This window comes from Streptomyces olivaceoviridis, assembly GCF_014650115.1.
GTDB classification, from domain to species: Bacteria; Actinomycetota; Actinomycetes; order Streptomycetales; family Streptomycetaceae; genus Streptomyces; species Streptomyces olivaceoviridis.
Genome location: NZ_BMUI01000009.1, coordinates 113919 through 169315, shown reverse-complemented (window position 1 = coordinate 169315; position 55397 = coordinate 113919). Strand labels below are relative to the sequence as shown.

At 69.0% G+C, this 55397-nt stretch carries 62 protein-coding genes and 3 tRNA genes (2 of these 65 cut by a window edge); 9 read left to right on the top strand and 56 right to left on the bottom strand.

The genetic code is table 11. From position 1 onward, the window contains the following. The 40 genes from secY to IE273_RS19330 form a co-directional block, all read right to left on the bottom strand. Window positions 1-201, bottom strand: the 5' portion of a protein-coding gene (gene secY / locus IE273_RS19525; RefSeq protein WP_189816459.1) for a preprotein translocase subunit SecY. 1113 nt of this gene lie to the left of the window's left edge; the window shows 201 of its 1314 coding nt (coding positions 1-201); it begins with the start codon at window positions 199-201; the stop codon falls past the left edge of the window. 188 nt (window positions 202-389) lie between these two features. Beyond that, a complete protein-coding gene (rplO, locus tag IE273_RS19520; protein ID WP_014674382.1) occupies window positions 390-845 on the bottom strand; it encodes a 50S ribosomal protein L15 in 456 nt (151 codons plus the stop codon). 2 nt (window positions 846-847) lie between these two features. Then, window positions 848-1030, bottom strand: a complete 183-nt coding sequence (gene rpmD / locus IE273_RS19515; protein WP_003998814.1) for a 50S ribosomal protein L30 — start codon at window positions 1028-1030, stop codon at window positions 848-850. Window positions 1031-1032: 2 nt separating this feature from the next. Then, on the bottom strand, window positions 1033-1638 hold the full coding sequence (gene rpsE / locus IE273_RS19510; protein ID WP_019753099.1) for a 30S ribosomal protein S5: 606 nt from the start codon (window positions 1636-1638) through the stop codon (window positions 1033-1035). 36 nt (window positions 1639-1674) lie between these two features. Beyond that, a complete protein-coding gene (gene rplR, locus IE273_RS19505; RefSeq protein WP_058081557.1) occupies window positions 1675-2058 on the bottom strand; it encodes a 50S ribosomal protein L18 in 384 nt (127 codons plus the stop codon). Window positions 2059-2061: 3 nt separating this feature from the next. Next, window positions 2062-2601 carry a 50S ribosomal protein L6 gene (gene rplF / locus IE273_RS19500; protein WP_014674379.1) on the bottom strand — a complete coding sequence of 180 codons (540 nt, stop codon included), beginning with the start codon at window positions 2599-2601 and terminating at the stop codon, window positions 2062-2064. 24 nt (window positions 2602-2625) lie between these two features. After that, on the bottom strand, window positions 2626-3024 hold the full coding sequence (gene rpsH, locus IE273_RS19495) for a 30S ribosomal protein S8 (RefSeq protein WP_014674378.1): 399 nt from the start codon (window positions 3022-3024) through the stop codon (window positions 2626-2628). Between the two features lie 211 nt (window positions 3025-3235). Next, window positions 3236-3421: a type Z 30S ribosomal protein S14 gene (locus tag IE273_RS19490; protein ID WP_003948630.1), complete on the bottom strand. Its 186-nt coding sequence runs from the start codon at window positions 3419-3421 to the stop codon at window positions 3236-3238. Between the two features lie 5 nt (window positions 3422-3426). Further along, window positions 3427-3984, bottom strand: a complete 558-nt coding sequence (gene rplE / locus IE273_RS19485; protein WP_014674377.1) for a 50S ribosomal protein L5 — start codon at window positions 3982-3984, stop codon at window positions 3427-3429. Further along, window positions 3984-4307, bottom strand: a complete 324-nt coding sequence (rplX, locus tag IE273_RS19480; protein ID WP_014674376.1) for a 50S ribosomal protein L24 — start codon at window positions 4305-4307, stop codon at window positions 3984-3986. Before rplX ends, rplE begins: the two co-directional genes overlap by 1 nt. A 2-nt stretch (window positions 4308-4309) precedes the next feature. After that, entirely contained in the window at window positions 4310-4678 is a 369-nt protein-coding gene (rplN, locus tag IE273_RS19475) for a 50S ribosomal protein L14 (protein WP_003998823.1), read from the bottom strand. A gap of 104 nt (window positions 4679-4782) precedes the next feature. Continuing rightward, window positions 4783-5067 carry a 30S ribosomal protein S17 gene (gene rpsQ / locus IE273_RS19470; RefSeq protein ID WP_014674375.1) on the bottom strand — a complete coding sequence of 95 codons (285 nt, stop codon included), beginning with the start codon at window positions 5065-5067 and terminating at the stop codon, window positions 4783-4785. Further along, window positions 5067-5291 (bottom strand): 50S ribosomal protein L29, encoded by a 225-nt coding sequence (gene rpmC, locus IE273_RS19465; RefSeq protein WP_003974259.1) that lies wholly within the window; start codon window positions 5289-5291, stop codon window positions 5067-5069. The genes rpsQ and rpmC overlap by 1 nt, the downstream gene beginning before the upstream one ends. Further along, window positions 5291-5710, bottom strand: a complete 420-nt coding sequence (rplP, locus tag IE273_RS19460) for a 50S ribosomal protein L16 (RefSeq protein ID WP_189190333.1) — start codon at window positions 5708-5710, stop codon at window positions 5291-5293. The genes rpmC and rplP overlap by 1 nt, the downstream gene beginning before the upstream one ends. Window positions 5711-5715: 5 nt before the next feature. Further along, complete coding sequence (gene rpsC / locus IE273_RS19455) at window positions 5716-6537, bottom strand: 30S ribosomal protein S3 (RefSeq protein ID WP_003998826.1); 822 nt, start codon at window positions 6535-6537, stop codon at window positions 5716-5718. Next, a complete protein-coding gene (rplV, locus tag IE273_RS19450) occupies window positions 6537-6884 on the bottom strand; it encodes a 50S ribosomal protein L22 (RefSeq protein WP_006130776.1) in 348 nt (115 codons plus the stop codon). The genes rpsC and rplV overlap by 1 nt, the downstream gene beginning before the upstream one ends. A 43-nt stretch (window positions 6885-6927) precedes the next feature. Beyond that, entirely contained in the window at window positions 6928-7209 is a 282-nt protein-coding gene (rpsS, locus tag IE273_RS19445; protein ID WP_041665437.1) for a 30S ribosomal protein S19, read from the bottom strand. Window positions 7210-7221: 12 nt separating this feature from the next. Then, on the bottom strand, window positions 7222-8058 hold the full coding sequence (rplB, locus tag IE273_RS19440) for a 50S ribosomal protein L2 (protein WP_041665436.1): 837 nt from the start codon (window positions 8056-8058) through the stop codon (window positions 7222-7224). A gap of 38 nt (window positions 8059-8096) precedes the next feature. Next, window positions 8097-8516, bottom strand: a complete 420-nt coding sequence (gene rplW, locus IE273_RS19435; protein WP_189298177.1) for a 50S ribosomal protein L23 — start codon at window positions 8514-8516, stop codon at window positions 8097-8099. Continuing rightward, window positions 8516-9169, bottom strand: coding sequence for a 50S ribosomal protein L4 (gene rplD / locus IE273_RS19430; RefSeq protein WP_189816458.1), 654 nt, complete (start codon window positions 9167-9169; stop codon window positions 8516-8518). Before rplD ends, rplW begins: the two co-directional genes overlap by 1 nt. 8 nt (window positions 9170-9177) lie before the next feature. After that, window positions 9178-9822, bottom strand: a complete 645-nt coding sequence (gene rplC / locus IE273_RS19425; RefSeq protein ID WP_014674369.1) for a 50S ribosomal protein L3 — start codon at window positions 9820-9822, stop codon at window positions 9178-9180. A gap of 16 nt (window positions 9823-9838) precedes the next feature. Continuing rightward, window positions 9839-10147: a 30S ribosomal protein S10 gene (gene rpsJ, locus IE273_RS19420; RefSeq protein WP_003948644.1), complete on the bottom strand. Its 309-nt coding sequence runs from the start codon at window positions 10145-10147 to the stop codon at window positions 9839-9841. Window positions 10148-10643: 496 nt separating this feature from the next. Then, on the bottom strand, window positions 10644-13700 hold the full coding sequence (locus IE273_RS19415) for a glycosyl hydrolase 115 family protein (RefSeq protein WP_189816457.1): 3057 nt from the start codon (window positions 13698-13700) through the stop codon (window positions 10644-10646). A gap of 110 nt (window positions 13701-13810) precedes the next feature. Continuing rightward, entirely contained in the window at window positions 13811-14563 is a 753-nt protein-coding gene (locus IE273_RS19410; RefSeq protein ID WP_229887290.1) for a hypothetical protein, read from the bottom strand. A 157-nt stretch (window positions 14564-14720) separates the two neighbouring features. Further along, window positions 14721-15914, bottom strand: coding sequence for an elongation factor Tu (gene tuf / locus IE273_RS19405; RefSeq protein WP_014674366.1), 1194 nt, complete (start codon window positions 15912-15914; stop codon window positions 14721-14723). Window positions 15915-16070: 156 nt separating this feature from the next. Next, window positions 16071-18197: an elongation factor G gene (gene fusA, locus IE273_RS19400; RefSeq protein ID WP_189816456.1), complete on the bottom strand. Its 2127-nt coding sequence runs from the start codon at window positions 18195-18197 to the stop codon at window positions 16071-16073. Window positions 18198-18236: 39 nt separating this feature from the next. Then, window positions 18237-18707 carry a 30S ribosomal protein S7 gene (rpsG, locus tag IE273_RS19395; RefSeq protein ID WP_014674364.1) on the bottom strand — a complete coding sequence of 157 codons (471 nt, stop codon included), beginning with the start codon at window positions 18705-18707 and terminating at the stop codon, window positions 18237-18239. Between the two features lie 2 nt (window positions 18708-18709). Then, window positions 18710-19081, bottom strand: coding sequence for a 30S ribosomal protein S12 (rpsL, locus tag IE273_RS19390; RefSeq protein WP_003948652.1), 372 nt, complete (start codon window positions 19079-19081; stop codon window positions 18710-18712). 271 nt (window positions 19082-19352) lie between these two features. Beyond that, window positions 19353-19775, bottom strand: coding sequence for a hypothetical protein (locus tag IE273_RS19385; RefSeq protein WP_189816455.1), 423 nt, complete (start codon window positions 19773-19775; stop codon window positions 19353-19355). Between the two features lie 264 nt (window positions 19776-20039). Beyond that, window positions 20040-20300 (bottom strand): hypothetical protein, encoded by a 261-nt coding sequence (locus IE273_RS19380; protein WP_189816454.1) that lies wholly within the window; start codon window positions 20298-20300, stop codon window positions 20040-20042. Window positions 20301-20420: 120 nt separating this feature from the next. Continuing rightward, entirely contained in the window at window positions 20421-24320 is a 3900-nt protein-coding gene (locus tag IE273_RS19375) for a DNA-directed RNA polymerase subunit beta' (RefSeq protein ID WP_189816453.1), read from the bottom strand. 99 nt (window positions 24321-24419) lie between these two features. Further along, complete coding sequence (rpoB, locus tag IE273_RS19370; protein WP_189816452.1) at window positions 24420-27905, bottom strand: DNA-directed RNA polymerase subunit beta; 3486 nt, start codon at window positions 27903-27905, stop codon at window positions 24420-24422. A gap of 550 nt (window positions 27906-28455) precedes the next feature. Beyond that, a complete protein-coding gene (gene rplL / locus IE273_RS19365; protein ID WP_014674355.1) occupies window positions 28456-28845 on the bottom strand; it encodes a 50S ribosomal protein L7/L12 in 390 nt (129 codons plus the stop codon). A 111-nt stretch (window positions 28846-28956) separates the two neighbouring features. Further along, window positions 28957-29487: a 50S ribosomal protein L10 gene (gene rplJ, locus IE273_RS19360; protein WP_014674354.1), complete on the bottom strand. Its 531-nt coding sequence runs from the start codon at window positions 29485-29487 to the stop codon at window positions 28957-28959. Window positions 29488-29893: 406 nt separating this feature from the next. Continuing rightward, window positions 29894-30814, bottom strand: a complete 921-nt coding sequence (locus IE273_RS19355) for an SCO4651 family lipoprotein (RefSeq protein WP_189816451.1) — start codon at window positions 30812-30814, stop codon at window positions 29894-29896. Between the two features lie 165 nt (window positions 30815-30979). Beyond that, window positions 30980-31705: a 50S ribosomal protein L1 gene (gene rplA / locus IE273_RS19350; RefSeq protein ID WP_014674352.1), complete on the bottom strand. Its 726-nt coding sequence runs from the start codon at window positions 31703-31705 to the stop codon at window positions 30980-30982. Window positions 31706-31805: 100 nt separating this feature from the next. Continuing rightward, window positions 31806-32240 carry a 50S ribosomal protein L11 gene (rplK, locus tag IE273_RS19345; protein ID WP_014674351.1) on the bottom strand — a complete coding sequence of 145 codons (435 nt, stop codon included), beginning with the start codon at window positions 32238-32240 and terminating at the stop codon, window positions 31806-31808. Between the two features lie 169 nt (window positions 32241-32409). Beyond that, window positions 32410-33279 (bottom strand): transcription termination/antitermination protein NusG, encoded by an 870-nt coding sequence (gene nusG, locus IE273_RS19340; RefSeq protein ID WP_189816450.1) that lies wholly within the window; start codon window positions 33277-33279, stop codon window positions 32410-32412. 80 nt (window positions 33280-33359) lie between these two features. Next, window positions 33360-33647: a preprotein translocase subunit SecE gene (gene secE / locus IE273_RS19335; RefSeq protein WP_014674349.1), complete on the bottom strand. Its 288-nt coding sequence runs from the start codon at window positions 33645-33647 to the stop codon at window positions 33360-33362. Window positions 33648-33753: 106 nt separating this feature from the next. Then, a tRNA-Trp gene (locus tag IE273_RS19330) sits at window positions 33754-33826 on the bottom strand. 260 nt (window positions 33827-34086) lie between these two features. Between IE273_RS19330 and IE273_RS19325 the strand changes: the two genes are divergently transcribed. Beyond that, complete coding sequence (locus tag IE273_RS19325; RefSeq protein ID WP_014674348.1) at window positions 34087-35313, top strand: pyridoxal phosphate-dependent aminotransferase; 1227 nt, start codon at window positions 34087-34089, stop codon at window positions 35311-35313. A 124-nt stretch (window positions 35314-35437) separates the two neighbouring features. Next, complete coding sequence (locus tag IE273_RS19320) at window positions 35438-36478, top strand: adenosine deaminase (protein WP_189816449.1); 1041 nt, start codon at window positions 35438-35440, stop codon at window positions 36476-36478. On the opposite strand, the gene IE273_RS19315 is transcribed toward IE273_RS19320, so the two are convergent. Both IE273_RS19315 and IE273_RS19310 read right to left on the bottom strand, forming a co-directional pair. Beyond that, a complete protein-coding gene (locus IE273_RS19315) occupies window positions 36423-37130 on the bottom strand; it encodes a hypothetical protein (RefSeq protein ID WP_189816448.1) in 708 nt (235 codons plus the stop codon). The two genes, IE273_RS19320 and IE273_RS19315, sit on opposite strands and share 56 nt — an antisense overlap. Before the next feature lie 10 nt (window positions 37131-37140). Then, window positions 37141-37785 carry a TetR/AcrR family transcriptional regulator gene (locus IE273_RS19310; protein WP_189816447.1) on the bottom strand — a complete coding sequence of 215 codons (645 nt, stop codon included), beginning with the start codon at window positions 37783-37785 and terminating at the stop codon, window positions 37141-37143. Window positions 37786-37898: 113 nt separating this feature from the next. On the opposite strand from IE273_RS19310, the gene IE273_RS19305 reads away from it, so the two are divergent. After that, complete coding sequence (locus IE273_RS19305; protein WP_189816446.1) at window positions 37899-38531, top strand: NAD(P)-dependent oxidoreductase; 633 nt, start codon at window positions 37899-37901, stop codon at window positions 38529-38531. A 71-nt stretch (window positions 38532-38602) separates the two neighbouring features. Here IE273_RS19305 and IE273_RS19300 read toward each other — a convergent pair whose 3' ends face one another. The 9 genes from IE273_RS19300 to IE273_RS19260 all read right to left on the bottom strand — a co-directional run bounded on the left by IE273_RS19300 (window position 38603) and on the right by IE273_RS19260 (window position 44017). Next, complete coding sequence (locus IE273_RS19300; protein WP_189816445.1) at window positions 38603-39658, bottom strand: UDP-N-acetylmuramate dehydrogenase; 1056 nt, start codon at window positions 39656-39658, stop codon at window positions 38603-38605. 198 nt (window positions 39659-39856) lie between these two features. Then, window positions 39857-40237 (bottom strand): DUF3291 domain-containing protein, encoded by a 381-nt coding sequence (locus tag IE273_RS19295; protein WP_189816444.1) that lies wholly within the window; start codon window positions 40235-40237, stop codon window positions 39857-39859. Between the two features lie 28 nt (window positions 40238-40265). Continuing rightward, entirely contained in the window at window positions 40266-41717 is a 1452-nt protein-coding gene (locus IE273_RS19290) for an MFS transporter (protein WP_189816443.1), read from the bottom strand. A gap of 83 nt (window positions 41718-41800) precedes the next feature. Next, complete coding sequence (locus tag IE273_RS19285) at window positions 41801-42370, bottom strand: TetR/AcrR family transcriptional regulator (RefSeq protein ID WP_189816442.1); 570 nt, start codon at window positions 42368-42370, stop codon at window positions 41801-41803. A gap of 140 nt (window positions 42371-42510) precedes the next feature. Continuing rightward, window positions 42511-42939 (bottom strand): MaoC family dehydratase, encoded by a 429-nt coding sequence (locus IE273_RS19280; protein WP_189816441.1) that lies wholly within the window; start codon window positions 42937-42939, stop codon window positions 42511-42513. Window positions 42940-42946: 7 nt separating this feature from the next. Next, on the bottom strand, window positions 42947-43399 hold the full coding sequence (locus IE273_RS19275; RefSeq protein WP_189816440.1) for a MaoC family dehydratase N-terminal domain-containing protein: 453 nt from the start codon (window positions 43397-43399) through the stop codon (window positions 42947-42949). A gap of 171 nt (window positions 43400-43570) precedes the next feature. After that, complete coding sequence (rpmG, locus tag IE273_RS19270) at window positions 43571-43735, bottom strand: 50S ribosomal protein L33 (protein ID WP_003948671.1); 165 nt, start codon at window positions 43733-43735, stop codon at window positions 43571-43573. Between the two features lie 90 nt (window positions 43736-43825). Beyond that, window positions 43826-43898 (bottom strand) — tRNA-Met (locus IE273_RS19265). Window positions 43899-43944: 46 nt separating this feature from the next. Continuing rightward, window positions 43945-44017 (bottom strand) — tRNA-Thr (locus IE273_RS19260). A 445-nt stretch (window positions 44018-44462) separates the two neighbouring features. Between IE273_RS19260 and IE273_RS19255 the strand changes: the two genes are divergently transcribed. Both IE273_RS19255 and IE273_RS19250 read left to right on the top strand, forming a co-directional pair. Next, on the top strand, window positions 44463-45728 hold the full coding sequence (locus IE273_RS19255) for an amidohydrolase family protein (RefSeq protein ID WP_189816439.1): 1266 nt from the start codon (window positions 44463-44465) through the stop codon (window positions 45726-45728). 561 nt (window positions 45729-46289) lie between these two features. Next, window positions 46290-46946 (top strand): NAD(P)H-binding protein, encoded by a 657-nt coding sequence (locus tag IE273_RS19250; protein WP_189816438.1) that lies wholly within the window; start codon window positions 46290-46292, stop codon window positions 46944-46946. A 116-nt stretch (window positions 46947-47062) separates the two neighbouring features. On the opposite strand, the gene IE273_RS19245 is transcribed toward IE273_RS19250, so the two are convergent. The 3 genes from IE273_RS19245 to IE273_RS19235 form a co-directional block, all read right to left on the bottom strand. Further along, on the bottom strand, window positions 47063-47275 hold the full coding sequence (locus IE273_RS19245; RefSeq protein WP_189816437.1) for a hypothetical protein: 213 nt from the start codon (window positions 47273-47275) through the stop codon (window positions 47063-47065). 61 nt (window positions 47276-47336) lie between these two features. Further along, complete coding sequence (locus tag IE273_RS19240) at window positions 47337-47561, bottom strand: hypothetical protein (protein WP_189816436.1); 225 nt, start codon at window positions 47559-47561, stop codon at window positions 47337-47339. Window positions 47562-47605: 44 nt separating this feature from the next. Continuing rightward, a complete protein-coding gene (locus IE273_RS19235; RefSeq protein ID WP_014674333.1) occupies window positions 47606-47962 on the bottom strand; it encodes a DUF6233 domain-containing protein in 357 nt (118 codons plus the stop codon). Between the two features lie 404 nt (window positions 47963-48366). On the opposite strand from IE273_RS19235, the gene IE273_RS19230 reads away from it, so the two are divergent. Next, complete coding sequence (locus IE273_RS19230) at window positions 48367-48855, top strand: YajQ family cyclic di-GMP-binding protein (RefSeq protein ID WP_189816435.1); 489 nt, start codon at window positions 48367-48369, stop codon at window positions 48853-48855. A 142-nt stretch (window positions 48856-48997) separates the two neighbouring features. Here IE273_RS19230 and IE273_RS19225 read toward each other — a convergent pair whose 3' ends face one another. Continuing rightward, complete coding sequence (locus IE273_RS19225) at window positions 48998-49264, bottom strand: GlsB/YeaQ/YmgE family stress response membrane protein (RefSeq protein ID WP_189816434.1); 267 nt, start codon at window positions 49262-49264, stop codon at window positions 48998-49000. A gap of 158 nt (window positions 49265-49422) precedes the next feature. Here IE273_RS19225 and IE273_RS19220 point away from each other — a divergent pair, with 158 nt between their 5' ends. Beyond that, a complete protein-coding gene (locus IE273_RS19220; protein WP_189816433.1) occupies window positions 49423-50676 on the top strand; it encodes an APC family permease in 1254 nt (417 codons plus the stop codon). Between the two features lie 191 nt (window positions 50677-50867). Further along, window positions 50868-51269 carry a YccF domain-containing protein gene (locus IE273_RS19215; protein WP_189816547.1) on the top strand — a complete coding sequence of 134 codons (402 nt, stop codon included), beginning with the start codon at window positions 50868-50870 and terminating at the stop codon, window positions 51267-51269. Between the two features lie 703 nt (window positions 51270-51972). Here IE273_RS19215 and IE273_RS19210 read toward each other — a convergent pair. After that, window positions 51973-52464 (bottom strand): hypothetical protein, encoded by a 492-nt coding sequence (locus IE273_RS19210; protein WP_189816432.1) that lies wholly within the window; start codon window positions 52462-52464, stop codon window positions 51973-51975. Window positions 52465-52871: 407 nt separating this feature from the next. Between IE273_RS19210 and IE273_RS19205 the strand changes: the two genes are divergently transcribed. Then, on the top strand, window positions 52872-55397 hold the 5' portion of the coding sequence (locus IE273_RS19205) for an ATP-binding protein (RefSeq protein WP_189816431.1). 66 nt of this gene lie beyond the right edge of the window; 2526 of the gene's 2592 nt are visible here — the first part of the coding sequence; its start codon is at window positions 52872-52874; its stop codon lies beyond the right edge, outside the window.

The following is a 55397-nucleotide window of genomic DNA, read 5'->3' as shown; positions in this document are numbered from 1 at the left end:
GCCACCACTGAACATGTTCACGAGGCCGAACAGGCCCTGGTTGCCCTGGGCCTCGTTCACACAGGTCTGGACTGCCTTGTAGTTCACGCCGGGGATCGGGATGTGGGTACCGACCCGGTAGACCACGATGATGCCCAGCGTGAAGAGCAGCTTCTTGCGCAGGTCGGGCGTCCTGAACGCCCGGGCGAACGCGGTGAGCACGGTGCCTCCTGCGACCCCCGCGCAACTGCGTCAAGGGTGACGGTCTGAGTTCGACGAATACGAAAAAGAACAGTGCAGGCCACCTTACCGGCGACACTGCCCCCCTAGGAACGACCAACCGGGGATACCTCATTGTGAGGTATCCCCGGTCGGGATCGTTTACGTCATCGAGAAGTCGTCCGAAGGACTCAGACGAGCTCGGTGACCGTGCCGCCGGCGGCGGTGATCTTCTCCTTGGCGGAGCCGGAGACGGCGTCGACCGTCACCTGGAGCGCCACGGAGATCTCGCCCTGGCCGAGGACCTTGACGAGGCTGTTCTTGCGAACGGCACCCTTGGCGACGAGACCCTCGACGGTGACCTCGCCACCCTCCGGGTACAGCGCGGCCAGCTTGTCGAGGTTCACGACCTGGTACTCGGTCTTGAACGGGTTCTTGAAGCCCTTCAGCTTCGGGAGGCGCATGTGCAGCGGCATCTGGCCGCCCTCGAAGCGCTCCGGAACCTGGTAGCGGGCCTTGGTGCCCTTGGTACCACGACCGGCCGTCTTACCCTTCGACGCCTCACCACGACCCACACGGGTCTTGGCGGTCTTGGCGCCCGGGGCGGGACGGAGGTTGTGGATCTTCAGCGGGTTCTGCTCCGCCATGATCAGTCGACCTCCTCGACCGTCACGAGGTGGCGGACGGTGTGCACCATTCCGCGGAACTCGGGGCGGTCCTCCTTGACGACCACGGTGTTGATCCCCTTGAGACCAAGCGACCGCAGGGTGTCACGGTGGTTCTGCTTGCTGCCGATGTAGGACTTGACCTGCGTGATCTTGAGCTGCGCCATGATTACGCACCCGCCCCGGCACGCGCACGCAGCAGGGCCGCGGGGGCGACGTCCTCAAGCGGCAGACCGCGGCGGGCCGCGATCTCCTCGGGACGCTGCAGACCCTTCAGGGCCTCCACGGTCGCGTGCACGATGTTGATGGCGTTGTCGGAGCCGAGCGACTTCGACAGCACGTCGTGGATACCGGCGCACTCCAGCACGGCACGCACCGGACCACCGGCGATAACACCGGTACCCGGGGACGCGGGCTTGAGCAGCACGACGCCGGCAGCCTTCTCACCCTGGATGGGGTGCGGGATGGTGCCCTGGATCCGGGGGACCTTGAAGAAGTGCTTCTTGGCCTCCTCAACGCCCTTGGCGATGGCGGCCGGCACCTCCTTGGCCTTGCCGTATCCGACACCCACGGTGCCGTCACCGTCGCCCACCACGACCAGCGCGGTGAAGCTGAAGCGACGACCACCCTTCACAACCTTGGCGACGCGGTTGATCGCGACGACGCGCTCGACGTACGCGGTCTTCTCGGCGGCAGCAGCGCCGCCGTCACGGCCCTTCCGGTCCCGCCGCTCGCCGCCACCGGCACCGCTTCCGCGGCGCTGGGGTCCAGCCATTGGATTACCTCTCTCTTTCCGCTAGCTACAAGCGGCTCAGAACTTGAGCCCGGCTTCGCGGGCGGCGTCCGCCAGGGCGGCGATGCGCCCGGCGTACTGGTTGCCACCACGGTCGAACACGACAGCCTCGACACCGGCGGCCTTGGCACGCTCGGCGACCAGGGCGCCGACCTGCTTGGCCTGCGCGGACTTGTCGGTCTCGCCGCCACGGATCGACGCGTCCAGGGTGGACGCCGACGCCAGCGTGTGGCCCTTCAGGTCGTCGATCACCTGCGCCACGATGTGGCGGTTGGAGCGGGTCACGACCAGACGGGGACGCTCCGCCGTACCGGAGATCCGCTTGCGGATCCGGATGTGACGGCGCTTGATCGCGGCGCGCTTGTAGGCGTCGCCCTTGAGGATCTTCTGCCCGTATGCCATGGCTTACTTACCCGCCTTTCCGACCTTGCGGCGGATGACTTCGCCCTCGTACTTGACGCCCTTGGCCTTGTACGGGTCGGGCTTGCGCAGCTTGCGGATGTTGGCCGCAACCTCGCCGACCTTCTGCTTGTCGATGCCCTCGACCGAGAAACGGGTCGGGGTCTCCACCTTGAAGGTGATGCCCTCGGGGGCCTCGACCAGGATCGGGTGGCTGTAACCGAGAGCGAACTCCAGGTTCGAACCCTTGGCGGTCACTCGGTAACCGACACCGCTGATTTCGAGCTTCTTCACGTAACCCTGGGTCACGCCGGTGATCATGTTCGCCACCAGCGTGCGGGAGAGGCCGTGCAGGGCCTTGCTCTGACGCTCGTCGTTCGGGCGGGTCACCTGGAGGGTGCCGTCCTCGCCCTTAGCGATGTCGATCGGCGCGGCGACGGTGTGGGTCAGCGAGCCCTTGGGGCCCTTGACCGAGACCGTCCGGCCGTCGATGGTGACGTCCACGCCGGCGGGAACCGCGATGGGGAGCTTGCCGATGCGCGACATAGCTGTTTCCTCCGTTCCCTTCTGCTACCAGACGTAGGCGAGGACTTCCCCACCCACGCCCTTCTTGCCGGCCTGCTTGTCGGTGAGGAGCCCGTGCGACGTGGAGATGATCGCCACGCCGAGGCCGCCGAGCACCTTCGGCAGGTTGGTGGACTTCGCGTACACCCGGAGACCGGGCTTGGAGATCCGCTTGATGCCCGCGATGGAGCGCTCACGGTTGGGGCCGAACTTCAGCTCCAGGACGAGGTTCTTGCCGACCTCGGCGTCCTCGACCTTCCAGCCCGTGATGAAGCCCTCCTGCTGGAGGATCTCCGCGATGTGAGACTTGATCTTGGAGTGCGGCATCGACACCGAGTCGTGGTATGCCGAGTTCGCGTTCCGCAGACGCGTCAACATGTCTGCGATCGGATCAGTCATGGTCATGAATTGGCCTGTGGCCTTTCTCGCCGGGGTTTCCTATATGCGCCATCCCTCTCCCCGTACATGGACGGGACGGGTGCGGCGCGGGGACCTACGGCGTAGTAAGTCGTTCAGGGCGGCAGAGGCCCAACCCTCCTAGCCTAAGCCATGAGGGCAGGCGCCCCTGCCGTCCCGGTTGCTTACCGAGAGGTCCAGGAATCCCTAAAAGTCGGGATTACCAGGAGCTCTTGGTCACGCCCGGCAGCTCGCCACGGTGAGCCATCTCACGAAGGCACACGCGGCACAGGCCGAACTTGCGGTACACGGAGTGGGGGCGACCGCAGCGCTGGCAGCGGGTGTAGCCACGCACACCGAACTTGGGCTTGCGAGCAGCCTTCGCGATGAGAGCCTTCTTCGCCATCTCGCTCACGCCTCCTTGAACGGGAAGCCGAGGTGACGGAGAAGGGCACGGCCCTCTTCGTCGTTGGTCGCCGTGGTCACCACGGTGATGTCCATACCCCGGACACGGTCGATCTTGTCCTGGTCGATCTCGTGGAACATGACCTGCTCCGTGAGACCGAAGGTGTAGTTGCCACGGCCGTCGAACTGCTTGGGGGACAGACCGCGGAAGTCGCGGATGCGCGGCAGCGCGAGCGACAGGGTGCGGTCCAGGAACTCCCACATGCGGTCGCCACGAAGCGTGACGTGGGCACCGATCGGCTGACCCTCACGCAGCTTGAACTGCGCGATGGACTTGCGGGCCTTGGTGACGGCCGGCTTCTGACCGGTGATCGTGGTGAGGTCGCGGATGGCGCCCTCGATCAGCTTGGAGTCGCGGGCGGCGTCGCCCACACCCATGTTGACCACGATCTTGACGAGGCCCGGGACCTGCATGACGTTCTCGTACTTGAACTCGTCACGCAGCTTGCCCGCGATCTCCTCGCGGTACTTCGTCTTCAGACGCGGAGTGGTGGTGGTAGCCATCAGATGTCCTCACCCGTCCGCTTGGCAACGCGGATCTTGTTGCCCTCTTCGTCGAAGCGGTAGCCGACACGCGTGACGACCTTCTGGCCGTCCTTCTCCACGACCAGCTGGACGTTGGACACGTGGATCGGGGCCTCGGTGGTCACGATGCCGCCGGCCTGGGAACCGCTGGCGGTCGGACCGGCCTTGGTGTGCTTCTTGACCCGGTTGACACCCTCGACCAGGACGCGCTCCTCGCGCGGGTAAGCGGCAATGACCTTGCCCTGCTTGCCCTTGTCCTTGCCGGTGATGACCTGGACCAGGTCGCCCTTCTTGATCTTCATGCTTACAGCACCTCCGGAGCCAGCGAGATGATCTTCATGAACTTCTTCTCGCGCAGCTCACGCCCGACCGGGCCGAAGATGCGGGTGCCGCGAGGGTCGCCGTCGTTCTTCAGAATGACAGCGGCGTTCTCGTCGAAGCGGATGTACGAGCCGTCCGGGCGGCGGCGCTCCTTGACGGTGCGAACGATGACCGCCTTGACGACGTCACCCTTCTTCACGTTGCCACCGGGGATCGCGTCCTTGACGGTGGCGACGATGACGTCACCGATGCCCGCGTAGCGGCGACCGGAGCCACCGAGCACACGGATGCAAAGGATCTCCTTCGCACCAGTGTTGTCGGCGACACGCAGTCGCGACTCCTGCTGGATCACGTCTATCTCCTGATCGTCTGCCGGTTCCCGGCAGGGGCTGCCCTCTCAGGGGGAGCCCCTGCCGAGCCTGGCGGAACTGACCTGCGGGGTCTGCCCCGCAGGAATTACTTGGCCTTCTCGAGGATCTCGACGACGCGCCAGCGCTTCGTCGCGGACAGCGGCCGGGTCTCCATGAGGAGGACGCGGTCGCCGACGCCCGCAGCGTTCTGCTCGTCGTGGGCCTTGAGCTTGTTCGTACGGCGGATGACCTTGCCGTACAGCGCGTGCTTCACACGGTCCTCGACGGCGACGACGACGGTCTTGTCCATCTTGTCGCTGACGACCAGACCCTCACGGGTCTTGCGGAAGCCTCGGGCTTCGGTGTTCTCAGTCACGTTGCTCTCGCTCATCAGGCGCTCTCCACCGTCTCGATGCCCAGCTCGCGCTCACGCATCAGGGTGTAGATCCGCGCGATGTCCTTGCGGACGGCCTTCAGCCGACCGTGGTTCTCGAGCTGACCCGTCGCCGCCTGGAAGCGGAGGTTGAACAGCTCTTCCTTGGCCTCGCGGAGCTTCGCCAGAAGCTCCTCGTTGCCCAGCTCGCGCAGCTCGGACGCCTTGGTACCGGCCGACATCACGCTTCACCTGCCTCGCGCTTGACGATCCGGCACTTCATCGGCAGCTTGTGGGCCGCACGCGTCAGCGCCTCACGGGCGATCTTCTCGTTGGGGTACGACAGCTCGAACATCACCCGACCGGGGTGAACGTTCGCGACCCACCACTCCGGCGAACCCTTACCGGAACCCATGCGGGTCTCGGCCGGCTTCTTGGTGAGGGGACGGTCCGGGTAGATGTTGATCCAGACCTTGCCGCCACGCTTGATGTGGCGGGTCATCGCGATACGAGCCGCCTCGATCTGGCGGTTGGTCACGTACGCCGGCGTGAGGGCCTGGATGCCGTACTCGCCGAACGCAACCGTCGTACCGCCCTTGGCCATACCACGGCGCTTCGGGTGGTGCTGCTTGCGGTGCTTGACCCTACGGGGGATCAGCATGACGGTCAGGCCTCCGTTCCGGTGCTCTCAGCCGGAGCGGACGCGGGAGCCTCGGCCTTGGGGGCCTCGGCGCCGGCAGCCTGCTGCGGCTTGCGACCGCGCCGCTCGCCACCACGGCCACCACGGGCCGGGCGGTCTGCACCACCACGGGCCGGGCGGTTACCCGCACGGGCCGCAGCGTTCTCGGCGCGGACCTCGGCGATGTTCTTCACGTCGCCCTTGTAGATCCAGACCTTCACGCCGATGCGGCCGAAGGTCGTCTTGGCCTCGAAGAAGCCGTAGTCCACGTTCGCGCGGAGCGTGTGCAGGGGCACACGGCCCTCGCGGTAGAACTCCGAGCGGGACATCTCGGCGCCGCCGAGGCGGCCACCGCACTGGATCTTGATGCCCTTGGCGCCGGCCTTCATGGCGGACTGCATGCTCTTGCGCATGGCCCGACGGAAGGAGACGCGGGAGGAGAGCTGCTCGGCGACGGCCTGGGCCACGAGCTGAGCGTCCGTCTCGGGGTTCTTGACCTCGAGGATGTTCAGCTGGACCTGCTTGCCCGTGAGCTTCTCGAGGTCACCGCGGATGCGGTCGGCCTCGGCGCCACGGCGGCCGATGACGATGCCCGGACGAGCGGTGTGGATGTCCACACGCACGCGGTCACGGGTGCGCTCGATCTCGACCTTGGAGATGCCGGCGCGCTCCATGCCGGACGTCATCATCCGACGGATGGCGACGTCTTCCTTGACGTAGTCCTTGTACAGCTTGTCGGCGTACCAACGCGACTTGAAGTCGGTCGTGACACCGAGCCGGAACCCGTGCGGGTTTACCTTCTGGCCCATTACCGGGTTCCTTCCTTGCTGCTGACGACCACGGTGATGTGGCTGGTCCGCTTGCGGATCCGGTAGGCACGGCCCTGGGCACGCGGACGGAACCGCTTCAGGGTCGGGCCCTCGTCGACGTAGGCCTCGGAGATGAAGAGGCTGTCGACATCGGTGTGGTCGTAGTTGTGCGCGGCGTTGGCGATGGCGCTGTCGAGCACCTTGCCCACCGGCACCGAGGCGGCCTGCGGAGCGAATCGCAGGACGGCCTGGGCCTCCGTGGCGTCCATGCCACGGATGAGGTCCACCACGCGGCGGGCCTTCATGGGCGTGACGCGGATGTACCGCGCCTGGGCCCTGGCTTCCATGGTTGTCCCTTCAGTTACTTACGTGTCTGAATGCGATCCGCTACTAGCGGCGCTTCGACTTCCGGTCTTCCTTGACGTGGCCCCGGAAGGTGCGGGTCGGCGAGAACTCGCCGAGCTTGTGGCCGACCATCGACTCGGTGACGAACACCGGGATGTGGGTCTTGCCGTTGTGCACCGCGATCGTGTGGCCGAGCATGGCCGGGACGATCATCGAGCGACGGGACCAGGTCTTGATGACGTTCTTGGTGCCGGCTTCGTTCTGCGAGTCCACCTTCTTGATCAGGTGGTCGTCGACGAAGGGCCCCTTCTTCAAGCTACGAGGCATCTCAACCCGTCCTTAGCGCTTCTTGTTCGTCTTGCGGCGGCGGACGATGTACTTGTTCGACGCCTTCTTGGGCGAACGAGTACGGCCTTCCTTCTTGCCCCACGGGGACACAGGGTGGCGACCACCGGAGGTCCGGCCCTCACCACCACCGTGCGGGTGGTCAACCGGGTTCATCACGACACCACGGACGGTCGGGCGAACGCCCAGCCACCGCTTACGGCCGGCCTTGCCCCAGTTGATGTTGCTCTGCTCGGCGTTGCCGACCTCGCCGACGGTGGCGCGGCAGCGCGCGTCCACCATGCGGATCTCACCGGACGGCATACGGAGGGTCGCCATGGCGCCCTCACGGGCGAGCAGCTGCACCGAGGCACCCGCGGAGCGGGCGAACTTGGCGCCACCACCGGGACGGAGCTCGATCGCGTGGATCGTGGTACCGACCGGGATGTTGCGGAGGGCCAGGTTGTTGCCCGGCTTGATGTCGGCCCCGGGACCGTTCTCCACGGTGTCGCCCTGCTGCAGGTTGCGCGGGGCGAGGATGTAGCGCTTCTCGCCGTCGGCGTAGTGCAGCAGCGCGATGCGCGCGGTGCGGTTGGGGTCGTACTCGATGTGCGCGACCTTCGCCGGCACGCCGTCCTTGTCGTGACGACGGAAGTCGATCACACGGTAGGCGCGCTTGTGTCCGCCACCCTGGTGGCGAACGGTCACACGACCGGCGTTGTTACGGCCGCCCTTGCTGTGCAGGGGACGGACCAGCGACTTCTCCGGCGTGGACCGCGTGACCTCGACGAAGTCGGCGACGCTGGCGCCACGACGGCCCGGCGTAGTCGGCTTGTACTTGCGGATTCCCATTTCTCAGTCCTCGTCCGATATCGGACGATCCGACCCGCTTACGCGGTCGGACCGCCGAAGATGTCGATACGGTCGCCCTCGGCGAGGGTCACGATCGCGCGCTTGGTGGCCGCGCGCTGGCCGAAGCCGGTGCGGGTCCGCTTGCGCTTGCCCTGGCGGTTGATCGTGTTGACCCCGGTGACCTTGACGTCGAAGACCGCCTGGACGGCCTGCTTGATCTGGGTCTTGTTGGCGTTCGGGTCGACGATGAACGTGTACTTGTTCTCGTCGAGGAGCGCGTAGCTCTTCTCGGAGACGACCGGCTTCAGCAGGACGTCACGGGGGTCCGTGTACGACTTGCTGAGCGGGGTCTCGACGGTGTTCTTGCCCTCGGCGGCGTGACGACGCGCCTTGGCGACGCGCGCGGCCTTGGCGGCCTTGGCGGCCTTCGAGGCGATAGCGGGGTGACGGATGGCCATCAGACCTCGCTCCCTTCGGTGTCGTTGGCCTTCGGGCCGGCGACGAAGGACTCGAAAGCGGCCTGGGTGAAGACCACGTCGTCCGAGACGAGAACGTCGTACGTGTTCAGCTGGCCCGGCTCCAGGATGTGGACCTGGGGCAGGTTGCGGGCGGACAGCCACGCGGCCTCGTCGGCGCGGTCGACGATCAGGAGCAGGTTCTTGCGCTCCGAGATCTTGCCGAACAGCGACTTGGCGGCCTTGGTGCTGGGGTTCCCGCCCTCGACCACGCCGGAGACGACGTGGATGCGGTTGTGACGCGCCCGGTCGGTGAGGGCACCGCGCAGGGCGGCGGCCTTCATCTTCTTCGGGGTGCGCTGCGAGTAGTCGCGCGGCACGGGACCGTGCACGACGCCACCACCGGCGAACTGCGGCGCGCGGGTCGAACCCTGGCGGGCGCGACCGGTGCCCTTCTGGCGGTACGGCTTCTTGCCGCCACCACGGACTTCACCGCGGGTCTTGGTCTTGTGCGTGCCCTGACGGGCAGCGGCCAGCTGCGCGACGACGACCTGGTGGATCAGCGGAACGCTGACCTTGGCGTCGAAGATCTCCGCGGGGAGCTCGACGGAACCGGCCTTCTCGCCCGCCGGCGAAAGGATGTCAACAGTGCTCATCGGTTACCTCAGGCCCCCTTGGCCGCGGTGCGGACCAGGACGAGGCCGCCGTTCGGACCGGGAACCGCGCCCTTGATGAGCAGCAGACCCTTCTCCGCGTCAACGGCGTGGACGGTCAGGTTCTGGGTGGTGACCCGCTCGTTGCCCATGCGACCCGCCATGCGGAGGCCCTTGAACACACGGCCCGGGGTGGCACAGCCACCGATGGAACCGGGGGAGCGGTGCTTGCGCTGGGTGCCGTGTCCGGCGCCGAGGCCACGGAAGTTGTGGCGCTTCATGACACCGGCGAAGCCCTTGCCCTTGCTCTTGCCGGTGACGTCGACCTTGACGCCGGCCTCGAACACCTCGGCGGTGATCTCCTGGCCGAGGGTGTACTCGCTGGCGTCAGCGGTACGGATCTCGACGAGGTGGCGGCGCGGGGTGACGTCGGCCTTGGCGAAGTGGCCCTTGAGGGGCTTGTTCACCTTGCGCGGGTCGATCTCGCCGAAGGCGATCTGGACCGACTCGTAGCCGTCGACGTCGTTCGTACGGACCTGGGTGACGACGTTGGGGCCGGCCTTGACGACGGTGACCGGAACAACACGGTTGTTCTCGTCCCACACCTGCGTCATGCCGAGCTTCTCGCCCAGGATGCCCTTGATCTGCTTAGCCATTCTCAGCCCACCAGCCTCAGAGCTTGATCTCGATGTCGACACCGGCCGGGAGGTCGAGTCGCATCAGAGAGTCAACGGTCTTGGGGGTCGGGTCGAGGATGTCGATCAGGCGCTTGTGCGTGCGCATCTCGAAGTGCTCGCGCGAGTCCTTGTACTTGTGCGGCGACTTGATGACGCAGTACACGTTCTTCTCAGTGGGCAGCGGCACCGGGCCCGCGACCGACGCACCGGTACGGGTCACCGTCTCGACGATCTTCTTCGCCGAGGAGTCGATGACCTCGTGGTCGTAGGCCTTGAGCCGGATGCGGATCTTCTGTCCCGCCATGGCTACTCAGTAGTCCTGTCTCTTCTCACGCTCTGGAACCCGGTGGTTCCTGCTTCCTCGTTCTCCGACCCACGCGGTCGGGCGTGTCGCGTTCCCGCTGACACAGATGTCCCTTGTTCGAACATCCCTGCGGGATTGACACGGCCCTTCCGGAACCGCGGACCGGGGACCTCGGGCCCACCGGGCGCCTGGCCGGTGCCGCGCCCACGCTTCCCGGAAGATTCCCGTACGTCCGTCCCAGTGCTGCCCGAGGGCAGTTAGGACGACGAGTACTGTGGGACTCGCTTCCGGTCCTCCCGGCGGGAGGCGCGCAGCATCAACACTCGACCGAGCAACTCGGACAGTCTGCCATATGGGGCAGCGCCTCCGCCAATCGAGCCGAAGAGATTACCCCGAAGGTGACGTAGGTCAAACCGGGGTCGCGGGCACGGCCGGTCCAGCCGGTCTGCGCGGCGCGGGCTGTCCCCGCACCGCGCCCGAAAGGCCGCCCGGCGCTCTACGCGTGCTCGTGCCCCGCCCGCAGGCTCTCCAGCGGCCCCAGGTACAGCTCCGGCAGCCCGCCCGTGTCGATCAGCAGGCGCTGCACCACCACCGTCGGGTCCACCATCCAGACCTTCAGCCGGTGGACGCCCGGCTCCGTCACGGTGTGCCCGGTCGCCGTCGCGTTGACGTTGTCCGAGGTGTGCCGGGCCCAGACCGTGTTCAGCGCGCCGTCGTCCGCGCCCGCCGTGATGTCCACGGTCCGGATCGGGCCGTCGTCCAGCGAGACGCCGTAGCGCAGGCCGGAGATGCCGGGGACGGCCGGGTTCCGGGGGGACAGATGGGCCCAGACCGTCACCTCACCGGGGGCGGACAGCAGCGTCACCTCGTACTCCAGGCGCGGTGAGTCGTCGCCGGGGGTGCGGCTCGGGGACGTCACCGGCCACGGGGTCATGCCCGCGCCGGTCCGTCCGATGCCGTCGATACGGCGCCACGGCCCGACCGCCCGGTCGTAGTGCCCGGCGTCGATCGCCACGTAGCCGCCGGCCTCCACGAAGCCCCGCGGCTCCACACCCGACGGGCGCTCCGCCACACACCGCACCGGCACCGCCGTCCCCGCACCGCGCACCGTCAGGGTCGCCTCCGCGCGGTCGGCGGGCAGACGTGACCAGTCCACCCGTACCTCCAGGCGGACCTGCTGGTCCACCCGGCCGCGCGGGCGGTCCACCCGCAGCCAGGGCGCCGAGACCGAGACCTCGTACGGGAAGGGCGTACGGCCCCGGTTGAAGATCTCCACGTACTGCTGGGGGCGGGTCTGGTACAGGCTGAACGGCGGCAGGGTCGCGACCGAGGAAGAACCCCCCGGCCACCACTCCCCCGCGTCCTGCGCGCCGTCCACCGACACGCCCAGCTCCGCCGCCCCGGGCACGTCGATGCGCCGTACCGCCGGGAAGAGGACGTCGGGCAGGGCGACGTTGTCCTTCTCCGGCTGCTGCCAGCCCGCGTTGGGGCCGTAGCGGTCGACGTCCCCGTAGTCGATGTGGGGCTGGGTCTGGAAGCCCTGCCATTTGCCGTCGGCGACACGGGAGTTGAAGCGGTCGGCGAGGGCGAGGTCCTGGCCGAGGGCGGCTTCCGCCTGTGCCGCGCGGTCGTTCGTCGCGGCCCGGCCCTGCGCGGCGTACAGCAGGTTCGTGAACTCCGCTTCCCGCAGCGCGTACAGGTTCGCGGTCGCCGTGACCGCGTAGCCGGCCAGTTCGAACCACGCGTCCCGCAGCCGCTCCGGCAGTCTGCGCTCGACGCTTTCCGCGCGGCGGCCCAGCACGCGCCACTCCTCGGTGACCCGTTCCAGTTCCCGGTGCGCGAAGTAGTACGGGCTCTGCCGGTCGTCGTACACGACCTGGTCGCCGGAGAGGGTGATCCGGCGGTTCAGCAGCTCCGGCTTGCGGCGGGCCTGGAGCCGGCCGTATGCCGCCAGCAGCGACGCGATCTCCTTCGCCTGCGCCTCGCCGAAGTTCTGGCGGGCGTAGCGCTCCTCCCACGCGCCGAGGCGCTCCAGCGGCCAGGCGTCGGGATTCCAGGCGTAGTCGAGGAAGAACTCCGTCGGCAGTTCGTTGCCCTTCAGGTCACCGACGTTGACCACCCACAGGCCGTGGTTGCCGTAGGCGTGGGCCTGGTGGAGCTGGTCCCAGACGTTCCTGAGGTTCGCGGTGTCGACCCACTTGTAGTTGCGGCCGGCGCCGACGTAGTCGAAGTGGTAGTAGAGGCCGTAGCCGCCGGCGCGGGGGCCGTCCGGATGCTTGCGGATGTTGCCCCAGTTGTCGTCCGTGAGGACCACGGTGACGTCGTCCGGGGCGCGCAGGCCCCGGTCCCAGTAGCGCTGGACCTCCTTGTAGAGGGTCCACACCTGGGGGGTCTCGGCCGCCGGCCTGCCGGTCACCTCCTCGATGATGCGGCGCTGGTCGGCGATGATCTGCTGCATCAGTTCGATGCCGTCGCCGTCGGGCAGGCCGGTGTCGCCGTTGCCGCGCATGCCGAGGGTGACGACGCCCTCGAAGCCCTGGTCGACCATGCGCTGGATGCCGGCGCGCCAGTACGCGCGGATCGCCTCCGGGTTGCGTCGGTACGACCACTCGCCCGTGCCCCCGTAGGGGTCGGTCCCGGAGCCGGCGTGCCGGTTCCACTCCTCGATGCCCCGCATCATCGGCGCCTCGTGGGACGTACCCATGACGATGCCGTACTCGGCCGCGCGCCGGTGGTTGTCCGGGTCGTCCTCCGCGAACGCCCGGCCCCACACCGCCGGCCACAGGTAGTTGCCCTTCAGGCGCAGCAGGACCTCGAAGACCTTCGCGTAGAAGTCGGCGGTGAAGCCGCCGGGGTAGCCCGGTGCCTTCCCCTGGCCGAAGTAGGCCGGTGCCCAGGTGCCGAGCGCCGGGTTCTCGTCGTTGACGAAGACGCCCCGGTACTTCACCACCGGCGTCCCCTGGGTGAAGCGGCCGGCCTTCACCCAGACCGCGTCGCGCCGGGCCGGCGGTACGTCGTCCCACCAGTGCCAGGGCGAGACCCCGATGCCGTACGAGACGTCGTACGTCCCGAAGATCGTGCCCCGCGGGTCGCTGCCCGCGATGACGAACGCCCGCTCCACGCCGGGCATCGGGTGCTCCACGACCGTCTGGAGCGAGGTCTCCCACTTGCCCCGCACGCCCGTGACGTCGAGTTTCCCGGACCGGATCAGGCCGTCGACGAGCGGGCTGCGGCCGATCGTGCCGAGCAGGACCGGGTAGCGGCCGATCGTCGTGCCGGGGCGGACGCCGGTCACCCGCGCCAGGTCGTCCCGGAGGTCCCCGGCCACCCGCACGACCCCGGGGTGGTCGTCCTCGCTCACCACCACGGGCGCGCCGACCAGGGAGAACACCCCGCCCGTGAACGAGATGTACGACCCCGGGTCCGTCACCCGCAGCCCGTCCCCCGGGGCGGCGGACGCGGTCCCCGAGACCCCCACGGGCATCGCGGCCAGCCCGGCGCCCAGGACCGTCCCGCCGAGCACCGTCCTACGGCTGACGTGCGCAGACGACATACCTCACCCTCCAGCCCCTCCGGCATCTATTTGCTCACCGGCATGACAAATAGGGGGACGACGCGGGGCCGGAGGGAACGGGTCGTACCCGCCGAATAGTTTCGAAGCCGTCAGTACGCCGCGCCCGCGAGCATGAAGCCGTCCTCCGGCACCAGATTGTTGGCGCTGAGCAGATTGCCGCCCAGCGGGAGGCCGATCACCCTGCGCTGCGCTCCGATCCCCGGGTCACGCACCGACACGGTCAGGGTGTAGGCCGGCTGCCCGGTGATGGTGTTCGAGGAGTCGATCGGAGCCTGGAGCCTCTGCATCACGTCCCGCGCGTCCTGCCCGGGGCACAGCGCCTCCAGCGGCAGGGACACCTCGGCGCTGCCCCCGGTGCCGGACTTCGGGGCGGAACCCCAGGTGACGGGCAGGCCGTGCGCTCCGCCGACCAGCCCCCGCGGGCCCTCGATCTCCACGGCGACGCCCTCGCCGCCCAGGGTCCGCGACAGCTCCAGCGATCCCTTGGGCCCCGGCGCGAAGAGCAGGCCGATGGTGAAGCGGCCGGGGGCGCGGGACGGCTTCTCGTAGCCGTAGGAGCCGAGGACGAGCCGCGGGCCGGGCACCGGGGCCGGGGACTCCGCCGCGGGGGGTGCGGACGCGGACGCGGGCAGCGGGAAGTAGTGGTAGCCCTCGGCCCCGCACCGGTCGCCGTCGGAGAAGCCGCCTCCCGGCAGCGCGATCGTGCGGGGCGGGCCCGTCACGGCCGAAGCGCCCCAGGAGAACAGGCCCTGCTGCCACGCCATGGCGATCACCACGGCCGCCACGGCCAGCCAGGGGACGACGGTTTGCAGCCCCGCGTGTACCAAGGTCCTCTTCCTCACCCGGAGAACCGTATGCGGTCCCGGGTGGGACACCCGAAGAGACCCGGCGGCACATACGAAGAGGCCCGTACGACCGGAGTCGTACGGGCCTCTCGCAGGTCGAGACCTTCGGGTCAGGCACTGACCCTCAAGCCATCAAGCCCCAAGCAAGCGGAACTTACTTGACGATCTTGGTGACCTGGCCGGCGCCCACGGTGCGGCCACCCTCACGGATGGCGAACTTCAGGCCCTCTTCCATGGCGACGGGCTGGATGAGCTCCACCTTCATCTCGGTGTTGTCACCCGGCATGACCATCTCGGTGCCCTCGGGGAGGGTCACCACGCCGGTCACGTCCGTCGTACGGAAGTAGAACTGCGGACGGTAGTTGTTGAAGAACGGCGTGTGGCGGCCACCCTCGTCCTTGGACAGGATGTAGGCCTGCGCCTCGAACTCGGTGTGCGGGGTGACCGAGCCCGGCTTGATGATGACCTGGCCGCGCTCGACGTCCTCGCGCTTGATGCCACGGAGGAGCAGACCGACGTTCTCACCGGCCTGGCCCTCGTCGAGCAGCTTGCGGAACATCTCGATGCCGGTGACCGTGGTGGTGGTCTTCTCGGTCTTGATGCCGATGATGTCGACGGTCTCGTTGACCTTGAGGACACCACGCTCGATACGGCCGGTGACGACCGTACCGCGACCGGTGATCGTGAAGACGTCCTCGATCGGCATGAGGAACGGCTTGTCGACGTCGCGCTCCGGCTGCGGGATCGACTCGTCGACGGCCTTCATCAGGTTGAGGACGGAGTCCACCCACTCCTGCTCGCCCTCGAGGGCCTTGAGCGCGGAGACCTTGACGACCGGGACGTCGTCGCCGGGGAACTCGTACTCGGAGAGGAGCTCACGGACCTCGAGCTCAACGAGCTCCAGGATCTCCTCGTCGTCCACCATGTCGGCCTTGTTCAGGGCGACGACGATGTACGGAACGCCGACCTGGCGGGCCAGGAGCACGTGCTCCTTGGTCTGCGGCATCGGGCCGTCGGTGGCGGCGACCACGAGGATGGCGCCGTCCATCTGCGCCGCACCCGTGATCATGTTCTTGATGTAGTCCGCGTGACCCGGGCAGTCGACGTGGGCGTAGTGACGCGCCTCGGTCTGGTACTCGACGTGCGCGATGGAGATGGTGATACCGCGCTGACGCTCCTCAGGAGCCTTGTCGATGTTGTCGAACGGGGTGGCCTCGTTCAGGTCCGGGTACGCGTCGTGCAGCACCTTGGTAATGGCGGCCGTGAGGGTCGTCTTACCGTGGTCGATGTGACCGATGGTGCCGATGTTGACGTGCGGCTTAGTCCGCTCGAACTTCGCCTTCGCCACTGGGGTCCTCCTGTGGAGTGGTTCTGTACGCCTTACTTCATCGGCGCCAGGTGATCTTTGCTGTAAAGGCCCGGAACCCGGGGCAAACGCTCACGATTGCGGACGTTTACCCCTGGAGGCTCCGGAGTCAAGCCTACGGCGTGTGAACGCGGTGCGTTACTCGCCCTTGGCCTTCGCGATGATCTCCTCGGCGACGTTCCGCGGAACCTCGGCGTAGGAGTCGAACTGCATCGAGTAGCTTGCGCGACCCGACGTCTTGCTGCGGAGGTCGCCGACGTAGCCGAACATCTCCGACAGGGGCACGAGGCCCTTCACGACGCGGGCACCAGCCCGCTCCTCCATGGCCTGGATCTGGCCACGGCGGGAGTTGATGTCGCCGATGACCTCACCCATGTAGTCCTCGGGCGTGGTGACCTCGACGGCCATCATCGGCTCAAGGAGCACGGGCGAAGCCTTGCGCGCGGCCTCCTTGAAGGCCTGCGAACCGGCGATCTTGAAGGCGAGCTCGGAGGAGTCGACCTCGTGGTAGGCACCGTCGTGCAGGATCACGCGGACACCGGTCATCTCGTAACCGGCGAGGATGCCGAACTGCATGGCCTCCTGCGCACCGGCGTCGACCGAAGGGATGTACTCCTTCGGGATGCGGCCACCGGTCACCTTGTTCACGAACTCGTACGAGGTGTCGCCACCCTCGATCGGCTCGATGCCGATCTGCACCTTCGCGAACTGACCGGTACCACCGGTCTGCTTCTTGTGCGTGTAGTCGACGCGCTCGACGGCCTTGCGGATCGTCTCGCGGTAGGCCACCTGCGGCTTGCCGACGTTGGCCTCGACCTTGAACTCGCGCTTCATGCGGTCCACGAGGACCTCAAGGTGAAGCTCGCCCATACCGCCGATGACGGTCTGGCCGGTCTCCTCGTTGGTGTGCACCTGGAAGGAGGGGTCCTCCTCCGCGAGACGCTGGATGGCGACACCCAGCTTCTCCTGGTCACCCTTGGACTTGGGCTCGATCGCGACCTCGATGACCGGCGCCGGGAAGTCCATGGACTCCAGGATCACCGGGTTCTTCTCGTCGCTGAGCGTCTCACCGGTGGTGGTCTGCTTCAGGCCCATGACGGCGACGATGTCGCCGGCGCCCACCGAGTCGATCTCCTCACGCTTGTTGGCGTGCATGCGGTAGATCTTGCCGATGCGCTCCTTGCGGCCCTTGACGGAGTTCAGCACGGCGGTGCCGGACTCCAGGCGGCCGGAGTACACGCGGACGAAGGTGAGCTTGCCCAGGTGCGGGTCGCTCATGATCTTGAACGCCAGCGCCGAAAGCGGCTCGTCGTCGGACGGCTTGCGCTTGACGACCTCCTCCGGGTTGTTGACCGCGTGGCCCTCGATGGCCTCGATGTCGACCGGAGACGGCAGGTAGCGCACGACCGCGTCGAGCAGGGGCTGGACGCCCTTGTTCTTGAACGCGGTACCGCAGAACACGGGGGTGACGGTGACGCCGTCGCCCTTGCCGGAGGCGATGGTGATCCGACGGATCGCGGCGTACAGCTGCTCCACGGAGGGCTCCTCGCCCTCCAGGTACAGCTCCATGATCTCTTCGTCGTTCTCGGCCACGGCCTCGATCAGCTTGCCGCGGTACTCCTCGGCAGCCTCGGTGTGGGTGTCCGGGATGTCGACGATGTCGTACATCTCGCCCTTGGTGGCCTCGGCGGACCACACGAAGGCCTTCATCGTCACCAGGTCGACGACGCCCTTGAAGTCCGCCTCGGCACCGATCGGCAGCTGCATGACCAGCGGCTGCGCGCCCAGACGGTCGGAGATCATGTCGACACAGCGGTGGAACTCGGCACCGGTGCGGTCGAGCTTGTTGACGAAGCAGATACGCGGAACGCCGTAGCGGTCCGCCTGACGCCACACCGTCTCGGACTGGGGCTCCACGCCGGCGACGCCGTCGAACACCGTGACAGCACCGTCGAGCACGCGCAGGGAGCGCTCCACCTCGACGGTGAAGTCGACGTGACCCGGGGTGTCGATGATGTTGATGGTGTGGTCGACGTCTTCCAGCGACCAGTGACAGGTGGTGGCAGCAGAGGTGATCGTGATGCCACGCTCCTGCTCCTGCTCCATCCAGTCCATGGTGGCAGCGCCGTCGTGGACCTCACCGATCTTGTAAGACACACCGGTGTAGAACAGGATCCGCTCGGTGGTGGTCGTCTTGCCCGCGTCGATGTGAGCCATGATGCCGATGTTGCGCACCTTGGCCAGGTCAAGTGAAGTGGTAGCCATAAGGCTTCAGTCTTCTCTCGGTCTCGATGTGGGTAGCGACTACCAGCGGTAGTGCGCGAAGGCCTTGTTGGACTCGGCCATCTTGTGGGTGTCCTCGCGCTTCTTCACGGCCGCACCGAGGCCGTTGGAGGCGTCGAGAAGCTCGTTGAGGAGGCGCTCGGTCATGGTCTTCTCGCGACGGGCGCGGGAGTAACCGACCAGCCAGCGCAGCGCCAGGGTGTTGGCACGGCCGGGCTTGACCTCGACCGGCACCTGGTAGGTGGCGCCACCGACACGGCGGGACTTGACCTCAAGGGTCGGCTTGATGTTCTCAAGAGCGCGCTTGAGCGTGATGACCGGGTCGTTGCCGGTCTTCTCGCGCAGGCCCTCCATGGCGCCGTAGACGATGCGCTCGGCGGTGGAGCGCTTGCCGTTGAGCAGCACCTTGTTGATCAGGGAGGTCACCAGAGGAGAGCTGTAGACCGGGTCGATGATGACCGGGCGCTTCGGGGCGGGGCCCTTACGAGGCATTCTTACTTCTCCTTCTTGGCGCCGTAACGGCTGCGAGCCTGCTTGCGGTTCTTGACACCCTGGGTGTCGAGCGAGCCGCGGATGATCTTGTAGCGAACACCCGGCAGGTCCTTCACACGGCCGCCGCGCACGAGCACGATGGAGTGCTCCTGCAGGTTGTGTCCCTCACCCGGAATGTAAGCGGTGACCTCGATGCCGCTGGTCAGACGCACACGCGCGACCTTGCGGAGGGCCGAGTTCGGCTTCTTCGGGGTGGTCGTGAACACACGCGTGCAGACGCCACGACGCTGAGGGGAACCCTCAAGTGCGGGCGTCTTGTTCTTCTCGACCTTGTCCTGCCGGCCCTTGCGGACCAGCTGCTGGATCGTAGGCACTACTTCTCCGGTTTCTGTGTGCCGATGGGTACAGCTAACCTGGAACGTCGCCGACCCACGCGGTCGGGTGTGTCGAATCCGCCAGACTCCCGCCGCAAGGCGAAAAGGGCGCGAATTACGGTGGCCGGTCACGGCTCGCCATGCGGTTTGCAGGCACGCACAGGAGCCAGGGCACACCCCAGGCACAAGGTCTGAGCGTACCTACCTCATTCGCTGCGGTCAAAACAAATGGGGCGGGCAGCGATACGCCAGCTCTTGACAGGGCCGGCATTCAACCGGCTGGGTGCGCCAGGTAGTCACGGATCAGCTTGACGTCTTCTTGATCCTTCTGCCTCCCCAGCCGCTCCTTCCAGGTCAGGACCTCACCCAGCGGCGAGAAGGGAATCCCCTCGACCAGTTCCGCGCTCTCGATCATCCGATCGGGATCGGGGGACCCCGGCAGCCAGCGGTCGAAGACCTCTATGTCTCCGTCGAAGAGCGACACCAGGCGGCCGAAGCCGGAAGGCGGCACCTCCGGATCCCCGAGCCGCAGGACGGCCTTCCAGGCATCGCCCCTGGCGACGACATCCAGATCGTGTACGACGCTCCGCAGGCCGTGCGCGAGGAGCGGGCCGCTGCCTGCCACCACGTAATCGGCGGTCGGCAGCTTGAGCGAGCACAACTCACGGATCAGAGGATGCCCGGCCAGCTCCAAAGCATCTCCCCGGCTCCTAGAGGACTGGCAGCCCGACCGCCGAGCGTGCGGCCATGCTCATCGCCAACGCTGCCATGACACTGGCCAGGGTACCGATCAGAAAGTATTCGGACGCGTGCTTGCCGTGTTCGGCACTCGGGACCCGGGCCAGCGACTTCGCCGCGAGGACCAGGGCGGCCGAAGCCCCTCCCCCAACGCCTCTGTCTCGCGCCGGACCGGCTCTGCAGCGGTCTGCGCAGCGCGGGGACGAACACGGCCGTACGGTCACTTCCACCACCGCATGTCCGGGAATCCCGAGCGCCAAGGGCCCCCAGAGCGCTGCCAGAGCATCACCCCCAGAGCCGCCAGGACGGCCGCGGAGAGCGCGATCCAGGGCCGCAGGCGATCCATGCAGGGGAAGACGGTGTAAGCGCTCCAGACAAACACCACGACGGCCGGCGGGCCGGGTCCCGAGCGCTGCCGGCCCAGGCCCAGGGGCACGGCCAGAGCGGCCTTCAGGCCGGAGAGGACACGGGCCGTCTCCACCGGATGTTCCCCCAACACCCTTGCCGCACCGGATACTCGACCGGCGCGGACCATAGCGCCCGAACACGCCGAAGGGCGGCCACCCCGTAAGGTGACCGCCCTTCAGTTCAAGCTGCTCGCTTACTGGTTGTACGGACCGTAGTCGTAGTCCTCCAGCGGCACGGCCTGGCCGGAGCCCGTGCCGAACGGCGAGTAGTCGATGTCGTCGTAGCCGACGGCCGAGTACATCGCGGCCTTGGCCTCCTCGGTCGGCTCGACCCGGATGTTGCGGTAGCGGGACAGACCCGTACCGGCCGGGATGAGCTTACCGATGATGACGTTCTCCTTGAGGCCGATGAGCGAGTCCGACTTGGCGTTGATCGCCGCGTCGGTGAGGACTCGCGTCGTCTCCTGGAAGGACGCCGCCGACAGCCAGGACTCGGTCGCCAGCGAGGCCTTGGTGATACCCATCAGCTGCGGACGACCGGAGGCCGGGTGACCGCCCTCCTGGACCACACGACGGTTCTCCTGCTCGAAGCGGGAGCGCTCGACCAGCTCGCCGGGCAGCAGCTCGGCGTCGCCGGACTCGATGATCGTCACACGGCGGAGCATCTGCCGGATGATGATCTCGATGTGCTTGTCGTGGATCGACACACCCTGCGAGTTGTACACCTTCTGGACCTCGCCGACCAGGTGGACCTGGACGGCACGCTGACCCAGGATGCGCAGCACGTCGTGCGGGTTGGTGGCACCCACGGTGAGCTGCTGGCCCACCTCGACGTGGTCGCCCTCGCGGACCAGGACCTTGGCGCGCTTCGAGATCGGGTACGCCGTCTCGTCGCTGCCGTCGTCCGGGGTGACGACGATCTTCTTGGTCTTCTCGGTCTCCTCGATCCGGACGCGGCCGGAGGCCTCGGAGATCGGGGCGACACCCTTCGGGGTACGGGCCTCGAAGAGCTCGACGACACGCGGCAGACCCTGGGTGATGTCGTCACCGGCCACACCACCGGTGTGGAAGGTACGCATCGTCAGCTGGGTACCGGGCTCACCGATGGACTGGGCGGCGATGATGCCGACCGCCTCACCGATGTCGACCAGCTTGCCGGTGGCCAGCGAGCGGCCGTAGCACATCGCGCAGGTACCGACGGCGGACTCGCAGGTCAGGACCGAGCGGGTCTTGACCTCCTCGACGCCACGGCCGACGAGCTCCTCGATGAGGACGTCGCCCAGGTCGGTGCCGGCCGGGGCCAGCACCTGGCCGTCGACCACGATGTCCTCGGCGAGGCAGCGCGCGTACACGGACGTCTCGACGTCGTCCGCCTTGCGCAGCACGCCGTCGGCGCCACGGTCGGCGATCCGCAGCCGCAGGCCACGGTCGGTGCCGCAGTCCTCCTCGCGGATGATGACGTCCTGGGAGACGTCGACCAGACGACGGGTGAGGTAACCCGAGTCGGCGGTACGCAGAGCGGTGTCCGCCAGACCCTTACGGGCACCGTGCGTGGAGATGAAGTACTCCAGCACGGACAGACCCTCACGGAACGAGGCCTTGATGGGCCGCGGGATCGTCTCGTTCTTCGCGTTCGACACCAGACCACGCATACCGGCGATCTGCCGCATCTGCATCATGTTTCCTCGGGCACCCGAGTCAACCATCATGAAGATGGGGTTCGTCTTGGGGAAGTTCTCGTTCATCGCCTCGGCGACCTCGTTGGTCGCCTTGGTCCAGATCGCGATGAGTTCCTGAGTGCGCTCTTCCTTGGTGATGAGACCGCGCTCGTACTGCTTCTGGACCTTCTCGTCCTGCGCCTCGTAGCCGCGGACGATCTCCTTCTTCGCCTCGGGAACGACGACGTCGGAGATGGCCACGGTGACACCGGAACGGGTCGCCCAGTAGAAGCCGGCCGCCTTCAGGTTGTCGAGCGTCGCCGCCACGATGACCTTCGGGTAGCGCTCGGCGAGGTCGTTGACGATCTCGGAGAGCTGCTTCTTGCCCACCGAGTAGTCCACGAACGGGTAGTCCTCGGGCAGCAGCTCGTTGAAGAGCGCACGGCCCAGGGTGGTGCGCAGGCGGAAGGAGTCACCCTGCTGCCACTCGGGCTCGCCCTCCTCGCGGGCCGGCGGGGTCCAGCCGCGCGGCGGGATGGTGCCCACCGGGAAGCGGATGTCCACGGCCGACTGAAGCGCGAGCTCGCCGGCGTCGAACGCCATGATCGCCTCGGCCGTGGAGCCGAACGCGCGGCCCTCGCCCTTGGTGTCACGCAGCTCGCCGTCGGTGGTGAGGAAGAACAGACCGAGGACCATGTCCTGGGTCGGCATCGTCACCGGACGGCCGTCGGCCGGCTTGAGGATGTTGTTCGAGGACAGCATCAGGATGCGGGCCTCGGCCTGCGCCTCCGCGGACAGCGGCAGGTGCACGGCCATCTGGTCACCGTCGAAGTCCGCGTTGAACGCGGTGCAGACGAGCGGGTGGATCTGGATGGCCTTGCCCTCGACCAGCTGCGGCTCGAAGGCCTGGATGCCGAGGCGGTGCAGGGTGGGCGCACGGTTCAGCAGCACCGGGTGCTCGGCGATGACCTCTTCGAGGACGTCGTACACGACGGTGCGACCGCGCTCCACCATGCGCTTGGCGCTCTTGATGTTCTGCGCGTGGTTCAGGTCGACCAGGCGCTTCATCACGAACGGCTTGAAGAGCTCCAGCGCCATGGCCTTGGGCAGACCGCACTGGTGCAGCTTCAGCTGCGGGCCGACGACGATGACGGAACGCGCCGAGTAGTCGACTCGCTTGCCGAGCAGGTTCTGACGGAAGCGACCCTGCTTGCCCTTCAGCATGTCGGACAGCGACTTCAGCGGACGGTTGCCGGGGCCCGTGACCGGGCGACCACGACGGCCGTTGTCGAAGAGCGCGTCGACGGCCTCCTGGAGCATGCGCTTCTCGTTGTTCACGATGATCTCGGGGGCACCGAGGTCGAGAAGGCGCTTCAGGCGGTTGTTGCGGTTGATGACACGGCGGTACAGGTCGTTCAGGTCGGAGGTCGCGAAGCGGCCACCGTCCAGCTGCACCATCGGACGCAGGTCCGGCGGGATGACCGGGACGCAGTCCAGGACCATGCCCTTGGGGCTGTTGGAGGTCTGGAGGAACGCGGAGACGACCTTCAGCCGCTTCAGGGCACGGGTCTTCTTCTGGCCCTTACCGGTGCGGATGATCTCGCGGAGACGCTCGGCCTCTTCGTCCAGGTCGAAGGACTCCAGGCGCTTCTGAAGCGCCGCGGCGCCCATCGAGCCGTCGAAGTAGGTGCCGAAGCGGTCGCGCAGCTCGCGGTAGAGCAGCTCGTCGCCCTCCAGGTCCTGGACCTTGAGGTTCTTGAACCGGTTCCACACCTCGTCGAGGCGGTCGATCTCGCGCTGCGCGCGGTCGCGCAGCTGCTTCATCTCACGCTCGGCACCCTCGCGCACCTTGCGGCGCACGTCGGCCTTGGCGCCCTCGGCCTCCAGCTCGGCCAGGTCGGACTCAAGCTTCTTGGCGCGGGCCTCCAGGTCGGCGTCCCGGCGGTTCTCGATCTGCTGACGCTCGACCGAGACGTGCGCCTCCAGGGAGGGCAGGTCGCGGGTACGACGCTCCTCGTCGACGTACGTGATCATGTACGCGGCGAAGTAGATGACCTTCTCAAGGTCCTTCGGCGCCAGGTCCAGCAGGTAGCCGAGGCGCGAGGGGACACCCTTGAAGTACCAGATGTGCGTGACGGGGGCGGCCAGCTCGATGTGGCCCATCCGCTCACGGCGCACCTTGGCACGCGTGACCTCGACGCCACAGCGCTCGCAGATGATGCCCTTGAAGCGGACGCGCTTGTACTTGCCGCAGTAGCACTCCCAGTCCCGGGTCGGACCGAAGATCTTCTCGCAGAAGAGTCCGTCCTTCTCGGGCTTGAGGGTGCGGTAGTTGATGGTCTCGGGCTTCTTGACCTCGCCGTGGCTCCACTGACGGATGTCGTCAGCGGTGGCCAGGCCGATCCGGAGCTCGTCGAAGAAGTTGACGTCGAGCACTATGCGTCAATCCCTCTCAGGGTCGTTAAGTCTGTGGTCTGAAACGGGGGCCTGGGGGTCGGCGGGGCCCTTGTGGGTCAGGGCCCCGCCGGACTCCCGTCAGACCTCTTCGACGCTGCTCGGCTCGCGCCGGGACAGGTCGATACCGAGCTCCTCCGCAGCGCGGAAGACGTCCTCGTCGGTGTCGCGCATCTCGATGGACATACCGTCGCTGGACAGCACCTCCACGTTCAGGCAGAGCGACTGCATCTCCTTGATGAGCACCTTGAAGGACTCGGGGATGCCGGGCTCGGGGATGTTCTCGCCCTTGACGATGGCCTCGTAGACCTTCACGCGGCCGGTGACGTCGTCGGACTTGATGGTCAGCAGCTCCTGGAGGGCGTACGCGGCGCCGTAGGCCTCAAGGGCCCACACCTCCATCTCACCGAACCGCTGGCCACCGAACTGGGCCTTACCACCCAGCGGCTGCTGGGTGATCATCGAGTACGGACCGGTCGAACGGGCGTGCAGCTTGTCGTCGACCAGGTGGTGCAGCTTCAGGATGTACATGTAGCCGACCGAGATCGGGTCCGGGAACGGCTCACCGCTACGGCCGTCGAACAGCCGCGCCTTACCGGTCGGGAGCACCATGCGCTCGCCGTCCCGGTTCGGGATGGTGTGCTGGAGCAGACCCGCCAGCTCGTCCTCACGGGCACCGTCGAAGACCGGGGTCGCGACGTTGGTGCCGGGGGCGACCTGGTCGGCGCCGATGACCTGGAGGCGCTGGGCCCACTCCTCCGCGAGGCCGGAGACGTCCCAGCCGCGGCTGGCGAGCCAGCCGAGGTGGATCTCCAGGACCTGTCCCGGGTTCATTCGGGACGGCACACCCAGCGGGTTGAGGATGATGTCGACCGGGGTGCCGTCCTCCAGGAACGGCATGTCCTCGATCGGCAGGATCTTGGAGATGACACCCTTGTTGCCGTGACGGCCGGCGAGCTTGTCACCGTCGGTGATCTTGCGCTTCTGCGCGACGTAGACGCGGACCAGCTGGTTCACGCCCGGCGGCAGCTCGTCGCCCTCCTCGCGGTCGAAGACGCGCACACCGATGACCTTGCCGGTCTCGCCGTGCGGCACCTTCAGCGAGGTGTCACGGACCTCACGGGCCTTCTCACCGAAGATCGCGCGCAGCAGGCGCTCCTCCGGCGTCAGTTCGGTCTCACCCTTCGGGGTGACCTTGCCGACGAGGATGTCACCGGCGATGACCTCGGCACCGATGCGGATGATGCCGCGCTCGTCCAGGTCGGCGAGGACCTCCTCGGAGACGTTCGGGATGTCCCGGGTGATCTCCTCGGGGCCGAGCTTGGTGTCACGGGCGTCGACCTCGTGCTCCTCGATGTGGATCGAGGAGAGGACGTCGTCCTGCACGAGGCGCTGCGACAGGATGATCGCGTCCTCGTAGTTGTGACCCTCCCACGGCATGAACGCCACGAGCAGGTTCTTGCCGAGGGCCATCTCGCCGTTCTGGGTGGCCGGGCCGTCGGCGAGGACCTGGCCCTCGACGACACGGTCGCCCTCGTTGACGATGACCTTCTGGTTGACCGAGGTGCCCTGGTTGGAGCGGGCGAACTTGGCCAGGCGGTACGTGATGTACGTGCCGTCGTCGTTGGCGGTGGTGATGTAGTCCGCGGAGACCTCCTGGACCACACCGGCCTTCTCGGCCTTGACGACGTCGCCGGCGTCGACGGCGGAGCGGTACTCCATGCCGGTACCGACGAGCGGGGCCTCCGACTTAATCAGCGGAACGGCCTGGCGCATCATGTTCGCGCCCATGAGGGCACGGTTGGCGTCGTCGTGCTCAAGGAAGGGGATCATGGCGGTCGCGACCGACACCATCTGGCGCGGCGAGACGTCCATGTAGTCCACGTCCTCGGGGCCGACGTAGTCGACCTCGCCGCCACGACGGCGGACGAGCACGCGGCTCTCCTCGAACCGGAGGTCGTTCGTCAGCGGCGCGTTGGCCTGCGCGATGACGAAGCGGTCCTCCTCGTCGGCGGTCAGGTAGTCGACCTCGTCGGTGACCTGGCCGTCGATGACCTTGCGGTACGGGGTCTCGACGAAGCCGAACGCGTTGACCCGGCCGTAGGAGGCGAGCGAGCCGATCAGACCGATGTTCGGGCCTTCCGGCGTCTCGATCGGGCACATACGGCCGTAGTGCGACGGGTGCACGTCACGGACCTCGAAGCCGGCCCGCTCACGGGAGAGACCACCCGGGCCAAGAGCCGACAGACGGCGCTTGTGGGTGAGACCCGACAGCGGGTTGTTCTGGTCCATGAACTGGGACAGCTGGCTGGTGCCGAAGAACTCCTTGATGGAGGCGACGACCGGCCGGATGTTGATCAGAGTCTGCGGCGTGATCGCCTCGACGTCCTGGGTGGTCATGCGCTCGCGGACGACTCGCTCCATACGCGCCAGACCCGTGCGGACCTGGTTCTGGATGAGCTCGCCGACGCTGCGCAGACGACGGTTGCCGAAGTGGTCGATGTCATCGGTCTCGACGACGATCGTGTCGCCGTTGTCACCGGTGGTCTCGGTCTCGCCGGCGTGCAGCTGCACCAGGTACTTGATCGTCGAGATGATGTCCTCGACGGTCAGGATGCCCGCGTCCAGCGGAGCGTCGGCGCCCAGCTTCTTGTTGACCTTGTAGCGGCCGACCTTCGCGAGGTCGTAGCGCTTGGGGTTGAAGTAGAGGTTCTCCAGCAGCGTCTGCGCGGCCTCGCGCGTGGGGGGCTCGCCCGGACGCAGCTTGCGGTAGATGTCGAGCAGCGCGTCGTCCTGGCCCTGGGTGTGGTCCTTCTCCAGGGTGGCGCGCATCGACTCGTAGTCGCCGAACTCCTCAAGGATCTGCTCGGTCGTCCAGCCGAGCGCCTTCAGCAGCACGGTGACCGACTGCTTGCGCTTGCGGTCGATACGGACACCGACCATGTCGCGCTTGTCGATCTCCATCTCCAACCAGGCACCCCGGGACGGGATGATCTTGGCGGAGAAGATGTCCTTGTCGGACGTCTTGTCGATGCTGGAGTCGAAGTAGACACCGGGGGAACGGACCAGCTGGGACACCACGACACGCTCGGTGCCGTTGATGACGAAAGTGCCCTTGTTCGTCATGAGCGGGAAGTCGCCCATGAAGACGGTCTGGGACTTGATCTCGCCGGTCTCGTTGTTGGTGAACTCGGCGGTGACGAAGAGCGGGGCGGCGTACGTGAAGTCGCGCTCCTTGCACTCGTCGATCGAGTTCTTGGGCGGCTCGAAGCGGTGGTCCCGGAACGTCAGCGACATCGACCCGGAGAAGTCCTCGATCGGGGAGATCTCCTCGAAGATCTCCTCCAGACCGGACTTGGTGGGGACGTCCTGACCGTTCTCAAGAGCCTCCTCGACCCGAGTCTGCCAAGCGGTGTTGCCGAGCAGCCAGTCAAAGCTCTCGGTCTGCAGCGCGAGCAGGTTCGGAACCTCGAGGGGCTCCTTGATCTTTGCAAAGGAGATGCGCAGCGGGGCGGTGCTGGCGCCGTTGTTCGTATTCGCGGTCGAGGCGTTGCGCGAGGCGGCCAAGAGGGGGTCCTTCCGAGGGCTCGGACTCACTACGCGCGTACCGGTCCCTCTCCGGTACACAGGGACGGAAACCCCAGGTCAGGGGGGCTTCGGTCGACTGTGCTCAAGTGAGGGCAGACCCCTGGTGACGGGCAGGGGACAGCTAACAGGCAGCGCAAAGGGTCAGTGTAGCCACTTGGCACACTGATGTCCAGTGCGGGTTTTCGAAGACCCTCGTTGTCCTCAACGCCCTTGTCAACGCCCTCGGCATGCCTGCCCTCAACGCACGTTGATACTGCCCTCTTCGTCGCCGATCCATGCCTCGGATTCGGATCCTTGTGACGACGCGTCCTGAGAATTGCGCGCTGCGTGCGGTTCGTCAAGGGTTCCTTGCCCGAACCGGAGCAACGGGAGACACAACGAAGATCACCTTACCCCTCACGAACAGAGGTGCAAGGCAGCCCAGGCCGGACCCCGGGGAACGCCGAAGGGCGACCACCCGGATGGATGATCGCCCTTCGGTGCGTTCGCGTTACAGCCCTAGGGGGCCGTTTCGACGGTCGCGAAGGTCTTACTTGACCTCGACGGACGCGCCGGCGCCCTTGAGGGCCTCGGCGGCCTTGTCGGCCTGCTCCTTGTTGACCTTCTCGAGGACCGGCTTCGGGGTGCCGTCGACGAGGTCCTTGGCCTCCTTCAGACCCAGGGAGGTCAGCTCACGCACGACCTTGATGACCTGGATCTTCTTGTCGCCGGCGCCGGTGAGGATGACGTCGAACTCGTCCTTCTCCTCCTCGGCAGCGGCCTCGGCGCCACCGGCGGCACCGCCGGCAACGACGACCGGGGCAGCGGCGGCAGCGGTGACGTCGAACTTGTCCTCGAAGGCCTTCACGAACTCGGAGAGCTCGATGAGGGTCATCTCCTCGAACTGGGCAAGCAGCTCGTCCTGGGTGAGCTTCGCCATGATGGCGGTCCTTCCACTCAAATCGGCAGGTGCCGGATGTACTGGATAAGGCGGGCGTACGTCGGCCCGCTGCGACCCGCGCCGTTGGTGCGGGTCAGAAAGCGAGCCGAATTACTCGGCACCGCCCTGCTCGGCCTGCTTGGCGCGCAGCGCGTCCACGGTGCGGACGAGCTTCGACGGCAGCGCCTGGAAGACGGAGGCAGCCTGGGACTGCTTCGCCTTGAAGGCACCGGCCAGCTTGCTGAGCAGAACCTCGCGGGACTCAAGGTCCGCAAGCTTCTTGATCTCGTCGGCGGAGAGGGCCTTGCCCTCAAGGACACCGCCCTTGATGACGAGATTGGGGTTGTCCTTGGCGAAGTCACGCAGACCCTTCGCCGACTCCACCGGGTCACCGGTGACGAAGGCGACGGCCGTCGGGCCAGCGAAGAGCTGGTCCTCCAGCGTGATCCCGGCCTCCTTGGCCGCAATCTTGGTCAGCGTGTTCTTCACCACGGCGTACTGGGCGTTCTCACCGAGCGACCGGCGCAGCGTCTTGAGCTGCGCCACGGTGAGACCGCGGTACTCGGTCAGCACGGCGGCGTTGGAGCTGCGGAACTTGTCCGTCAGCTCCGCAACCGCGGCAGCCTTGTCGGGCCTCGCCATAGAGCCTCGGCCTCCTTCCGGGTGATTCGGACCGCGCGGACCCGAAGGAGGACTGGGGAAAACGAAACGCCCCGGCGCAGGCGCACGGGGCGGACTCGACCGGCCGCACACGCGCTCGTCGTGCGCGCTCCGGGAGTTCTTCCACTGTCACCTGCGCGGGTCGCCCACTTTTCAGCGGATCCTTCGGCCACCGCACCCTCCTTCGAGCGCGCGGCAACGACCAGCGGTCTTTGGCTTCTCGAAGAGAGTACGGGACGGAGGCTCCATCGAGCAAATCGGCCGTTTACGGCCGCTCCGGCCGGGGCACGGCAGGCTCCGCCGGCCGGCGGGCAGGTGAGGGCGTCAGGCCCTCCGGGGGCGCTGGGCGCGCCTCGGAGGGCCGTGCGGGCCACCGGGTCGGGAGAGGTCAGGAGGTGGCGCCGGTGCCGCCGGTCAGCGTGCCGCCGGACTTCAGCATGTCCGCGAAGTCCTTGGTGTCGCCGGCCGGGGGCGCCTCGGCGGTCACCTTCACGCCGTAGTCGCTGTAGAAGGACGTGTTGGTCATGGCGCCGTTGGCCGTGTCGGCCTTCTCGGTCTTCTTGACCAGCAGGTCCTGGTCGTTGATCCAGATGTCGACGGTGTCGGTGGTGACGCCGGCCTGGCTGAGCTGCTTCTTCAGGGCCGACAGCTGCTCGGCGCTGAGGTTGCTGGTCTTGCCCGCGAGGTCGGCGACGTTCAGCGTGCCCGAGTAGTGGGTGGTGTGGACGCCGGAGACCGTCTCCTCACCGACCTTCTTGACGTCGCCGGAGGCCAGCAGCATCTTCACGGACTGGTTCGGCGTGGCGTTCTGGATCTGGTCCTTCATGTACGAACCGGAGGCGCCGCCGAGCTTGGCGAGGTCGTCGTAGGAGTACTTGATCCAGTGCTTGCCGCCGCCCGCCTGCTGGGCGTAGGTGTCGCTCATGTGCGCGTAGTAGGCGTCCGGCAGGTACCGGGCCTCCATCGACTGCGTGCCGGCCTTCTTCATCAGCTCGGCCATCTGGCCGCCGGTGTAGGTGATGGTGAGGTTGCCCTTGAGGCCGTCGCCCCAGGTGAGGGCGCCGTTCGCGGTCATCGACATGAGGTCGCCGATGGACGTGGTGGAGCGCACCTTGGCGGAGTCGGCCTTGTCGGTGGACTTCTCGGCGGAGCGCAGGGCGGCGATGGGGCTGACGTGTGCCGCGGTCTTGCCGGCCGCCTTGTCACCGCCGTCCTTGCCGGAGTCGGAGGAGCCGCACGCGGCCACTCCGGTCAGGGCGGCCACCACGGCTGCGGAAAGGGCCACCCGGCGCACGGTCGTGCTCATCATCTGCTCCCACCCCTGATGCGTGTCCTGTGCCTGCACGGTATGCCAGGCCACTGACAGTCGTGCGAAAAGTCGCACGAAGAAAGGACGGGCCCGGAACCTCCAAGGTTCCAGGGCCCGCCCTTTTCTTTACGCGTACCTGACGCGGCTACCGGGCTGAGCTACGGCTCAGACGGCGGCCGGGTCCTCCTCGACGAGGAGGTTGCGGGTGCGGTTCGGGTCGACCGGGATGCCGGGGCCCATGGTGGTGCTGACCGCGGCCTTCTTGATGTAGCGACCCTTGGCGGCGGACGGCTTCAGACGGAGGATCTCCTCCAGCGCGGCGCCGTAGTTCTCCACCAGCTTGGAGTCGTCGAAGGACGCCTTGCCGATGATGAAGTGCAGGTTCGAGTGCTTGTCGACGCGGAACTCGATCTTGCCGCCCTTGATGTCGGTGACGGCCTTGGCGACGTCGGGGGTGACGGTGCCGGTCTTCGGGTTCGGCATCAGACCACGCGGGCCGAGGACGCGGCCGAGGCGGCCGACCTTGCCCATGAGGTCCGGGGTGGCGACGACGGCGTCGAAGTCCAGACGGCCCTTCGCCACCTCGTCGATCAGTTCGTCGGAGCCGACGATGTCGGCGCCGGCGGCCTCCGCGGCCGCAGCACGGTCACCGGTCGCGAAGACCAGGACCCGGGCGGTCTTGCCGGTGCCGTGCGGAAGGTTCACGGTGCCACGGACCATCTGGTCGGCCTTGCGCGGGTCGACACCCAGGCGGAAGGCCACCTCGACGGTCGCGTCGAACTTGGTCGTGGAGGTCTCCTTGGCCAGACGGACGGCCTCGAGCGGGGCGTACAGCTTCTCCCGGTCGACCTTGGCGTCCGCAGCGCGGAGAGCCTTGCTGCGCTTGCTCACAACTTGCTCCTGTGTGTTCTGAAGGAGTCGTGGTCCCTGGGCCGAGCAGGCCCTGCCACGTGCGACCGGCTACGGCCGCATGACTACTGGGGGGTTGGGGTCAGCCCTCGACCGTGACGCCCATGGAACGCGCGGTACCGGCGATGATCTTCGCGGCGGCGTCCAGGTCGTTCGCGTTCAGGTCGGCCATCTTGGTCTGGGCGATCTCGCGGACCTGCGCCTCGGTGATCTTGGCGACCTTGGTCTTGTGCGGCTCGCCGGAGCCCTTCTCGATGCCCGCGGCCTTGAGGATCATCTTCGCGGCCGGCGGCGTCTTGGTGATGAAGGTGAAGGAGCGGTCCTCGTAGACCGTGATCTCCACCGGGATGACCCAACCGCGCTGCGACTCGGTCGCGGCGTTGTAGGCCTTGCAGAACTCCATGATGTTGACGCCGTGCTGACCCAGCGCCGGGCCGACCGGCGGAGCCGGGTTGGCGGCGCCGGCCTGGATCTGGAGCTTGATGAGCCCCGTGACCTTCTTCTTCTTGGGAGGCATAGCTCTCCGGGTCCTTTCGGTTCGGGTCCTGCCCGCCTCCGGGGACCACCCGGACGCAGGCATACCGCACAACGATAACGGGTATAGATGCGCGGCCAAAAACCGTGCAGGTCAGGAGGGCTGAACCAGCCCGCCTGACCTGCACGGAAGCGGTACGTCCAGAAATGAACTAGTTCTTCTGGATCTGGTCGAAGGAGAGCTCGACCGGCGTCTCGCGGCCGAAGATCTCCACCAGGCCCTTGACCTTCTTCGAGTCGGGGTTGATCTCGTTGATGGTCGCCTGGAGCGTGGCGAACGGGCCGTCGGTGACGGTGACCGAGTCGCCGACCTCGAAGTCCAGCACCTGGACCTCGACCTTGCGCTGCGGGGCGGGCTTGCCCTCGGCCTCGGCGGCCTCGCGAGCGGCCTTCTCCTCGGCCTCCGGGGCGAGCATCTTGACGATCTCGTCCAGGGTCAGCGGGTACGGGTCGTAGGCGTTGCCGACGAAGCCGGTGACGCCCGGGGTGTTGCGGACGACGCCCCAGGACTCGTTCGTCAGGTCCATGCGGACCAGGACGTAACCCGGCAGCTTGTTCTGCTTGATCGTCTTGCGGTCGCCGTTCTTGATCTGGACGACCTCTTCCTGCGGCACCTCGGCCTGGAAGATGTAGTCCTCGACGTTCAGCGAGACGGCGCGCTGCTCCAGGTTGGTCTTCACGCGGTTCTCGTAGCCGGCGTAGGTGTGGATGACGTACCACTCGCCGGGCAGGGTGCGCAGTTCCTCGCGCAGGGCCTCGACCGGGTCCACCGGAGCGGCGGGCTCTTCCTCGGCGGCCTCCGCGACGGCGGCCTCCGCGACGGCGGCCTCCTCGTCGGCCTCTTCGTCCTCGTCCTCGGCGTGCAGGGCGGCCTCCTCGGCCGGCTCACCCGCCTCGGCCTCGGCAGCCTCGAACTCGTCCTGCTCGTCCGCGCCCTCGACGATGTCGAGCTCGTCGTCCACCGTCTCGGCAGCCAGCCCTCGGGGCTCGGTGGCGTCGTCGTTCAGGTTCGGGTCAGACACGATGGCTGCTTCTTCCTGGATACATAGGGGTGGAACATGCGAAAACGGGCGCCGGTACCACGGCGCCCTTCGCTCTTGGCTCAGCCGAAGACGTACTTGGCCGCGTGGTTGAGCCCATAGTCAATCACGGTCACCAGGGCGATCATGATGGCGACGAAGAAGATCACCACGGTGGTGTACGAGGTGAGCTGGTTGCGCGAGGGCCAGACGACCTTGCGGAGCTCCGCGATGATCTGCCGGTAGAAGGTGGCCAGGCGCTTGAGCGGGCCCTTCTTGGCGCGCTTGCCGCCCTTGCGAGCCCTCTTCTTGGACTCGGACACCTCGTCCTGGGCATCAGGCGTGTCGATGGAGCCCACGGCGTCCGTCATTGTCCTCACCTGATCCCGGGTCGTGGCCGTGCCGCGCCCGGTTTCTGAGCCGCACGGCGGTGCATTGCTGTACGTACATGCGCACACATCCTGGCGGTGTGTGTAGCAGGGCCGGAGGGACTTGAACCCCCAACCGCCGGTTTTGGAGACCGGTGCTCTACCAATTGAGCTACGACCCTTTGTGTGTCCCCCAACGTACCGCATCCGACCGGGTGCCCGGTGTGCACCGGCTCGGCGACGGTGGCTGAAGGCCAACGAGGTGAGAGTGTACGTGGTCCGGGCCCCGGCGTCGAACAGAAAGCGCCCGTCCGGGGCCGCGTGACCAAAGATCGTCCTGGCCGGGGCCCGGATTCGGACCCGTGTTCACGCCTCGACCCTTCCTGTTCAGTCTGTGAAACCCGTGTGCCGGGGTCATTTCCGGTCTGGAACGATGGGCCGCATGAGCGCTGCAACCCCTCCCACCGAGCGCCGGGTCTCCGCCCGAGTCGGCGCGATCTCCGAGTCCGCCACCCTCGCCGTGGACGCCAAGGCCAAGGCCCTGAAGGCCGCCGGGCGTCCGGTGATCGGCTTCGGCGCCGGTGAGCCCGACTTCCCGACCCCGGACTACATCGTCGAGGCGGCCGTCGAGGCCTGCAAGAACCCCAAGTACCACCGCTACACCCCGGCCGGCGGCCTCCCCGAGCTGAAGGCCGCCATCGCCGCGAAGACGCTGCGCGACTCCGGCTGGGAGCCCGACGTCTCGCAGATCCTGGTCACCAACGGTGGCAAGCAGGCCATCTACGAGGCGTTCGCCGCGATCCTCGACCCGGGCGACGAGGTCATCGTCCCCGCGCCGTACTGGACGACGTACCCGGAGTCGATCCGCCTGGCCGGCGGTGTCCCGGTCGAGGTCGTCGCCGACGAGACCACCGGCTACCGCGTCACGGTGGAGCAGCTGGAGGCGGCGCGCACGGAGAAGACGAAGGTGGTCCTCTTCGTCTCCCCGTCCAACCCGACCGGCGCGGTGTACTCCGAGACCGAGACCGAGGCGATCGGCCGCTGGGCCGTCGAGCACGGCCTGTGGGTGCTCACCGACGAGATCTACGAGCACCTGGTCTACGGCGAGGCCGCCGCGGTGTCCCTGGCGGGGCTCTTCCCCGAGCTGCGCGACAAGTGCATCGTGGTCAACGGCGTGGCGAAGACGTACGCCATGACCGGCTGGCGCGTGGGCTGGGTCATCGGCCCGAAGGACGTGGTCAAGGCCGCGACGAACCTCCAGTCGCACGCCACCTCGAACGTCTCCAACGTCGCCCAGGTGGCCGCGCTGGCCGCCGTCTCCGGTGACCTCGACGCCGTGGCGACGATGCGCGAGGCATTCGACCGGCGCCGCAAGACCATCGTGCGGATGCTCAACGAGATCGACGGCGTGCTCTGCCCGGAGCCGGAGGGCGCCTTCTACGCCTACCCGTCGGTCAAGGCACTGCTCGGCAAGGAGATCCGCGGCAAGCGCCCGCAGGACACCGTCGAGCTGGCCGCGCTGATCCTGGAGGAGGCCGAGGTCGCGGTCGTCCCGGGCGAGGCCTTCGGCACGCCGGGCTATCTGCGGCTGTCGTACGCGCTCGGTGACGAGGACCTCGTCGAGGGCGTGAGCCGCATCCAGAAGCTGCTGGCGGAGGCCAGGGACTGAGTCGTCCATTTCTGGACAGGGGCACCTTCGGATTCCCGGAGGTGCCCCTGTTCGTTTGTGCGAGCAAGAGCACGTAAGGGGAAACGGCTACCGGGACAGCGGGGACATACGGCAGGATCTGGGAATGGAGCGTGTACGTGATCTCTCTGAGCTGCCGAAAGCCCATCTGCACCTGCACTTCACCGGCTCGATGCGACCGGGCACCGTCCTGGAACTGGCCGACAAGTACGGCGTCCGGCTGCCCGACGCGCTGACGGAGGCGCTGACCAGCGGGGAACCGCCGAGACTGCGGGCCACTGACGAGCGGGGCTGGTTCCGTTTCCAGCGGCTGTACGACGCCGCGCGCTCCTGTGTGCGCGAGCCCGAGGACATCCAGCGCCTGGTCCGGGAGGCCGCCGAGGAGGACCTGGCGGACGGCTCGGGCTGGCTGGAGATCCAGGTGGACCCGACGTCGTACGCGCCCCGGCTGGGCGGTCTGATCCCGGCCCTGGAGATCATCCTGGACGCGGTGGACACGACCTCGCGGAGGACCGGGCTCGGCATGCGGGTGCTGGTGGCCGCGAACCGGATGAAGCACCCGCTGGACGCGCGGACGCTGGCCCGGCTGGCGGTGCGCTACGCGGACCGGGGCGTGGTCGGCTTCGGGCTCTCCAACGACGAGCGGCGGGGCATGGCGCGGGACTTCGACCGGGCCTTCCACATCGCGCGGGAGGGCGGTCTGCTGTCGGCCCCGCACGGCGGCGAGCTGACCGGCCCGGCGTCGGTCCGGGACTGCCTGGACGACCTGGACGCCACGCGGATCGGGCACGGGGTGCGGGCGGCGGAGGACCCCCGGCTGCTGAAGCGGCTGGCCGACCGGGGCGTGACCTGTGAGGTGTGCCCGGCGTCGAACGTGGCGCTCGGCGTGTACGAGAAGCCGGAGGACGTGCCGTTGCGCACGCTCTTCGAGGCGGGCGTCCCGATGGCGCTGGGCGCCGACGACCCGCTGCTGTTCGGCTCCCGGCTGGCCGCCCAGTACGAGATCGCCCGCCACGCCCACGGCTTCACGGACGCCGAACTCGCGGAGCTGGCCCGGCAGTCGGTGCGCGGCTCGGCCGCCCCGGAGGAGGTCAAGAAGCGGCTGCTGGCCGGCGTGGACGACTGGCTGGCGCGCCCGGCGGCCTGAAGTGGGCGTACGGCGGATACGGCTTGAAGCAGACCATGACCTCGACGGGGTGCCCGCCGCCGGGCGGATCGGTCAGGGGCAGGAACGATCCCAGGTATGCCATACGCCCTTCGCCGACACGGTTCTGGTACGGCCCCCGGCCCGCCGCGTCCGCGAAGCGGGTGGCCGTCTCGGCGAACACTTCCCGGTGACCGAAGAGGAAGAAGGTACGCGCGTGCGTGGCGTGCCGCAGGTCGCCCCGGAAGTCCGCCCGGTCCCGGCGCCCGCTCCAGACGGCGGCGTCCCGCGCGGTGCGGGCCTCGTCGGTGCGGACGGTCAGGGGCGCGCCCTGGCGTAGTCGGCGGCGCAGGTCGGGCCACTGGCTGGGGCGCAGGCCGAGGCGTTCGTGGACGAGGACGAGGTCGACCAGTTCGCCGACGCCCTCGTCGGGCGGGACGCCGTCGCGCAGCGGCACGTGGACGACGGTGTGCGGGGAGCGGGCGGCGAAGGAGAACAGGCCGGCGAGCCGGTTCAGCCCGTCGTGGTCGCCGAGCAGCATGCCGACGGGGTCGGGGGCGCGCAGCGAGGTGTGGCGCAGGGTGTGCCGGGGCCGGACGATCCGGTACTCGTGCGGTCCGGTGCGGGGCCGGAACTCGCGCAGCCTCAGCCGCATGGGGGACGCCTCATGTGCGGTGCCTCATGGCGTCAGGGTCGTGGTCGTCCGGCGTGTCCGCAACGGAGATTCCGCCCACCAGGGTCGCCGCCAGGCGGGCGGCGAACTCGTCGACGGGCGGCCGTTCGCGGGTCTCGGTGGCGTCGTAGGCGAACGCGCGCTGGGCGCAGGCGCCGAGGAGGAGTGAGGCGGCGGCGTAGGTGTCGGCGTCGGCACGGACGCGGCCGGCGGCCTGTTCGGCGCGCAGGTAGGCGTCCAGGCCCTCGATGGGCAGGTGCGGGCCGGAGCCGATCGCGCGCAGCGCCTCGTCGTGGCGGCGTTTGAGCTGGGTCTCGGCGTACAGGGAGGCGGCGATCGGGAAGCTCTGCTCGTAGAAGAGGGCGGCCTGGCGGGCGATCTCGGTGAGGTTCCCCGCGAGCGTGCCCCGGCCCGGTGCGGCGGCGAGGCCGCTGAGCAGCGGGGTGAGGCGGGGCAGGCGCTCGGTGAGGACCCGTACGAACAGCTCCTCCTTGCTGTCGAAGTACTTGTAGAGGGCCGCTTCGGAGCAGCCGGCCGCGCGGGCGATCTCCTTGGTGGTGGCGCGGGCGAGTCCGACCGTGAGCATGAGTTCGTGGGCCGCGTCGAGGATGCGGACACGCGCCGGCTTCGTCTCCATGGGGCTCCGATCGGGGCTTGACGGGCGGGTGAGTGTTTACCCACCCTAGAGGCAGCAGGTGGTGAGTGAGCACTCACCCACCACGTCCGCGGACGAGGGGATCTGACGTCACCATGAAGCTCACTGTCTTCGGCGCCACGGGAGGGATCGGCCGGGAGCTGGTCGGCCAGGCCCTGAACGCCGGTCACGAGGTCACCGCGGTCGTACGGGACCCGGCCCGGCTCGCCGTCACCGGTGACCGCCTGGAGGTCGTCCGCAGCGGCCTGACCGGCCCTGAGGAGCTGCGACCCGCCGTACGGGGCCGGGACGCCGTCCTGTCGGGCCTGGGCGCGCGCAGCCGCAAGGACGCCGGGGTGGCCACCCGGCTGGCCCGTACGGTCCTGGCCGCCATGGAGGCGGAGGGCGTACGCCGGCTGCTGGTGGTGAGCGCCGCGCCGGTCGGCCCCGCCCCGGCACACGACGGCCCCCTGGACCGAGGGGTGCGGCACCTGGTGTCGGCGATCCTCAAGGACGTCTACGCCGACCTGCGCGAAATGGAGGCCGAGCTGGCCCGCAGCGGCACCGACTGGACGTCCGTACGGCCGCCCCGGCTCCAGGACAAGCCGCTCACCGGCCGCTACCGCACCGTCGTCGGCGGCTTCCCGCCCCGGGGCCGCTTCATCGCGCGCGCGGACGTCGCGCACGCGATGCTGTCGATGATCGACGCGAGGGAGACCCTGAAGCAGGGGGTCGGGGTGGCCTACTGAGCCCGCGCTGTTCGGGAGCCACTCCCCGAAGGCTCCCGGAGCCGCCCACAGAGCCTCTCGGAACCCCGCTCCTAGAGGCTGACGCCGACGGTCACCGGCTCGTTGACCAGGGTGACCCCGAACGTCTCGCGGACGCCGGCGACCACCTCGCGGGCCAGGGCGAGCAGGTCCTCCGTGGTGGCGCCGCCCCGGTTGGTGAGCGCCAGGGTGTGCTTGGTGGAGATGCGGGCGGGGCCGGTGCCGTAGCCCTTGGTGAAGCCCGCCTTGTCGATCAGCCAGGCCGCGGAGGTCTTCGTACGGCCCTCCCCCGCCGGGTAGGCGGGCGGCTCGACGTCCTCGCCCAGCCGTTCGCGCACGCGCGCGCGGAACGCGGCGAACTGCTGGTCGATGAGGACCGGGTTGGTGAAGAAGGAGCCGGCCGACCAGGTGTCGTGGTCCTCGGGGTCGAGGACCATGCCCTTGCCGGCGCGCAGCTTCAGCACGGTCTCCCGGGCGTCGGCCAGCGGCACCCGGTCCCCGGGCTCCACACCGAGGGCCCGGGCCGTCTCGGCGTACTTGACCGGCGCGGACAGCCCGCCCGCGTCCTCCAGCTCGAAGCGCACCCGGAGCACGACGTGGCGCTCGGGGTCGGCCTTGAAGCGGCTGTGGCGGTACGAGAAGGCACACTCCTCGTTCGTCAGCGTGACGGTCTCGCCGGCCCGCCGGTCGTAGGCGATCACCTCGGTGATCGTCGAGGAGACCTCCTGGCCGTAGGCGCCCACGTTCTGGATCGGCGTGGCGCCCGCGGAGCCGGGGATGCCGGCCAGGCACTCGATCCCGGCGAGCCCGGCCTCCACGGTGCGGGCGACGGCGTCGGTCCACACCTCGCCGGCCGCGAGCTCCAGGGTGGTGCCGCGCAGTTCGACCCCGCGCGTGGCGATGCGCAGTGCGGTGCCGTCGAAGCCCTTGTCGCCGATCACCAGGTTCGATCCGCCGCCGATGACCAGCAGCGGGGTGCCGCTGTCGTCGGCCTCTCGGACGGCGGCGATCACCTCGGCGTCGGTGGCGGCGGTCACCAGCCGCGTCGCGGGACCACCCAGCCGGAAGGTGGTCAGCGGGGCAAGGGGGGCGTCGTGGAGTACCTGCACGGGCCCAAGACTACGAGACGGGTCAACGGGGGCCGCGCCGGCAGGAGGGCGGGGAACGCGGCACGCGCGCGTGCCGGTCCCTCCCCCGCTCCGCCGCCGTGTGCACACGCGTCGCCGTGCCCGAAAACAGCAGGCACGCGCGCGCGGACCTCCCTGCGGGCCGCGGGTCCACGCGCGCGTGCGGTGCCGTCCCGGCGGCTACGTCAGTCGCCGCGTCGCTTCCTCCCAGCTCATGGGGAGTGCACCGGCGGAGGCCTGCCACGTGGCGCACCGGACGTCCCGCATCCGGTCCGCCAGGGCCCGGGACGTCGGCCGGTGGGCTCCGGAGCGGGCGAACTCCTTGAGCGCGGCGGCCGACTCCCCGGCGGACAGGGTCCAGGAGGTCCGCCGCAGGGGCTGCGCCCTGAGGGTGGCCCCGCAGGCGCCGGGCGCACGGTCGGCCTGCCGCCGGACGGCCGGTGTGCGGACGAGGGAGCGGAGGGCGCCCCACAGGGTGCGGGTCACGAAGCGCGAGGCGGACACGTGCGCCTCGGCGCCGGCCGGCGGGGAGTTCGGCACGGTCCAGGGGAGCGTGGGCATCGCGGGCTCCTTGCGCGGGAGTGGCGGGTCAGCGGGCGGCGGTTTCGAGGACCGGCGCGGGCGCCTCCCCGGCCTCGAGGACGGCGCGGGCGCGGCCGGGGATCGCCAGGGCCGCGACCGCGGCGAGGACGACCACCGCGGAGCCGGTGACCAGGGCCGGCCGCAGACCGTCCACGAAGCTCTGCGCGGACTCGTAACCGCCCCGCGCGGAGAAGATCGAAGACATCACCGCGATGCCGAGCGCGCCGCCCACCTCGCGCAGCGCGTTGTTCGCGCCGGAGGCGATCCCCTGCTCCTGCGGGCGGACGCTGGCCATGACCAGGCTGGCGGCCGGCGCGAAGTACAGGGCCATGCCGACGCCGCTGACGATGAGACCGGGCAGCTGGACGGCGTAGGAGGCGTCCGTGGTGACCACCCAGGACATGTAGCCGAGCCCGGCGGCCTGGAGGAACAGGCCCGCGGCGACGACCGGCCGGCCGCCGATCCGGTCGGAGAGGAGCCCGGCGACGGGCGCGACGAGCATCGGCATGCCGGTCCACGGCAGCATCCTCAGTCCCGCCTCGGTGGGCGAGTAGCCGAGGACGCCCTGCATGTACTGGCTGAGCAGGAAGATCGATCCGAACATGCCGACGAACATCAGCAGGCTGGCCGCGTTGATCCCGGAGAAGGCCCGGGAACGGAACAGCCGCATGGGCAGCATCGGGTGCGCCGCGCGGGAGCTGTAGCCGACGAAGCCCGCGAGCAGCGCCCCGCCCGCGCCGAGCGCGGTCAGCACCACGGAGTCGGTCCAGCCGTCGGCGGGCCCGCGGACCAGGCCGTACACGATCCCGAAGAGCCCGCCGCTGGCGAGGAGCGTGCCGGGAAGGTCGAGACGGGCGCCGGTGCCGTGGGACTCGGCCAGGCGCAGCCGGGCGAGCGGCAGCGCGGCGAGGCCCAGGGGGACGTTCAGCCAGAAGATCCAGTGCCAGGAGACGTGCTCGGTGAGGCTGCCGCCGATCAGCGGCCCGGAGGCGACGGCCAGTCCGTTCACGGCGCCCCAGATGCCGTACACCGTCCCGCGCCTGGCCGCGGGCACGGCCGCCGTGAGCAGGGTCAGCGTGAGCGGCAGCATCACGGCCGCGCCGACGCCCTGCACCGCGCGGGCGGCGATCAGGGAGTCGATGCCGGGCGCCATGGCCGCGGCGGCGGACGCGCCGGTGAAGACGGCGAGTCCGGCGATGAACATCCGCCGGCGTCCGAAGCGGTCGCCGAGCGCGGCGCCGAACATCAGCAGGACGGCGAAGGTGAGCGTGTACGCGCTCACGGTCCACTCCAGGTCGTCCAGCGCCCCGCCGAGGTCCTCGCGGATGGAGGGCAGGGCGGTGGTGACGACGAGGTTGTCCAGGGACGCCATGAATCCGGCGACGCTCGTGATGACGAGGGCCCATACCGCGCTCGCGCGCGACGGGGTGGCGCCGGGTGGTGCTGTCTGCTGTGCCATCGCTCCCCCAGGGAACTTAGTTAGTTATTGCTGACTAACTTTCTTGGGCATGCCAATGCCCGCCCAGGCGACAGGGCCCGGCCCTACACCTCCAGGCGACCCGTGACCCGGGCCGACGGATAGAGCCCCTCCCACACCCGGTGCTCGGGCGGAAACCCCATGGCCACCAGGCAGTTGATGAGCATCCCGTGAGCCAGGAAGGAGGTCGTCTCGTCGACGTCCGCGCCGAGCGCGAGCCGCACGGTGTCCCATAGCCGCATCCAGCCGGCCCGTACGCTCTCGCCGAACTCCCGGTCACCTTCCTGCTCCGCGGCGGCCACGGCGATGTACATCTGCATCTGCATCATCAGCCACTCGGGCCGCTCCGCGATGACCTTGGTGTACGCGTTCGCCATGGCGTGCAGGGCCTCCTCGCCCCGCAGCCCCTCCGAGGCCCCCTCGAAGGTCCGGATGGTGTCGTCCACGCAGCGTTCGGCCGCCGCCAGGAAAATCGCCTTCTTGCCCGGGAAGAGCCGGAAGAGGTACGGCTGCGAGACACCGACCCGCCTGGCGATGGCCTCCGTGGAGGTGCCGTGGTACCCGCCGCGCGCGAACTCGGCGGTCGCCGCGCGGATGACGCTCTCGCGTCGCTCCTCTGCGCTCATCCTGGGCATGAGGGGAAAGTTAGTACTCAATCACTAACTTCGTCAAGGCGGGGCTGTGCGTGAGGAACGGCGTGCGCAAGGGCACCCCGCGCATACGTAAGGGGCGCCCCGCCAAGGAGGACGCCCCTTATACGCATCGCTTCGGGTCGTCAGGCGAGCCGTACGACCGCCCGGGACATGCCCAGCACCTTCTGGCCGGCGCTCATCGCCGTCAGGTCCACCCGTACGGTGTTGTCGTCCAGCTTGGCCCCGATCTTGCCGCTGACCTCGATCAGGGCGCCCTGGTCGTCGTTGGGGACGACGACGGGCTTGGTGAAGCGGACGCCGTACTCCACGACCGCACCCGGGTCACCGACCCAGTCGGTGACCACGCGGATCGCCTCGGCCATGGTGAACATGCCGTGCGCGATGACGTCCGGCAGGCCCACCTCCTTGGCGAACTTCTCGTTCCAGTGGATCGGGTTGAAGTCCCCGGAGGCGCCCGCGTAGCGCACGAGCGTGGCGCGGGTCACGGGGAAGGTCTGCGCCGGCAGCACGGTGCCGACCTCGATCTCGTCGTAGGCGATCTTCGCCGTCATCGGGTTCTCACGCCTCCTCGGCCGCGCGGGCCACGAGCTTGGTCCAGGCGGTCACGACGTGCTCGCCGGCCTCGTCGTGCACCTCACCGCGGATGTCCAGGACGTCGTTGCCCGCGAGGGACTTGATCGCCTCGATCGTGGAGGTGACCGTGAGCCGGTCGCCGGCGCGCACCGGGCGGACGTAGGCGAACTTCTGGTCGCCGTGCACCACGCGGCTGTAGTCGAGCCCCAGCTGCGGGTCCTCGACGACCTGGGCGGCGGCGCGGAACGTGATGGAGAACACGAAGGTCGGCGGGGCGATCACATCGGAGTAGCCGAATGCCTTGGCGGCCTCGGGGTCCGTGTACACCGGGTTGGTCTCGCCCACCGCCTCGGCGAACTCGCGGATCTTCTCCCGGCCCACCTCATAGGGCGCGGTGGGCGGGTAGGTCCGTCCCACGAAGGACTGGTCGAGCGCCATGGCCCGGCACCTCCTGATGTCTGCTGTGGCTGGCCCCAAATTAGCGGGAAACCGGCCGCGGAACGCGCACGGGGGCGGCGCGGCGGGCGGGCACGGCGGGCTGGGTGCCGAGCCGGTGAAACGCCGTGAGGCCGCCCCCTCGGAAGGGGACGGCCTCACGGACGAGCCTGTTTATCGCGTCTCGCGGTGCGCGGTGTGCGCGTTGCAACGCGGGCAGTGCTTCTTCATCTCAAGACGGTCCGGGTTGTTACGCCGGTTCTTCTTGGTGATGTAGTTCCGCTCCTTGCACTCCACGCAGGCCAGCGTGATCTTCGGGCGGACGTCGGTGGCAGCCACGTGAGTGCTCCTATGACGAACGGATGGACTGGTTTAACGCAAGAAAGAGTAGCCGATCGAAGGACCGACCCCGCAATCGGCTACTGTCAGTAGCGGTGACCGGACTTGAACCGGTGACACAGCGATTATGAGCCGCTTGCTCTACCGACTGAGCTACACCGCTTTGATGTGATCGGGTCCCGCCTCGCGACGGGAACCTCTCACACCAGAGCCCCAATACGGAATCGAACCGTAGACCTTCTCCTTACCATGGAGACGCTCTGCCGACTGAGCTATTGGGGCGAGCGATGAAGACATTACACGGTCCGCCGCCGTTCACCCAAATCCGTATCCCGCCGCCCGCCGGAACCCTCCCCACAGCCCGCTCGGCAGTCCCTTGAGCCCCGGTAGGCGCCCGGTAGGCGCGACGCGATCACCGCCGCCACGCGCGTGGGTGCGGGCGTGTGGGCGCCTGCTGCGCGGCGCCGTCGCGCGGCTGCGGCCCGCCCGCGCGCGTGGGTGTCCGAGGCCCGGCGAGGCGTCGCCACCGGTACTCCGGTCCGCCCGCTCGCGGGTGGGCGACGCGTGCGCCTCTGGAGCGGGCCACGCCGGTACGACTATTGCGCTCCTGCGCGTCCCGCGCGGCTCGTCGCCCTAGGCTCGACTCACTCTGCGTGATCTTGGGGCGGTGGACGGCCCCGATCCCCCACGCCGGCCCGCCCGCCCCCCGGCCCCACCCTGGAGCGCGATGCCCGACAGCCAGCCGCAGCCGCAACCGCCGTCGAACTCGTCGGGGTCCTCCGGACCGTCCGACCAGGCCGCGCTCCTGCTCTGCGGAGCGCGCCTCACCGACGGCCGCACGGTGGACGTACGGCTGGGCGGCGGGCGCATCGAGGCCGTGGGCACCACCGGCAGTCTCGCGCCGGGCCCGGCGCGGACGAGCGCCACGCGTGTGGACCTGAGCGGCTACCTGCTCCTGCCGGCACCGGCCGAACCGCACGCCCACGGCGACACCGCCCTGTCGGCCGAGCGCCCCGGCCCCGCGTCGTACGCCCCCGAGGACGTCCAGCGCCGGGCCACGGAGGCGGCCCTGCTCCAGCTCGGGCACGGCGCGACGGCGGTACGCGCGCACGTGCGCGTGGGCGACGTCCAGGGACTCGGCGCACTGGGCGCGGTCTTGCAGGCGCGACGGTCGCTGCGGGGGCTGGCGGAGCTGACGGCGGTGGCGATGCCACGGCTGCTGACCGGGGCGGCCGGGGCCGACGGACTCGCGATGCTGCGGGACGCGGTGAAGATGGGCGCCTGTGTGGTGGGCGGCTGCCCGGACCTGGACCCCGATCCCACCGGCTACGTGGAGACGGTCCTGGAGGTGGCCTCCGAACACGGCTGCCCGGTGGACCTGCACACGGACGCCGCCGACCCGGCCCGGCTCTCCCGGCTCGCGGCCATGGCGGGTGGCCTGCGCCCCGGCGTGACGATCGGACCGTGCGCCGGTCTCGCGCGCCTGCCCACCGAGGCCGCCTCCCGCGTCGCCGACCAGCTCGCGGCGGCCGGAGTGACGGTCGTGTGCCTGCCCCAGGGCGGCTGCGGCGGCGCCGATCGGCGGGGCACGGCGCCGGTACGGCTGCTCCGGGCCGCCGGGGTGCGGGTGGCGGCCGGCAGCGGTGCCCTGCGCGACGTGTCGAACACCGTCGGCCGCGGCGACCCGCTGGAGGCCGCCTACCTCCTCGCCTCCGCCCACGGTCTGCGCCCCGAGGACGCCTACGACGCCGTGTGCGCCTCGGCACGCGCGGCGCTGGGCCTGCCGGAGGTCCGCGTGGAAGCGGGCTTCCCGGCCGAACTGCTGGCCGTACGCGGGGACCACCTCCCCGGTGCGCTGTCCCTGGCCTACAGCCGGATCGTCGTCCACCGCGGCCGAGTGGTGGCCCGCACGAGCGCGGTCCGCGAGTACTGCAACTCGGCGGCGACAGCGGAACTGGGCCTGCCGCGGCAGGGTCGGGGGGAACTGTCGTGAGCGGCGGGACAGTGCGGGGAGCCGGTGGGGGTGGGGTGGGCATGGGGCGGTGCGGGAGCCGGCCGGGGCTGTGAGACCTCGTGGGGGGCGCGGCGCGGGGCGCTTCGTGGTGGCGCGGGTGTGTGCGGTCGGCGTGCAGTCGGGTGCAGTCCTGAGGCGGTGTCGGCGGGTGCGCTTGGGGGCGCGTGCGGGTAGTGGAACGGGGTGTCTGGGGGGCGCGCTTGGGGCGTGCAGAGGGCGTGCGCGGGCTGGAAAACGGGGCAGCCGGGGGGCGCGTGCGGGCCGTGGAACGGGGTGCCCGGCGGCGCGTGATCGTTCCCCGTTCGCGGCGGGCTTGCTCCGCGCGCGGGATCGTTCGCTGCGTGCCGGCCGGGTGTCGGGGAGCGGTGCCCACCGCGCGAACGGCCCCTTCGCACAGCGGCGCCCGTCCGCGCGTACGCCCCGAGCCGCGCTTGTGAGCGTCCGGGAGTGAGCGGGCGCGGGCGCGCGCCTTCGGGGTGCTCCGGGCGCGGCGGTCAACTCGTGCGGCGGATGCGGCTCTCCGGGCGTACGGTCGGTTCCATGCGCATTGTCATCGCTGGTGGTCATGGTCAGATCGCGCTGCGGCTGGAGCGTGTGCTCTCCGCGCGCGGGGACGAGGTCGCGGGCATCATCCGCAAAGCCGAGCAGGGCGACGATCTGCGCGCGGCCGGTGCCGAACCGGTCCTGCTCGACCTTGAGTCCGCCTCGGTGGAGGAGGTCGCGGCGCACCTCCAGGGCGCGGACGCGGCGGTGTTCGCGGCCGGCGCGGGCCCGGGCAGCGGCGCGGCCCGCAAGGACACGGTGGACAGGGGCGCGGCGGTGCTGTTCGCGGACGCGGCCGTACGCGCGCGTGTGCGCCGCTTCGTGGTGGTGTCCTCGATGGGCGCGGATCCCGCGCACCAGGGGGACGACGTCTTCGACGTGTACCTGCGTGCCAAGGGCGAGGCCGACGCCTATGTCACCCGGCAGGAGGCGCTGGACTGGACGATCCTGCGCCCGGGCACGCTGACGGACGACGCGGGCACCGGCCTGGTCCGGCTGGAGGCGCACACGGGGCGCGGCTCGATCCCCCGGGACGACGTGGCGACCATCCTCGCGGAACTGGTGGACACGCCGGCGACGGCCGGTCTCACACTGGAGCTGATCAGCGGTTCGACGCCGGTGTCGGTGGCGGTGAAGTCGGTCGCCGGGAACTGAGCCGGGCGGCCGGCCGTTGACCGGTCAGGCCCGCCTCGCCCCTCCCTGACCGTCACCGCCCGCGCACTGACGAACCGTAGGAGACCTCGACCCGCCCCCTGTCGGCCCGTCAGGGCTCAGAACAGCGGCAGCTGACCGGGGAATTCGGGCACGGCGTAGCCGTCCAAGGACGGTTGCACCGCCCCGAGTTGTGCCGGATGTCGCGACCCGGCGCAGGAGACGAGTTCCCCGTTCTCCCGCGCCCCGGGCGGGTCGTGCCGTGCGAAGCGGCCCGCGACGACGGCGATGTCGCGGTGGCACACGGGACAGGTTCTGCGTCGGGAGGACATGCCGTCAGTGTGCCCGAGCGGGCGGTCGGCGCATCTCTCCCGGCCGACGACGGCGGCGTGATCAGGTCCGGGTCTCCGCCTCCCAACGGTCGGGGCCCACTCCGCGCCAGTCGATCAGCGGTGAGTCGGCCACCTCCTCCGGCTCGATCTCCAGCCCCGCCCGGCGGAGGAACTCCACCAGGTCCCGCACGTTGTGCGCGAGGCCGAGGATCTCGCCGTCCACCCGTACCCGGCGACCACCGGTCGGGGACGGCAGGTGCACGATGATGGGATGTTTCCCGGCCATGGCTCCAGCATCATCCGGACCGGCCGGGCCCGCACCCGGGCCGGTCATTCGAGAATCCCCAGCGCGGTGTCCGGCCGGCACAGCGGGCACGCGGGGACTCCTTCTTCGGTGAGGGCCCGTACCGCCTGCTCCCGGCCGACGCCTTTCGCCCGCCCGCCGCCGGCGCCCGTACAGCCGCCGACGTGGACGTACACCGCGCTCCGGCCGCTGAGACCGCGCTCGACGGCCCACTCCGCGGCGGCCTTCCGGGCGCCGAGACGGCGCTGCCGTTCGGCCTCCCGGCGTTCCTCGTCGGCGATCCACCGGTCCATCAGCGCGAGTTGCCTGGCGGCCTGGTGTTCGACGACGCGGCGGGCGAAGCGCAGCATGTCGAGACGCGTCAGCGGACGGTCCTCGTTCACGCGTTCGATTCTAATGAGGTGCGGGGGCGTGGCGCGACCAGCGGTACCCCGGTCCCGCCGACGGCACGGAGACCCCGGAGACAACGACGAAGGCCCCGTGACCTGCTCTCGCAGATCACGGGGCCTCGCTCCCGTGTGGCGGCGCCAGGATTCGAACCTGGGAAGGCTGAGCCACACCGCCGGGTAGTGCTGCCGCTTCGAACCCGCTTTCGGCGGTGTTCCCCGGCAACGACGTAAACAATACCCGATGCCCGGGGGTGCTTCGCCACCCGATTGATCTCCACCTGGCGGGGCGCGGGGTGGCTAGGCTGGTGCGGATACGCCCGGTACTCCACCGGGCCCGGCGGCCGCCGCGCGCGCCGGCACGCACCCGATACGCACCCCGATACAAGGAGCCACAGGACATGGCCGACTCCAGTTTCGACATCGTCTCGAAGGTCGAGCGGCAGGAGGTCGACAACGCCCTCAACCAGGCCGCCAAGGAGATCTCGCAGCGCTACGACTTCAAGGGCGTGGGGGCCTCGATCTCCTGGTCCGGTGACAAGATCCTCATGGAGGCGAACTCCGAGGACCGGGTGACGGCTGTCCTCGACGTCTTCCAGTCGAAGCTCATCAAGCGCGGCATCTCGCTGAAGACGCTGGAAGCGGGCGAGCCGCAGCTCTCCGGCAAGGAGTACAAGATCTTCGCGTCGATCGAGGAGGGCATCTCCCAGGAGAACGCGAAGAAGGTGGCGAAGATCATCCGCGATGAGGGCCCCAAGGGCGTGAAGGCCCAGGTCCAGGGAGACGAGCTGCGCGTCAGCTCCAAGAGCCGCGACGACCTCCAGACCGTCATCGCCCTCCTGAAGGGCAAGGACTTCGACTTCGCGCTCCAGTTCGTGAACTACCGGTAAGAGGTAAGAGGTAAGAGAGAAGGGTGGGCACCCCGCGCCCCGCGGTGCGAAACCACACGGTGCGGAACCGTGCGGTGCGCAACCGTGTGGCGTGGTGCCCACCCCCGCGCTGCCGCGCCTCCCGTGCTGCCGCGCCGCGCGCTCAGTCGCGTGAGTTGCCGAACAGGATCCGGTAGACGATCAGCAGCACCAGGGAGCCGCCGACGGCCGCGGCCCAGGTGGCGCCGTCGAAGAAGTGCTTGCTGATGGGGTGGTCCAGCCAGCGGGCCGATATCCAGCCCCCGATGAACGCGCCCGCGATGCCGATGAGGGTCGTACCGATGAAGCCGCCGGGGTCGCGTCCCGGCAGGAGGACTTTGGCGATGGCTCCGGCCAGCAGTCCCAGGATGATCCAACCGATGATGCTCATGCCGTGAACCTGCCCTTCCGCGCTGTGTCCGCACTGTCGGTTCCGTGAGAGTTCTCGCCCCCGGACCCGCTGCGCGTCGCGCGCGTGTTCGTGCCGTGTCGATGAAGAGGACGTCACAGGTCCACCCGCCGGTTGCCGCGATCAGTATGGTGCGGCGCATGACACGTACCGACGCCGGGCTGCGCCGGACCCTGGGCGTGCGGGACGCCGTGGTCGTCGGCCTCGGCTCGATGATCGGCGCCGGGGTCTTCTCCGCCCTGGGGCCGGCCGCGCGCGCGGCCGGGTCCGGGCTGCTGCCCGCCCTCGCCCTCGCCGCCGTAGTGGCCTACTGCAACGCCATGTCCTCGGCCCGGCTCGCCGCCCGCTACCCGGCCTCCGGCGGGACGTACGTGTACGGCAGGGAGCGGCTCGGCGATTTCTGGGGGTACCTGGCCGGCTGGGCCTTCGTGGTCGGCAAGACGGCCTCCTGCGCGGCCATGGCGCTCACCGTGGGCGCGTACGTGTGGCCGGGGCAGGCGCACGTGGCGGCGGTCGCGGCGGTGGTGGCCCTGACCGCCGTCAACTACGGCGGCATCCAGAAGTCCGCGTGGCTGACGCGGTCGATCGTCGCCGTCGTCCTGGCCGTTCTCGCGGCCGTGGTCGTGATGTGCCTGGTCTCCGGGCAGGCTGACGCGGGGCGGCTGGACATCGGGCTGTCGGCGGGTGCCGACGGGGTGCTCCAGGCGGCCGGGCTGCTGTTCTTCGCGTTCGCCGGGTACGCGCGGATCGCCACCCTCGGGGAGGAGGTGCGCGATCCGGCGCGCACGATCCCGCGGGCGATCCCGCTGGCCCTGGGAATCACGCTGGTGGTGTACGCGTGCGTGGCCGTCGCCGTGCTCGCCGTCCTCGGCGCGGGCCGGCTCGGGCAGGCGGCGGCGCCGCTGGCCGACGCGGTGCGGGCGGCCGGGGTGCCGGGGCTCGTGCCCGTGGTGCGGACCGGAGCCGCGGTGGCCGCGCTGGGCTCGCTGCTCGCGCTGATCCTCGGGGTCTCGCGTACGACGCTCGCCATGGCCCGGGACGGGCACCTGCCGGGCGCCCTGGCAGCCGTGCACCCGCGCTTCCGCGTGCCGCACCGGGCGGAACTGGCCGTGGGCGCGGTGGTCGCCGTACTGGCCGCGACGGTGGACGTGCGCGGCGCGATCGGCTTCTCGTCCTTCGGTGTGCTGGCCTACTACGCCGTCGCCAACGCCTCCGCCCGGACGCTGAGCACTGCTCCGCGCTCGCGGATGGTGCCCGCGGTGGGCCTGCTGGGCTGCGCCACGCTGGCGTTCGCGCTGCCCCCGGCCTCGGTGGCCGCGGGCGCGGGTGTCCTCGCGGTGGGCGGAGCTGCCTACGGCGTACGGCGGTGGTGGGCGGGGCGGTGCCCGGGGTGACGTACGCCGGAAGGGTCGATCCTCGGGGTCTCGGCTCAGTGCGCCGTCAAGAGCGGCCACGCCGGCGCCCGAGGATCGACAGCAGCGCGCACCGCTCCCCGTGAGAGCGCTCCGCTTCCTCCTGAGCGCGTGATCCGCTGATACTGGCGGTAGCAGGCATGCCGACCGAGCTGCCTGGAGAGGTACCGGTCATGAAGGTGTTCAACCTGCTGCTCAACATCTTGTGGCTCGTCTTCTGCGGCCTCTGGATGGCGATCGGTTACCTGGTCGCCGCCCTGATCTGCTTCGTCCTGATCGTCACCATCCCGTTCGGCATCGCGTCGCTGCGCATCGCCGGGTTCGTTCTCTGGCCGTTCGGCCGTACCACCGTGCAACGGCCCGACGCCGGAGCGCCGTCATGCGTCGGCAATGTCATCTGGGTCGTCTTCGCGGGCTGGTGGCTCGCACTGGCCCACCTGATCACGAGCATCCCCCTGTTCCTGTCGATCATCGGGATTCCCTTCGGCTGGGCGAACCTGAAGCTCATTCCCATCTCGCTCATGCCGCTGGGACAGGAGGTCGTGCCCACGGACGAGGCATTCGGCGGACGTTGAGCTCACCCCCTCATTGCCTCGGTCTCCCTTGCCGCGGCTCAACTGGATGCAGCCCGAATAGTGTCCGACAATGGGTTTATGTGGTGGCTCAGTTCGACCCGTCCGGGTACACAGCACACCAAACACCTCTTCACGGTGTTCGCGCTCGGCCTTCTCCTGGCCGGCGCCGCCGCGTTAGGCGCTCCGGAAACCGCTTCGACGGCAGCCCCGGCTCATGCTCCCTCGCATTCCCACCAGTCGGACCGCGGCTGTGACGAGGTCTGGGGGAACGGCGGCTGTGACACCTAGGCGGCCCAGGTGTCGCTCGCATGAATGTCATTCAGGCTGTCGACGAGAATCACAGGCAGCGGATGTGAAGGCTTGGGTACCTGAATGAGAAAAGGCACGTAGACCACTTCGCCGTGCCTGTACTCCGCCTTCCAGGAATTCCGGTAGCACACGACATCGTCCGGGTTTCCCCGCGTCGCATAACACCGAGTCGTCGAATTCACGAGTGAGCCACTTGCTTCACTCGGCGTGGCATCCCATGCGCCTAGGGCTGTCCAGCAGGTCGCCGCCGCTACTGCAAGGACGCCTCTGCGCAAGGCCGCTTTCTGCATCGTCATCACCCTGTGAGCCGCAGGCAGGCGGAGCGCCGCGAGGCGCGAACGCGACAGTCCGGCGGCCAGGGAAATTCGGACACCCGGCCGCCGAACCCTCAAGTTCAGCCGTTGTTGTTGTTATTGTTGTTGTTTCCGCCACCGCCGTTGTTGTTGTTATTGTTGTTGTTGTTGTTCCCGCCACCGCCGTTGTTGTTGTTATTGTTGTTGTTGTTCCCACCTCCGCCGTTGTTATTGTTATTGTTGTTGTTGTTCCCGCCTCGTCCGTTGTTGTTGTTATTATTGTTGTTGTTTCCACCCCTGCCGTTGTTGTTGTTATTGTTGTTGTTGTTTCCGCCGCGCCCGTTGTTGTTGTTATTGTTGTTGTTGTTCCCGCCTCGTCCGTTGTTGTTGTTGTTATTGTTGTTGTTTCCGCCCCTGCCGTTGTTGTTGTTATTGTTGTTGTTGTTGTTTCCGCCGTGATCGCTCGGCGCCATCGCGTGGATTCCGGTGGGTGCCGGAGCGGCGAAGGAGCTCGACGGCACCAGGGCGCCTCCCGCTGCCAGAGCTGCCGATGCGGCTATCAGGGCCGCGCGCTTGGCGTACTTGTTCGCCATGATGTTTCCTTTCCGCGTGCATGGACGTCGTGGATCGCAGTCCATTTCGGTGATGAAGGCATCCGCCGTGGCAATGCCCTGCCAGATCGGTTCCCGGGAGTATGCAGGTGCTGCATGCACCGCCAGAGTCGTTCCGGAGGCACAGGACAGGTGGCGCGCTCGGCGCGGACCGCCCGGTGCCGCGAACTCGGATACCCGGGTCCGACACTCTCTGGCCAGCATGCCCAGCCGTGGTCGGCGGGCGCATCGGGTGAGCACCCCAAGTTCCACCCGGGCCACCCCACCTCATAGTCCGGCGCACCCCACGTACCGCCCGGCAGTCCGCGACAAGACCCCACCCGCCCGGGGTTCGTGATCGGGTCTGGATCTTTTGCGCGGCTCCGGCCACCGGAGCAAACTGACTGGTGATGGACCTTCTAGAGCGAGAGGCCGTACTCCAGGACCTCACCGGTCACCTGAAGGCAGCCGTGAGTGGCCCCGGACGCCTGGCCCTTGTCCGCGGCGAGGCCGGCATCGGCAAAACCGCCGTCGTCCACCGTCTCGCCCAACTGGCCGATCCCCACGTCCGGGTCGTGATCGGCGCCTGCGACCCGCTCGCCTCCCCCCGGCCCCTGGGTCCTCTGCTGGACCTGGCTCCGCGCCTGGGCCGGGAGGCGCGTACCGCCCTGACGGACACGCTGACCGGCTCCGGCCGTTCTGACGAGGTCTACGACTGCCTGCTCGCCGACCTGAGCGCCTACCCCAGCCTGCTGGTGGTCGAGGACATCCACTGGGCCGACGAGGCCACGATGGACCTGCTGCGGTACCTGGTCCGACGCCTGCCGAACGTTCCGGCGCTGATTCTGGCCACGTACCGCGACGACGAGATCGGCCGCACCCACGGCCTGACCGCCCTCCTCGGCACCCTGGCCGGCTATCCCTGGGTCTACCGCCACGATCTGGCCCTCTTGAGCCGCGAGGCCGTCGCCCGGCTGGCCACAGGACGCACCGTGGACACCGAGCAGCTGTACCGCCTCTCCGCCGGCAACCCCTTCATCGTCGCCGAGATCCTGGCCGCGCCCGCCGACCCCGTCCCGGCCACCGTGCGCGAGGCCGTCGCCGGCCGCCTGGCGGGCCTGTCGGGCGCGGCGCGCAGGGTGGTCGACGTCCTGGCCGTCCTGGGGGCCCGGGTCCCGCTGCCCCTGCTGGCCGGCATCCTGCCGGCCCCGGAGGAGGCCCTCGACGAGGCCGCGGCCTGCGGCATCGTGCGCAGCCATGGACAGGTGACGGAGTTCCGCCATGAACTGACCCGGCTGGCGGTGCTGGAGGCCGTGCCTGCCGCCTACCGTCTGCGGGTCCACCGGCAGGTGCTGGTGGCGATGCGGTCCGGCCCGGTTGCCGCGGAGGATCTGCCGCTGCTGGCGGATCACGCCGACGGCGCCGGGGACCCGGCCGCCGTGTTGGAGTACGCGCCCGCGGCGGCCGTCCGTGCCGCCGCGCTGGGCGCGCACCGGGAAGCCGCCGGCCAGTACGCCCGTGCCCTGCGGTACGCCGACCGCCTGCCGCCCGAGCGGCATATCTCCCTGCTGGAGGGCCATTCCCAGGCATCTCTCCTCTCCAGCCAGCTCGACGAGGGGATCGCGTCGTGCCGTACGGCGGTGAGGCTGCGCCGTACGCTCGGCGACCGGTTGCGTGAGGGCGATGACCTGCGCTGGCTGTCGTGCTGGTTGTGGCCGGCCGGGCGTGCCGCCGAGGCCAGGCAGACCGGCCTGGACGCGGTGCGGGTACTCGAAGGGCTGACACCGGGCAGGGAGTTGGCGAGGGCGTACCTGAACCTCTGTCAACTGGCCTGCTACGCGCATGAGGGCGTGGCGGCGGTCGCCGCCTACGCCGACAAGGCGATCGCTGTGGGTGAGCGCTCCGGCGATGCGGGGGTGGTCGTCCAGGCGCGCTTCCATGCCGCGGCGGCACACTTGCTGAGCGAAGGGCACGGCTGGGAGGACTGCGAGCAGGCGGTGTCCGAGGCGAGGGCGCGTGACCTGTCGCCGGACACGGGCTCCATGACGCTCGTCATGTGCTGGCTGGCCGCGTTGCGGCGGGATGCCGCCCGGTCGACCGCGGCCGTGAGCCGGGCGGAGACCTACTGCCTCGATCGCGGCCTGCCGGCCTACCTGCTGTGCGCGAGGGCCTGGGGCAGTTGGGGGCTGCTCCACCAGGGCCTGTGGCCGCAGGCCGCCGATGTCTCGGAGAAGGTCCTGTCCCACCCCGGCTCGCCCCCGGTCGCCCGGGCCCTGGCGTTGACCGTGCTGGGCCTGGTGCGGGCCCGCCAGGGCAGGCCCGAGGCGTGGCCGCTGCTGGACCAAGCGGCGAGCCTGGTCGATCCGGAGTGCCTGCTCGACACGGGCCTGGGGTGGGAGGCCCGGGTCGAGGCGGCCTGGCTGGCCGGTGATCACGAGCAGGTTCAGGCCGATGGCCGACGCGGTCTGGCCGCGCTGGCGAACCGTACCCATCCCTGGCTGTCCGGTCCCCTGGCCTGTTGGATCCGCCGCGCCGGAGGAGAGCCTCCGCGGGTCCCGGCGGCCGGACCGTACGCGCTGGAACTGGCCGGCGACTGGGCCGGCGCCGCGGCACGATGGGACGGGCTCGGCTGCCCGTACGACGCCGCGCTGGCCCGTCTGTCCGGTGACGCGCCCGCGCTGCGCCAGGCCCTGACCGCCTTCGAGGCCCTCGGTGCCCGGCCGGCCGTGGCTCGCACCCGCTCTGTGATGCGTGCCCGCGGTGTCCGCCCGATCCGGCGAGGCCCACGGCCGGCCACCCGGGCCAATCCGTACCGGCTCACCAACCGGGAGATGGACGTCCTGAAGCTGCTGGACGAGGGCCTTTCGGACGCCGAGATCGCCGCCCGCCTCTACATCAGCCCCAAGACGGCGGGGCATCACGTGGGGGCCGTACTG

Coding starts and splice junctions, on each gene's coding strand:
- fusA (WP_189816456.1), bottom strand. CDS start 18,197: ATGGCTACCACTTCACTTGACCTGGCCAAGGTGCGCAACATCGGCATC.
- rplD (WP_189816458.1), bottom strand. CDS start 9,169: ATGAGCACTGTTGACATCCTTTCGCCGGCGGGCGAGAAGGCCGGTTCC.
- IE273_RS19305 (WP_189816446.1), top strand. CDS start 37,899: ATGAAGCTCACTGTCTTCGGCGCCACGGGAGGGATCGGCCGGGAGCTG.
- IE273_RS19295 (WP_189816444.1), bottom strand. CDS start 40,237: ATGCCCACGCTCCCCTGGACCGTGCCGAACTCCCCGCCGGCCGGCGCC.
- IE273_RS19225 (WP_189816434.1), bottom strand. CDS start 49,264: ATGAGCATCATCGGTTGGATCATCCTGGGACTGCTGGCCGGAGCCATC.
- rpsC (WP_003998826.1), bottom strand. CDS start 6,537: ATGGGCCAGAAGGTAAACCCGCACGGGTTCCGGCTCGGTGTCACGACC.
- IE273_RS19245 (WP_189816437.1), bottom strand. CDS start 47,275: ATGTCCTCCCGACGCAGAACCTGTCCCGTGTGCCACCGCGACATCGCC.
- IE273_RS19325 (WP_014674348.1), top strand. CDS start 34,087: ATGAGCGCTGCAACCCCTCCCACCGAGCGCCGGGTCTCCGCCCGAGTC.
- IE273_RS19215 (WP_189816547.1), top strand. CDS start 50,868: ATGAAGGTGTTCAACCTGCTGCTCAACATCTTGTGGCTCGTCTTCTGC.
- rpsS (WP_041665437.1), bottom strand. CDS start 7,209: ATGCCTCGTAGCTTGAAGAAGGGGCCCTTCGTCGACGACCACCTGATC.
- IE273_RS19315 (WP_189816448.1), bottom strand. CDS start 37,130: ATGCGGCTGAGGCTGCGCGAGTTCCGGCCCCGCACCGGACCGCACGAG.
- rplR (WP_058081557.1), bottom strand. CDS start 2,058: ATGGCATACGGGCAGAAGATCCTCAAGGGCGACGCCTACAAGCGCGCC.
- IE273_RS19355 (WP_189816451.1), bottom strand. CDS start 30,814: ATGATGAGCACGACCGTGCGCCGGGTGGCCCTTTCCGCAGCCGTGGTG.
- rpsQ (WP_014674375.1), bottom strand. CDS start 5,067: ATGAGCGAGAGCAACGTGACTGAGAACACCGAAGCCCGAGGCTTCCGC.
- IE273_RS19415 (WP_189816457.1), bottom strand. CDS start 13,700: ATGTCGTCTGCGCACGTCAGCCGTAGGACGGTGCTCGGCGGGACGGTC.
- rplX (WP_014674376.1), bottom strand. CDS start 4,307: ATGAAGATCAAGAAGGGCGACCTGGTCCAGGTCATCACCGGCAAGGAC.
- IE273_RS19490 (WP_003948630.1), bottom strand. CDS start 3,421: ATGGCGAAGAAGGCTCTCATCGCGAAGGCTGCTCGCAAGCCCAAGTTC.
- rpmD (WP_003998814.1), bottom strand. CDS start 1,030: ATGGCGCAGCTCAAGATCACGCAGGTCAAGTCCTACATCGGCAGCAAG.
- IE273_RS19255 (WP_189816439.1), top strand. CDS start 44,463: ATGCCCGACAGCCAGCCGCAGCCGCAACCGCCGTCGAACTCGTCGGGG.
- rplF (WP_014674379.1), bottom strand. CDS start 2,601: ATGTCGCGCATCGGCAAGCTCCCCATCGCGGTTCCCGCCGGCGTGGAC.
- rplO (WP_014674382.1), bottom strand. CDS start 845: ATGGCGGAGCAGAACCCGCTGAAGATCCACAACCTCCGTCCCGCCCCG.
- rpmC (WP_003974259.1), bottom strand. CDS start 5,291: ATGTCGGCCGGTACCAAGGCGTCCGAGCTGCGCGAGCTGGGCAACGAG.
- IE273_RS19210 (WP_189816432.1), bottom strand. CDS start 52,464: ATGGCGAACAAGTACGCCAAGCGCGCGGCCCTGATAGCCGCATCGGCA.
- IE273_RS19240 (WP_189816436.1), bottom strand. CDS start 47,561: ATGGCCGGGAAACATCCCATCATCGTGCACCTGCCGTCCCCGACCGGT.
- rpsJ (WP_003948644.1), bottom strand. CDS start 10,147: ATGGCGGGACAGAAGATCCGCATCCGGCTCAAGGCCTACGACCACGAG.
- rplW (WP_189298177.1), bottom strand. CDS start 8,516: ATGGCCATCCGTCACCCCGCTATCGCCTCGAAGGCCGCCAAGGCCGCC.
- IE273_RS19320 (WP_189816449.1), top strand. CDS start 35,438: ATGGAGCGTGTACGTGATCTCTCTGAGCTGCCGAAAGCCCATCTGCAC.
- IE273_RS19310 (WP_189816447.1), bottom strand. CDS start 37,785: ATGGAGACGAAGCCGGCGCGTGTCCGCATCCTCGACGCGGCCCACGAA.
- rplC (WP_014674369.1), bottom strand. CDS start 9,822: ATGGCTAAGCAGATCAAGGGCATCCTGGGCGAGAAGCTCGGCATGACG.
- rplK (WP_014674351.1), bottom strand. CDS start 32,240: ATGCCTCCCAAGAAGAAGAAGGTCACGGGGCTCATCAAGCTCCAGATC.
- rpsH (WP_014674378.1), bottom strand. CDS start 3,024: ATGACCATGACTGATCCGATCGCAGACATGTTGACGCGTCTGCGGAAC.
- rpsE (WP_019753099.1), bottom strand. CDS start 1,638: ATGGCTGGACCCCAGCGCCGCGGAAGCGGTGCCGGTGGCGGCGAGCGG.
- rplL (WP_014674355.1), bottom strand. CDS start 28,845: ATGGCGAAGCTCACCCAGGACGAGCTGCTTGCCCAGTTCGAGGAGATG.
- IE273_RS19285 (WP_189816442.1), bottom strand. CDS start 42,370: ATGCCCAGGATGAGCGCAGAGGAGCGACGCGAGAGCGTCATCCGCGCG.
- secE (WP_014674349.1), bottom strand. CDS start 33,647: ATGACGGACGCCGTGGGCTCCATCGACACGCCTGATGCCCAGGACGAG.
- IE273_RS19230 (WP_189816435.1), top strand. CDS start 48,367: ATGGCCGACTCCAGTTTCGACATCGTCTCGAAGGTCGAGCGGCAGGAG.
- IE273_RS19250 (WP_189816438.1), top strand. CDS start 46,290: ATGCGCATTGTCATCGCTGGTGGTCATGGTCAGATCGCGCTGCGGCTG.
- IE273_RS19220 (WP_189816433.1), top strand. CDS start 49,423: ATGACACGTACCGACGCCGGGCTGCGCCGGACCCTGGGCGTGCGGGAC.
- rplV (WP_006130776.1), bottom strand. CDS start 6,884: ATGGAAGCCAGGGCCCAGGCGCGGTACATCCGCGTCACGCCCATGAAG.
- rplJ (WP_014674354.1), bottom strand. CDS start 29,487: ATGGCGAGGCCCGACAAGGCTGCCGCGGTTGCGGAGCTGACGGACAAG.
- rpsG (WP_014674364.1), bottom strand. CDS start 18,707: ATGCCTCGTAAGGGCCCCGCCCCGAAGCGCCCGGTCATCATCGACCCG.
- rplP (WP_189190333.1), bottom strand. CDS start 5,710: ATGCTGATCCCCCGTAGGGTCAAGCACCGCAAGCAGCACCACCCGAAG.
- IE273_RS19290 (WP_189816443.1), bottom strand. CDS start 41,717: ATGGCACAGCAGACAGCACCACCCGGCGCCACCCCGTCGCGCGCGAGC.
- IE273_RS19275 (WP_189816440.1), bottom strand. CDS start 43,399: ATGGCGCTCGACCAGTCCTTCGTGGGACGGACCTACCCGCCCACCGCG.
- rplB (WP_041665436.1), bottom strand. CDS start 8,058: ATGGGAATCCGCAAGTACAAGCCGACTACGCCGGGCCGTCGTGGCGCC.
- IE273_RS19280 (WP_189816441.1), bottom strand. CDS start 42,939: ATGACGGCGAAGATCGCCTACGACGAGATCGAGGTCGGCACCGTGCTG.
- rplE (WP_014674377.1), bottom strand. CDS start 3,984: ATGGCTACCACCACCACTCCGCGTCTGAAGACGAAGTACCGCGAGGAG.